This window comes from Allobosea sp. 10L417 (assembly GCF_056395485.1).
Genome location: NZ_JBFTJP010000010.1, coordinates 111,243 through 166,629, shown reverse-complemented (window position 1 = coordinate 166,629; position 55,387 = coordinate 111,243). Strand labels below are relative to the sequence as shown.

The 55,387-nt window shown below is 67.2% G+C and carries 53 protein-coding genes and 1 pseudogene (2 of these 54 only partly in view); 27 read left to right on the top strand and 27 right to left on the bottom strand.

Going from position 1 to position 55,387, the window contains the following annotated elements; translation table 11 throughout:
* The 3 genes from AC1DE3_RS22280 to AC1DE3_RS22270 form a co-directional block, all read left to right on the top strand.
* Window positions 1-468 carry the 3' end of a hypothetical protein gene (locus tag AC1DE3_RS22280; protein WP_476852792.1) on the top strand. The gene continues 1,335 nt to the left of window position 1, outside the view, so only the last 468 of its 1,803 coding nucleotides appear in the window; its start codon lies off the left edge, out of view; it ends in the stop codon at window positions 466-468.
* Between the two features lie 238 nt (window positions 469-706).
* The gene (locus AC1DE3_RS22275) at window positions 707-2,134 is read left to right on the top strand and encodes an EAL domain-containing protein (protein ID WP_441510845.1); all 1,428 of its coding nucleotides are present in this window, start codon (window positions 707-709) and stop codon (window positions 2,132-2,134) included.
* 71 nt (window positions 2,135-2,205) lie between these two features.
* The gene (locus AC1DE3_RS22270) at window positions 2,206-3,105 is read left to right on the top strand and encodes a TIGR01459 family HAD-type hydrolase (RefSeq protein WP_476852791.1); all 900 of its coding nucleotides are present in this window, start codon (window positions 2,206-2,208) and stop codon (window positions 3,103-3,105) included.
* A gap of 70 nt (window positions 3,106-3,175) precedes the next feature.
* Here the strand turns inward: AC1DE3_RS22270 and AC1DE3_RS22265 are convergent, their stop codons facing one another.
* Complete coding sequence (locus AC1DE3_RS22265) at window positions 3,176-3,562, bottom strand: response regulator (RefSeq protein WP_441510847.1); 387 nt, start codon at window positions 3,560-3,562, stop codon at window positions 3,176-3,178.
* Between the two features lie 248 nt (window positions 3,563-3,810).
* Here AC1DE3_RS22265 and AC1DE3_RS22260 point away from each other — a divergent pair, with 248 nt between their 5' ends.
* The 10 genes from AC1DE3_RS22260 (at window position 3,811) to AC1DE3_RS22215 (ending at window position 16,360) form a co-directional block, all read left to right on the top strand.
* Window positions 3,811-4,266 (top strand): MaoC family dehydratase, encoded by a 456-nt coding sequence (locus AC1DE3_RS22260; RefSeq protein WP_441510848.1) that lies wholly within the window; start codon window positions 3,811-3,813, stop codon window positions 4,264-4,266.
* Between the two features lie 95 nt (window positions 4,267-4,361).
* Window positions 4,362-5,360, top strand: coding sequence for a bifunctional riboflavin kinase/FAD synthetase (locus AC1DE3_RS22255; RefSeq protein WP_441510849.1), 999 nt, complete (start codon window positions 4,362-4,364; stop codon window positions 5,358-5,360).
* A 206-nt stretch (window positions 5,361-5,566) separates the two neighbouring features.
* On the top strand, window positions 5,567-8,584 hold the full coding sequence (gene ileS / locus AC1DE3_RS22250; RefSeq protein ID WP_441510850.1) for an isoleucine--tRNA ligase: 3,018 nt from the start codon (window positions 5,567-5,569) through the stop codon (window positions 8,582-8,584).
* A complete protein-coding gene (lspA, locus tag AC1DE3_RS22245; RefSeq protein WP_441510851.1) occupies window positions 8,584-9,069 on the top strand; it encodes a signal peptidase II in 486 nt (161 codons plus the stop codon). The genes ileS and lspA overlap by 1 nt, the downstream gene beginning before the upstream one ends.
* 71 nt (window positions 9,070-9,140) lie before the next feature.
* Window positions 9,141-9,797 (top strand): hypothetical protein, encoded by a 657-nt coding sequence (locus AC1DE3_RS22240; RefSeq protein WP_441510852.1) that lies wholly within the window; start codon window positions 9,141-9,143, stop codon window positions 9,795-9,797.
* 121 nt (window positions 9,798-9,918) lie between these two features.
* A complete protein-coding gene (locus AC1DE3_RS22235; RefSeq protein ID WP_441510853.1) occupies window positions 9,919-11,208 on the top strand; it encodes a M16 family metallopeptidase in 1,290 nt (429 codons plus the stop codon).
* Window positions 11,209-11,262: 54 nt separating this feature from the next.
* Window positions 11,263-12,558, top strand: a complete 1,296-nt coding sequence (locus tag AC1DE3_RS22230) for a M16 family metallopeptidase (protein ID WP_441510854.1) — start codon at window positions 11,263-11,265, stop codon at window positions 12,556-12,558.
* 37 nt (window positions 12,559-12,595) lie between these two features.
* Entirely contained in the window at window positions 12,596-13,921 is a 1,326-nt protein-coding gene (locus tag AC1DE3_RS22225) for a glucose-6-phosphate isomerase (RefSeq protein ID WP_441510855.1), read from the top strand.
* Between the two features lie 167 nt (window positions 13,922-14,088).
* Window positions 14,089-15,894 (top strand): DNA mismatch repair endonuclease MutL, encoded by a 1,806-nt coding sequence (gene mutL / locus AC1DE3_RS22220; RefSeq protein ID WP_441510856.1) that lies wholly within the window; start codon window positions 14,089-14,091, stop codon window positions 15,892-15,894.
* A 40-nt stretch (window positions 15,895-15,934) separates the two neighbouring features.
* Window positions 15,935-16,360, top strand: coding sequence for a GFA family protein (locus AC1DE3_RS22215; protein ID WP_441510857.1), 426 nt, complete (start codon window positions 15,935-15,937; stop codon window positions 16,358-16,360).
* 42 nt (window positions 16,361-16,402) lie between these two features.
* On the opposite strand, the gene AC1DE3_RS22210 is transcribed toward AC1DE3_RS22215, so the two are convergent.
* From AC1DE3_RS22210 to AC1DE3_RS22195, 4 genes are all read right to left on the bottom strand, one after another.
* On the bottom strand, window positions 16,403-16,774 hold the full coding sequence (locus AC1DE3_RS22210) for a DUF2019 domain-containing protein (protein WP_441510858.1): 372 nt from the start codon (window positions 16,772-16,774) through the stop codon (window positions 16,403-16,405).
* Window positions 16,775-16,827: 53 nt separating this feature from the next.
* Window positions 16,828-17,418, bottom strand: a complete 591-nt coding sequence (locus AC1DE3_RS22205) for a hypothetical protein (protein ID WP_476852790.1) — start codon at window positions 17,416-17,418, stop codon at window positions 16,828-16,830.
* Between the two features lie 184 nt (window positions 17,419-17,602).
* On the bottom strand, window positions 17,603-18,163 hold the full coding sequence (gene rsmD / locus AC1DE3_RS22200) for a 16S rRNA (guanine(966)-N(2))-methyltransferase RsmD (protein WP_441510860.1): 561 nt from the start codon (window positions 18,161-18,163) through the stop codon (window positions 17,603-17,605).
* Window positions 18,164-18,166: 3 nt separating this feature from the next.
* The gene (locus tag AC1DE3_RS22195) at window positions 18,167-20,308 is read right to left on the bottom strand and encodes a pseudouridine synthase (protein WP_476852789.1); all 2,142 of its coding nucleotides are present in this window, start codon (window positions 20,306-20,308) and stop codon (window positions 18,167-18,169) included.
* Between the two features lie 123 nt (window positions 20,309-20,431).
* On the opposite strand from AC1DE3_RS22195, the gene AC1DE3_RS22190 reads away from it, so the two are divergent.
* A complete protein-coding gene (locus AC1DE3_RS22190; RefSeq protein WP_441510862.1) occupies window positions 20,432-20,896 on the top strand; it encodes a nucleoside deaminase in 465 nt (154 codons plus the stop codon).
* 114 nt (window positions 20,897-21,010) lie between these two features.
* Here the strand turns inward: AC1DE3_RS22190 and AC1DE3_RS22185 are convergent, their stop codons facing one another.
* Together AC1DE3_RS22185 and AC1DE3_RS22180 are read right to left on the bottom strand one after the other, a co-directional pair.
* Window positions 21,011-21,262 (bottom strand): hypothetical protein, encoded by a 252-nt coding sequence (locus AC1DE3_RS22185; RefSeq protein WP_441510863.1) that lies wholly within the window; start codon window positions 21,260-21,262, stop codon window positions 21,011-21,013.
* Window positions 21,263-21,365: 103 nt separating this feature from the next.
* Window positions 21,366-22,109 (bottom strand): sulfite exporter TauE/SafE family protein, encoded by a 744-nt coding sequence (locus AC1DE3_RS22180; protein ID WP_441510864.1) that lies wholly within the window; start codon window positions 22,107-22,109, stop codon window positions 21,366-21,368.
* A gap of 105 nt (window positions 22,110-22,214) precedes the next feature.
* Here AC1DE3_RS22180 and AC1DE3_RS22175 point away from each other — a divergent pair, with 105 nt between their 5' ends.
* Complete coding sequence (locus tag AC1DE3_RS22175) at window positions 22,215-22,973, top strand: ArsR/SmtB family transcription factor (RefSeq protein WP_441510865.1); 759 nt, start codon at window positions 22,215-22,217, stop codon at window positions 22,971-22,973.
* On the opposite strand, the gene AC1DE3_RS22170 is transcribed toward AC1DE3_RS22175, so the two are convergent.
* The 3 genes from AC1DE3_RS22170 to purD are packed head-to-tail and all read right to left on the bottom strand — an operon-like array spanning window position 22,933 to window position 26,056.
* Window positions 22,933-23,808, bottom strand: coding sequence for a patatin-like phospholipase family protein (locus AC1DE3_RS22170; protein ID WP_441510866.1), 876 nt, complete (start codon window positions 23,806-23,808; stop codon window positions 22,933-22,935). The genes AC1DE3_RS22175 and AC1DE3_RS22170 overlap by 41 nt on opposite strands.
* Before the next feature lie 22 nt (window positions 23,809-23,830).
* Window positions 23,831-24,745 (bottom strand): alpha/beta fold hydrolase, encoded by a 915-nt coding sequence (locus tag AC1DE3_RS22165; RefSeq protein ID WP_441510867.1) that lies wholly within the window; start codon window positions 24,743-24,745, stop codon window positions 23,831-23,833.
* A 33-nt stretch (window positions 24,746-24,778) separates the two neighbouring features.
* Window positions 24,779-26,056: a phosphoribosylamine--glycine ligase gene (gene purD / locus AC1DE3_RS22160; protein ID WP_441510868.1), complete on the bottom strand. Its 1,278-nt coding sequence runs from the start codon at window positions 26,054-26,056 to the stop codon at window positions 24,779-24,781.
* Between the two features lie 224 nt (window positions 26,057-26,280).
* Here purD and xseA point away from each other — a divergent pair, with 224 nt between their 5' ends.
* Complete coding sequence (gene xseA / locus AC1DE3_RS22155) at window positions 26,281-27,876, top strand: exodeoxyribonuclease VII large subunit (protein ID WP_441510869.1); 1,596 nt, start codon at window positions 26,281-26,283, stop codon at window positions 27,874-27,876.
* Window positions 27,877-27,879: 3 nt separating this feature from the next.
* Here the strand turns inward: xseA and AC1DE3_RS22150 are convergent, their stop codons facing one another.
* Window positions 27,880-28,692 carry a dienelactone hydrolase family protein gene (locus AC1DE3_RS22150; protein ID WP_441510870.1) on the bottom strand — a complete coding sequence of 271 codons (813 nt, stop codon included), beginning with the start codon at window positions 28,690-28,692 and terminating at the stop codon, window positions 27,880-27,882.
* 110 nt (window positions 28,693-28,802) lie between these two features.
* Between AC1DE3_RS22150 and AC1DE3_RS22145 the strand changes: the two genes are divergently transcribed.
* Entirely contained in the window at window positions 28,803-29,024 is a 222-nt protein-coding gene (locus AC1DE3_RS22145; protein WP_441510871.1) for a DUF2093 domain-containing protein, read from the top strand.
* Between the two features lie 48 nt (window positions 29,025-29,072).
* Here AC1DE3_RS22145 and lpxK read toward each other — a convergent pair whose 3' ends face one another.
* From lpxK to AC1DE3_RS22120, 5 genes are all read right to left on the bottom strand, one after another.
* On the bottom strand, window positions 29,073-30,113 hold the full coding sequence (lpxK, locus tag AC1DE3_RS22140; protein ID WP_441510872.1) for a tetraacyldisaccharide 4'-kinase: 1,041 nt from the start codon (window positions 30,111-30,113) through the stop codon (window positions 29,073-29,075).
* The gene (locus tag AC1DE3_RS22135) at window positions 30,113-31,417 is read right to left on the bottom strand and encodes a 3-deoxy-D-manno-octulosonic acid transferase (protein WP_441510873.1); all 1,305 of its coding nucleotides are present in this window, start codon (window positions 31,415-31,417) and stop codon (window positions 30,113-30,115) included. Before AC1DE3_RS22135 ends, lpxK begins: the two co-directional genes overlap by 1 nt.
* Window positions 31,414-32,154 (bottom strand): lysophospholipid acyltransferase family protein, encoded by a 741-nt coding sequence (locus AC1DE3_RS22130; protein WP_476852788.1) that lies wholly within the window; start codon window positions 32,152-32,154, stop codon window positions 31,414-31,416. Before AC1DE3_RS22130 ends, AC1DE3_RS22135 begins: the two co-directional genes overlap by 4 nt.
* A gap of 28 nt (window positions 32,155-32,182) precedes the next feature.
* Window positions 32,183-32,425: a DUF4170 domain-containing protein gene (locus tag AC1DE3_RS22125; protein ID WP_441510875.1), complete on the bottom strand. Its 243-nt coding sequence runs from the start codon at window positions 32,423-32,425 to the stop codon at window positions 32,183-32,185.
* Window positions 32,426-32,514: 89 nt separating this feature from the next.
* Entirely contained in the window at window positions 32,515-33,342 is an 828-nt protein-coding gene (locus AC1DE3_RS22120) for a 3'(2'),5'-bisphosphate nucleotidase CysQ (RefSeq protein WP_441510876.1), read from the bottom strand.
* 249 nt (window positions 33,343-33,591) lie between these two features.
* Here AC1DE3_RS22120 and AC1DE3_RS22115 point away from each other — a divergent pair, with 249 nt between their 5' ends.
* Window positions 33,592-34,113 carry a DUF6101 family protein gene (locus AC1DE3_RS22115; RefSeq protein ID WP_441510877.1) on the top strand — a complete coding sequence of 174 codons (522 nt, stop codon included), beginning with the start codon at window positions 33,592-33,594 and terminating at the stop codon, window positions 34,111-34,113.
* Here the strand turns inward: AC1DE3_RS22115 and ubiA are convergent.
* Window positions 34,110-35,081, bottom strand: a complete 972-nt coding sequence (gene ubiA / locus AC1DE3_RS22110) for a 4-hydroxybenzoate octaprenyltransferase (protein WP_441510878.1) — start codon at window positions 35,079-35,081, stop codon at window positions 34,110-34,112. The two genes, AC1DE3_RS22115 and ubiA, sit on opposite strands and share 4 nt — an antisense overlap.
* Window positions 35,082-35,097: 16 nt before the next feature.
* Window positions 35,098-35,580 (bottom strand): hypothetical protein, encoded by a 483-nt coding sequence (locus AC1DE3_RS22105; protein WP_441510879.1) that lies wholly within the window; start codon window positions 35,578-35,580, stop codon window positions 35,098-35,100.
* A gap of 189 nt (window positions 35,581-35,769) precedes the next feature.
* Here AC1DE3_RS22105 and AC1DE3_RS22100 point away from each other — a divergent pair, with 189 nt between their 5' ends.
* The 3 genes from AC1DE3_RS22100 (at window position 35,770) to AC1DE3_RS22090 (ending at window position 38,371) form a co-directional block, all read left to right on the top strand.
* A complete protein-coding gene (locus AC1DE3_RS22100; protein WP_476852787.1) occupies window positions 35,770-36,516 on the top strand; it encodes a 16S rRNA (uracil(1498)-N(3))-methyltransferase in 747 nt (248 codons plus the stop codon).
* A 203-nt stretch (window positions 36,517-36,719) separates the two neighbouring features.
* Window positions 36,720-38,099, top strand: coding sequence for a glutamate--cysteine ligase (locus AC1DE3_RS22095; protein WP_441510881.1), 1,380 nt, complete (start codon window positions 36,720-36,722; stop codon window positions 38,097-38,099).
* Window positions 38,100-38,194: 95 nt separating this feature from the next.
* The gene (locus AC1DE3_RS22090; protein ID WP_441510882.1) at window positions 38,195-38,371 is read left to right on the top strand and encodes a Flp family type IVb pilin; all 177 of its coding nucleotides are present in this window, start codon (window positions 38,195-38,197) and stop codon (window positions 38,369-38,371) included.
* A gap of 23 nt (window positions 38,372-38,394) precedes the next feature.
* Here the strand turns inward: AC1DE3_RS22090 and AC1DE3_RS22085 are convergent, their stop codons facing one another.
* On the bottom strand, window positions 38,395-39,276 hold the full coding sequence (locus tag AC1DE3_RS22085) for a LysR substrate-binding domain-containing protein (protein WP_149130562.1): 882 nt from the start codon (window positions 39,274-39,276) through the stop codon (window positions 38,395-38,397).
* Between the two features lie 183 nt (window positions 39,277-39,459).
* Here AC1DE3_RS22085 and AC1DE3_RS22080 point away from each other — a divergent pair, with 183 nt between their 5' ends.
* Window positions 39,460-39,819: a DUF1127 domain-containing protein gene (locus AC1DE3_RS22080; protein ID WP_441510883.1), complete on the top strand. Its 360-nt coding sequence runs from the start codon at window positions 39,460-39,462 to the stop codon at window positions 39,817-39,819.
* 159 nt (window positions 39,820-39,978) lie between these two features.
* Complete coding sequence (locus AC1DE3_RS22075) at window positions 39,979-41,859, top strand: methyl-accepting chemotaxis protein (protein ID WP_476852786.1); 1,881 nt, start codon at window positions 39,979-39,981, stop codon at window positions 41,857-41,859.
* 63 nt (window positions 41,860-41,922) lie between these two features.
* Here the strand turns inward: AC1DE3_RS22075 and AC1DE3_RS22070 are convergent, their stop codons facing one another.
* From AC1DE3_RS22070 to AC1DE3_RS22060, 3 genes are read right to left on the bottom strand one after another with little or no spacing between them, the layout of a single operon-like run.
* Entirely contained in the window at window positions 41,923-42,819 is an 897-nt protein-coding gene (locus tag AC1DE3_RS22070) for a DUF937 domain-containing protein (RefSeq protein WP_441510885.1), read from the bottom strand.
* A 22-nt stretch (window positions 42,820-42,841) separates the two neighbouring features.
* On the bottom strand, window positions 42,842-44,260 hold the full coding sequence (locus AC1DE3_RS22065) for an MATE family efflux transporter (protein WP_441510886.1): 1,419 nt from the start codon (window positions 44,258-44,260) through the stop codon (window positions 42,842-42,844).
* On the bottom strand, window positions 44,257-46,122 hold the full coding sequence (locus AC1DE3_RS22060; protein WP_441510887.1) for a monovalent cation:proton antiporter-2 (CPA2) family protein: 1,866 nt from the start codon (window positions 46,120-46,122) through the stop codon (window positions 44,257-44,259). Before AC1DE3_RS22060 ends, AC1DE3_RS22065 begins: the two co-directional genes overlap by 4 nt.
* 111 nt (window positions 46,123-46,233) lie before the next feature.
* Between AC1DE3_RS22060 and ispH the strand changes: the two genes are divergently transcribed.
* The 3 genes from ispH (at window position 46,234) to rnhA (ending at window position 48,788) form a co-directional block, all read left to right on the top strand.
* Window positions 46,234-47,295 carry a 4-hydroxy-3-methylbut-2-enyl diphosphate reductase gene (gene ispH / locus AC1DE3_RS22055; protein ID WP_441510888.1) on the top strand — a complete coding sequence of 354 codons (1,062 nt, stop codon included), beginning with the start codon at window positions 46,234-46,236 and terminating at the stop codon, window positions 47,293-47,295.
* Between the two features lie 84 nt (window positions 47,296-47,379).
* Window positions 47,380-48,345 (top strand): homoserine kinase, encoded by a 966-nt coding sequence (locus tag AC1DE3_RS22050; protein ID WP_441510889.1) that lies wholly within the window; start codon window positions 47,380-47,382, stop codon window positions 48,343-48,345.
* The gene (gene rnhA, locus AC1DE3_RS22045) at window positions 48,342-48,788 is read left to right on the top strand and encodes a ribonuclease HI (RefSeq protein WP_441510890.1); all 447 of its coding nucleotides are present in this window, start codon (window positions 48,342-48,344) and stop codon (window positions 48,786-48,788) included. Before AC1DE3_RS22050 ends, rnhA begins: the two co-directional genes overlap by 4 nt.
* A gap of 66 nt (window positions 48,789-48,854) precedes the next feature.
* On the opposite strand, the gene AC1DE3_RS22040 is transcribed toward rnhA, so the two are convergent.
* Both AC1DE3_RS22040 and AC1DE3_RS22035 read right to left on the bottom strand, forming a co-directional pair.
* Window positions 48,855-49,877 carry an LLM class flavin-dependent oxidoreductase gene (locus tag AC1DE3_RS22040; protein WP_441510891.1) on the bottom strand — a complete coding sequence of 341 codons (1,023 nt, stop codon included), beginning with the start codon at window positions 49,875-49,877 and terminating at the stop codon, window positions 48,855-48,857.
* 197 nt (window positions 49,878-50,074) lie between these two features.
* Window positions 50,075-50,524, bottom strand: a complete 450-nt coding sequence (locus AC1DE3_RS22035; RefSeq protein WP_441510892.1) for a GNAT family N-acetyltransferase — start codon at window positions 50,522-50,524, stop codon at window positions 50,075-50,077.
* Between the two features lie 433 nt (window positions 50,525-50,957).
* On the opposite strand from AC1DE3_RS22035, the gene AC1DE3_RS22030 reads away from it, so the two are divergent.
* A complete protein-coding gene (locus AC1DE3_RS22030; protein WP_441510893.1) occupies window positions 50,958-52,472 on the top strand; it encodes an EF-hand domain-containing protein in 1,515 nt (504 codons plus the stop codon).
* Between the two features lie 65 nt (window positions 52,473-52,537).
* Here AC1DE3_RS22030 and AC1DE3_RS22025 read toward each other — a convergent pair.
* From AC1DE3_RS22025 to AC1DE3_RS22015, 3 genes and pseudogenes are all read right to left on the bottom strand, one after another.
* Window positions 52,538-54,164, bottom strand: a pseudogene (locus tag AC1DE3_RS22025) (arylsulfatase).
* Window positions 54,165-54,473: 309 nt separating this feature from the next.
* Window positions 54,474-54,959: a peroxiredoxin gene (locus AC1DE3_RS22020; protein WP_441510894.1), complete on the bottom strand. Its 486-nt coding sequence runs from the start codon at window positions 54,957-54,959 to the stop codon at window positions 54,474-54,476.
* Between the two features lie 51 nt (window positions 54,960-55,010).
* Window positions 55,011-55,387, bottom strand: the end of a protein-coding gene (locus AC1DE3_RS22015; protein WP_441510895.1) for a protein-disulfide reductase DsbD domain-containing protein. The gene runs 487 nt beyond the window's last position; only the last 377 of its 864 coding nucleotides appear in the window; its start codon lies off the right edge, out of view; its stop codon occupies window positions 55,011-55,013.

The following is a 55,387-nucleotide window of genomic DNA, read 5'->3' as shown; positions in this document are numbered from 1 at the left end:
CTGTTCCTGCGCGGATCGACCGAGGAGGCGCTTCAGAAGGGACGGGACGCTCTGACGCGCAATCCCTATGATCCGGACATCATGGCGGATCTCGGCGCGTTCTATGTTCGGCGCGGCCGGTCGATAGAGGGTTTGCCGATACTCGAGCGCGCGGCTGCGCTCAGTGTCGGGCGGCCGCCGCGCTATGACTTCTACGCTTTTCTCGGAGCCTATCTGATCGGCGCCAAGAAGGTTTCGGAGACCTATGCCGCCATGCTGGCAGCCGATACGAGCCCCTTCGGCCTGCTGGCCCAGGCCCTGAGCGCGGCGTCGGAGGACGATGCGGCGGCCCAGGCGAAAGCCATTGCGCAGCTTCGGGACAAGGCTCCGCTCTTCAAGAAGGACCCGCACGCATACCTTGCCCGGAAGGGTTTCGCCGACGAAGTGGCGAGCCAGGTTCTGGCGCCGCTCGGCCTCGACAAGTCCTGACAGGCCCTCGCGCACCGCTGCGCTCCCCGCTTCGCGGCCCGCGCGGACGATGGTGACGCCCGGCGGACGAGGCTGCTCGCATAACGCGGCGCGCGCGGGTAATCTGCCGCTTAGCGTTGTGATTCGTTCCCGATTTCCGATCAACCCTCGTAGCGCGAATGCTGCCGTGGCTCCTTTGCGCCTGAAAGCCTTGCCTCCTCTCGCCGGCGCAGTCACCGGGCTTTCTGCTGGCGCGGTCATGGCGATTATCTTGCCGGGCGGGTTGGGGCCCGCGCTGGGGCTGCTTGCCTCCGGCGCCGGCGTTATGGTCGCGATGCGGACGTTCGAGCGCCGCGGCCTTGCTCGGCACGAGCAGGCTCTGGCCGGGCTCGGCGAGGTCAAGGTCAGGCTGGCCACCAACGCCATCCGCTTGGACGCGCTTTCGCAGCGTGTCGAGCAGATGCCCATGCGGGATGCCGATGCCGCGCCGGCTCGTGCCGCAATCCATGAACTCACCGCCGAGGTTGGACTGCTCGGCGATTTGATCCATCAGGTTGCCACGACGCTCGCCGACCACGAGACGGTTCTGGCGCGGCTGCCCGAGCCGGCGTCTGCGGCGCCGGCGCTCCCCGCTCCCGCTATTCCCGAAGTGGTTCTCGATCCGGAAGCGGTGCGCCGCGCCCGCGCCGAGCAGCAGGCAGCGGAGCGTGCCGCCGCGGCCAAGGCGGCGCAGGAAGCGGCCGAGGCCGAGCGCGCCGCGCTCATCGGCCGGGCGCTCAGCGAAGGGCGCATCGAGGTCCATCTTCAGCCGATCGTGTCGCTGCCGCAGCGCCGCACACAGGGCTACGAAGCGCTGGCGCGGCTGCGGCTCGACGAGAACACCCTGCTCCTCCCCCACGAATTCCTCGACACCATCGAAACCCGTGGCTTCGGGCCGACACTCGACGCGCTTGTGCTGACACGCGCCCTGGCGATTGCCCGCCATCTCGCCTCGAAGGATGGCGGTATCTTCGTCTCCTGCAATTTCAGCGCAGCAACCTGGGGTTCGTCACGCGCCTTGGCCGCACTGACGCGCATTCTCGACAAATATCGCGAGCACACCGGGCACCTCGTCATCGAGATGCCTCAGACGGTCTTCCGGAACCTCGATCCGACGAGCCTCGGCCTGCTCGGCGCGATGTCGGCGAACGGCGTGCGGTTCGCGCTCGATCATGTCGTCGATCTGCGGCTTGACCCTCGCGCCTTGTTCGACCGGGGCATGCGCTTCATCAAGGCGCCGGCGACGCTGCTGCGGGATCATGCCGAAGGCAAGGTCGTCAGCGATATCGCGGCAGGCGATCTGGCGGCGATGTTGGGTAGGGCGTCGATCACTCTCGTCGCCGAGCATGTCGAGGACAACCCGCTGGCAGCCGATATGATCGAGCTTGGCGTCACGATGGGGCAGGGCCAGGCGTTCTCCCCGCCGCGCCCGGTGAAGCCGGAAGTCTTTGCGGAACCGGAGGCGGCTCCTGCGCCGCCCGCTGCTCCCGCCGTCCCGGCTGCGCAGGTGCGCCCGCCCGGAGCTGCCAATGATGCCGCGCGCCCGGTCCTGGCTCACGGCGCGTCTGCCAGCCCCGCCGCCGCTGCGCCGGATGGCCGCCCCGAACGGTTGCCGTTCCGCTCGGTGCTGCGCCGCGCCAGCGCCTGACGCGCGAAGCGACGCAACATCCGGTTCCGCTGCCGGCGAATCCCGTCTAGACCTGCTGCGGCGAGGCATGGATGCCTCCTCTAGCGCCGGAGATCGAGACAGTGTCGCCATTGGGGATCGCATCCACCATCCCGCTTTCGGGCTTCTCCGAGGTCGCGGACCGTTTCGATCTCTGCCTCTGCGATGTCTGGGGCGTGGTCCATAACGGCGTCGCGGCCTATCGCGACGCCCTGGTGGCTCTGATGCGCATGCGCGAACGCGGGATCAGTGTCGTCCTGGTGACCAATGCGCCGCGCCCGGGCGGGGTCATCATCGACCAGCTCGACGGTTTCGGCGTCCCGCGCGAAGCCTGGGACGCGATCGTCACCTCCGGCGATGTGTGCCGGTCGCTGATCCACGCACGCGCCGGCGAGCCGATGTTCCGGCTCGGGCCCGACCGGGATTTGCCGCTGATCGCCGGTCTTGATGTCCGCGAAACCAGCCCTGCCGAAGCCGCCTATGTGCTCTGCACCGGGCTGTTCGACGACGAGAACGACACGGCGGCGACCTATGYCGACCTGCTGGCCGGCTTCGCCGCACGCGGGTTGCCGCTGATCTGCGCCAATCCCGATCTCGTCGTCGAGCGCGGTGGCCGCATCATTCCCTGCGCAGGTGCGGTCGCGCTTGCCTATGAGGAGATCGGCGGGCGGGTGATTTATGCCGGCAAGCCGCATAGGCCGATCTATGAGGCGGCTCTGGCTGCGGCCGAGGAAAAGCGCGGCGAGGCGATTGCCCGAGACAGGATCTGCGCCGTAGGCGACGCCATCCGCACCGATATCGCCGGCGCCTCGGGCTTCGGCGCTGCCGGCATCATGGTGCTGGCCGGCATCCATGCACAGGATTTGATGGAGGCGTCATGGGAGGAGCGTCACGGCTGGTTCGGCCAGCAGGCGCACCGGCCGGCCTATGCCATGCCGCATCTGGTCTGGTGAGGGCGATCTCGCTCTCTACTGTCGCATCTGATTTCTCCGAAAAGTGGATGCCACTTTTCGGCCGGATGCGTCAGGCGGCGAGGCAGACCGCCTCGATCTTGGTCTTCAACGTTTGCGCGTTGAACGGCTTCACGATGTAATTGCTGACGCCGGCCTTCTTGGCCGCGATGACGTTCTCTGTCTTCGACTCAGCTGTGACGATGATGAAGGGCGTCTCGGAGAGCGTCGTCTCCTCCCGCACCTTCTGCAGCAGCTCGAAGCCGCTCATCGGCTCCATGTTCCAGTCGGAGATCACGAGGCCGTATTTCTTGTCGCGCATCTTCGCGATCGCGGCCGAGCCGTCCGAGGCGTCGTCGACATTCTCGAAGCCGAGCTGTTTCAGCAGGTTGCGGATGATGCGGATCATCGTTTGGTAGTCGTCGACCACGAGGATCGGCATGGACGGATCGAGAGCCATTGCGATGCTCCAGGCAGGGCAGTTGCGGCGTCGGAACATACCGACACCGCGCCGCCCGTTAGAGGCGGTCTCCACTCGCATCCGGTGATACCGACGGCGTGTTGCGAAGCGGTTAATCCGATCGCCAAGTGACCGTGGGGCAGGTGGTGCTCCGCACCAAAGTTCAATTGCCGTTATATTGCAGTTGCGAGATGATTAACCCGGTCGAGCACAGGGGCTGGGGTGCGCCTGCAAGCGACGAGAGATCAATGACTGTTCAGCCGATGCCCGGCACGCTTTACACCGTTCATGCCTTCGAGGATCTGGCGATCGGCCAGTCCGAGAGCCTGATGCGGACTGTGATGGAGCGCGATGTCGCGCTCTTTGCCGAGCTTTCGGGCGACGCCAACCCCATCCATCTCTGCGACCAGTTCGCGGCCGGCACCAAGTTTGGTCAGCGCATCGCTCATGGCATGCTGACGGCGAGCCTGGTTTCGGCGCTGCTCGGCACGCGGCTGCCCGGCCCCGGTGCCGTCTATCTCTCGCAGACGCTGACCTTCCTGGCCCCGGTCAAGATCGGCGATGTCGTCATGGCGCGCGTCGAGGTCGTCGAACTCGTCGCCGAGCGCCGCCGGGCGCGCTTCTTCTGCGAGTGCCTCGTCGACGGCAAGGCGGTGATGGAGGGCGAGGCCTGGGTGGCGATGCCGCCGAAGCCCAAATCCTGAGAGGTTTGGGGCAGGGCGGCCTTGACGCCTCACCGGCCTTCGCCGCAAAGACGACCATCGCCCGGCTTTCGCGGGCAGAGGGACGTTCCTCATCGATGTCTTCCCCAGCCGATGCGCCGTCGCGCTCCGAGCCGGCGGCCGTGGTCCTCGACCTCGACAAGCCCATTCCGGATGGCCTGCGCGGCGCCGTGCTCGCGCTTGGCAATTTCGACGGGGTCCACCGGGGGCATGCCGAACTCGCCCGGGTGGCGGGCGCCATGGCGCGCGATCTCGGTACGGTGCCGGCCGCCTTCACCTTCGAGCCGCATCCGCGCAGCGTCTTCCGCCCCGAGGAACCCGTCTTCCGGCTGACACCGCCACAGATCAAGCTCGAATTGCTGGCCGATGCCGGCCTTGCTCAGGTCTTCGTCCTGCCCTTCGACCGCGAGATCGCGGCGATCACGGCCGAGCATTTCATCGACGATCTGCTAGTCGGGCGGCTGGGCGCCACCGGCCTCGTCTGCGGCTATGACTTCCATTTCGGCAAGGGGCGGACCGGCTCGCCCGAGATGCTGCAGGCTCACTGCCTGACGGCCGGCGTCCCGGTTCGCGTGGTGCCGCCCTTCGCCTGGCATGGCGAGGCGGTGTCGTCGACGCTGATCCGCACGGCGCTTGAAGAGGGCGATGTCGCCCGCGCCGCCGAATTCCTTGGGCGGCCCTGGTTCGTGCACGGGCTCATTGCCCATGGCGACAAGCGTGGCCGCGACCTCGGCTATCCCACCGCCAATATGCAGCTCGCCCGCGACTGCAAGCTGCGCCACGGCATCTATGCGGTACGGATGCGCATCGACGGCGTCTGGCGCGACGGCGTCGCGAGCTTCGGCCGCCGCCCGACCTTCGACGACGGCGCGCCGCGGCTGGAGACCTTCGTCTTCGACTTTTCCGGTGACCTGTACGGCAAGCGCGTCGACGTGGCCTTTGTCGACTGGCTGCGCGGCGAGGAAAAATTCGGTTCGCTCGAGGCCCTGATCGTGCAGATGGACGCCGACAGCGCCCGTGCCCGCGACATTCTGGCCAGGACCCCTGCTTTCGACGCGCCGCCCTTCCTTCCGTGAGCCGTGCCTGCTAGAAGCCCTCCATGCCCGCTCAACGCGCCATGCTGATCGATCTTTCCCGGCGAATTACGGGCCCGGCTGCCGCCTCGCGCTAGACTTAGCGCGGGCGCTTGCGCAGTCCGGGTTGAAGACCGCTTTTCCCGTTTCATGAGTGGACGCCCGGGGCCCGCCGAATGGCCCGCCGTCCCGACTGTCCGAGCCGGAAGATGACCGACAAGACCAACAACGCCAAGGCCGCCCAGACCGCAGGTGACGGCGTCGACTATTCGCAGACGCTGTTCCTGCCCCAGACCGAGTTCCCGATGCGCGCGGGCCTGCCGCAGCGCGAGCCGGAGCTGCTCGCCCGCTGGGCCAGGATCGACCTCTACCGCAAGCTGCGCGAAGCGGGGCAGGGGCGGGACAGGTTCGTGCTCCACGACGGGCCGCCCTATGCCAACGGCAACATCCATATCGGCCACGCGCTGAACAAGGTGCTGAAGGACCTCGTCACGCGCTCGCAGCAGATGCTCGGCTACGATTCCAACTATGTGCCGGGCTGGGACTGCCACGGCCTGCCGATCGAATGGAAGATCGAGGAGCAGTACCGCGCCAAGGGCCTGAACAAGGACGATGTCCCGGTCGTCGAGTTCCGCAAGGAATGCCGCGCCTTCGCCGAGCACTGGGTCGACGTCCAGCGCAACGAGTTCAAGCGCCTCGGCGTCGAGGGCGACTGGGCCCATCCCTATCTGACGATGGCCTATCCCGCGGAGGCGCAGATCGCCCGCGAGATCATGAAGTTCGCGGAGACCGGCCAGCTCTATCGCGGCTCCAAGCCCGTGATGTGGTCGGTGGTCGAGAAGACCGCTCTGGCCGAGGCCGAGGTCGAGTACGAGGAGCACACGAGCGACACGATCTACGTGCCGTTCCCGGTGCTGAATGCGCCGGCCAAGCTTGCTGGCGCCGCGATCGTCATCTGGACGACGACGCCCTGGACGATCCCGGGCAACCGCGCGATCTCCTTCCATAACAAGATCGCCTATGGCCTTTACCGCGTCACCGCGGCGCCCGAGAACAACTGGGCCAAGGTCGGCGCGACCTACATCCTCGCCAAGAACCTCGCCGAAAGCGTCTTCAAAGCCGCCAAGGTCGAAGCCTTCGAGCTGGTCGCCGATGTTCCGGCCGATGAGCTTGCGGCGCTCACCGCAGCCCACCCGCTGCGCGGCCACGGCTACGACTTCGATGTGCCCCTCCTCGACGGCGATCACGTCACCGACGATGCCGGTACCGGCTTCGTCCACACCGCGCCGAGCCATGGCCGCGAGGACTTCGACATCTGGATGGCGAATGGCCGCCAGCTCACCGGGCGCGGCATCGAGACCCGCATCCCCTATACCGTCGATGCCGATGGCCGCTTCACCAAGGAAGCGCCGGGTTTCGAGGGCGCGCAGGTCATCACGGACAAGGGCGACAAGGGTAACGCCAACGACGTCGTCATCAAGGCGCTGGTCGAGGCCGGCAACATCATCGCGCGCGGTCGCCTGAAGCACCAGTACCCGCATAGCTGGCGCTCGAAGAAGCCGGTGATCTTCCGCAACACGCCGCAATGGTTCATCGCCATGGACAAGCCGATCGGGGAGGCGCCTTCGCCGACCGGCATCGGCGAGATCGCGCCGACGCTTGGCGGCAATACCGATACGCTGCGCAACCGCGCTTTGCGGGCGATCAAGGAAACCGAGTGGGTGCCCGCCGCCGGCGAGAACCGCATCAACGGCATGATCGCCAACCGGCCTGACTGGGTCGTGTCGCGCCAGCGCGCCTGGGGCGTGCCGATCACTGTCTTCGTCGAGAAGGAGACCAAGGAGGTCCTCGTCGACGCCAAGGTCAACGCCGCCATCGCCCAGGCCTTCGAGGCGGAGGGCGCCGATGCCTGGTTCTCCGACACGGACGGTGCCCGCTTCCTCAAGCCCTTCGGCTACGAGCCGGCGAAGTACGAGCGCGTCACCGACGTGCTCGACGTCTGGTTCGACTCAGGGTCCACCCATGCTTTCACCCTGGAGAAGCGGGCCGATCTGCGTGCACGCCGCAAGGATGAGGGCGGCAATGACCGCGTCATGTATCTCGAAGGTTCCGACCAGCATCGCGGCTGGTTCCATTCGAGCCTGCTGGAAAGCTGCGGCACCCGCGGCCGGGCGCCCTATGACATCGTCCTCACCCATGGCTTCTGCCTGGACGAGAAGGGCGAGAAGATGTCGAAATCGAAGGGCAACGTCACGGCCCCGCAGGACATCATCAAGGATTCCGGCGCCGACATCCTGCGCCTGTGGGTCGCGGCTGCCGATTATTCCGACGATCTGCGCATCGGCAAGGAGATCCTGAAGACCTTCGTCGAGACCTACCGCAAGCTACGCAACACCATGCGCTGGATGCTCGGCACGCTCGCCCATTTCAGCGAGGAAATCCGCGTCTCGGAGCCGCAGACCATGCCGGAGCTGGAGCGGCTGATGCTTCATCGCCTCGCCGAGCTTGGGCCGCAGGTCGAGGAGGCCTATCGCACCTACGACTACAAGAAGGTCGTGTTCCTGCTCTCGCAGTTCATGAACACCGAGCTCTCGGCCTTCTATTTCGACGTGCGCAAGGACGCGCTGTATTGCGATCCGACGTCGAGCCATGTCCGCCGCAGCGCGCTGACGGCGGTCGACCATCTCTTCCGCTGCCTGACGACCTGGCTCGCGCCGATCCTGGTCTTCACGGCCGAAGAGGCCTGGCTCGAACGCTATCCCACGGAGAAGGCGGGMGAAGGCTCGGTGCATCTCGAACGCTTCGCCGAGGCGCCTGCGAGTTGGCTCGATCCCGAGCTGGCGGAGCGCTGGGGCAAGATCCGCCGTGTGCGCCGCGTCGTCACCGGCGCGCTCGAGCTGGAGCGTGCCGCCAAGCGGATCGGCTCCTCGCTCGAGGCTGCACCGCAGGTCTTCGTTTCCGATGCCGATCTCTATGCAGCACTCTCGGGCGTCGATCTCGCCGAGATCAGCATTACCTCCGATATCCGCATCACGAACGGGGAGGGGCCGGCCGAGGCTTTCCGCCTCGCCGAGATTCCCGGCGTCGCGGTGGTGTCGCATCGCGCTGCCGGCATCAAATGCGCGCGGTCCTGGAAGTATTTCGACCCCAAGACGGCCGACGCCGCCTATCCGGAGGTAACGCCGCGCGATGCCAAGGCGCTGAAGGAGCTGGGGGTGTCCGCCTGATGACGCCTGCCCGCCGCCTCGGCCTCGTCACGGTCCTGATCGTCTTCGTCTCGGATCAGCTCCTGAAATGCTGGATGCTCTACGGCGTCGGGCTGGCCGAGAACGGCCCGTTCGATCTCGCGCCCTTCCTGACGATCGTGCTCGCCTGGAACCGGGGCATTTCCTATGGCCTGTTCCAGCAGGGCACCGATCTCGGGCGCTGGTTCCTCGTCGTCATCTCCTTCGTCGCGGCGGTCTGGCTCTGGCGCTGGATGTGGCGCAGCGAGGGCGCGCTGACGGTGCTGAGCCTTGCGCTGATCATCGGCGGCGCGCTCGGCAACGGCGTCGATCGCGCCGTCTACGGCGCGGTGGTGGACTTCGTTCACTTCCATTGGGGTAGCTTCAGCTGGTACATCTTCAACATCGCCGATGTCGCGATCGTTGTCGGTGTGGCCGGGCTCCTGTATGAGTCCTTCCGACCGGCTGGGGAAAAGACAGCTGAGTGACGGTCTCGCCATCCTTTCGCCGCTCGTCCATGCTTGAGGCGAGTGCGAGATTGTCCAAAGGGAGATTTGATATGGCGCAACGCATCCGCGTGTCGCATCTGCTGCTCGCCGGCGGGCTCGTGCTGGCGGCCCAGCCTGCCTTCGCGCAGGAGGGCATGCTGTTCAAGAACCTGCTCGAAGGCACCTTCGGCGGCAAGGGGGCCGGCGACGACATCGATTATCGCGAGCGTGCGCCGCTGGTCGTGCCGCCGAATTCGGCGCTGCCGCGCCCGCAGGATCCGGCGAGCGCTCGCAGTGCCGCCTGGCCGAATGATCCCGATGTGCAGCGCCGCAAGGACGAGGCCAATCGTCCGCCCTATGCGCTCTCCGAGAGAGCGCGCAACAACCCTGTCCTGTCGCAGGAAGAGCTGCGCCGCGGCCGCACGTCCCGTGTGGAACAGGCGCCGACGATCATCGAGGAACACAGTAACTACAACAACCAGATCCAGCCGATCCGCATCGGCCGCGACCTCGCTTCCCGCCGCAACCAGGCGGCCGAAGAGTCTCTGGCCTATGGCACCGAGCCGCAGCGCCGCCTGCTGACCGAGCCGCCGACCGGCTATCGCCGCCCGGCTGACACGGCCGCGATGGGCCCGGGTCGCGGCGGCCCGGTCGAGGACAAGCAGGCTGTCGGCCAGCGCGAATTCGTGACCGGCCAGGGACCGGTGATGCTGGTCAGGCCTGACTAGGCTTGATCTGCAAGATCGGCTGAGGCGAGCCTCTTGCCGAAGCGGGACAAGCTGACCAAGTTCTCTTCCGGGGCGGGCGCATCGTGCCCGCCCTTTGTGTCTCAGCAGGAGATCGCGTCAGGTGAACATCCATGCGCGCCAGCCCGGTCTGGCTGAGCCCGTCGAAGCCTTCCGGCTCGATAATGGCCTCGACGTCGTCGTCGTGAAGGACCATCGGGCGCCGGTCGTCACCCATATGGTCTGGTATCGCAATGGTTCCGCCGACGATCCGGCCGGCAAATCGGGCATCGCGCATTTCCTCGAGCATCTGATGTTCAAGGGCACCGAACGCTGGCCCGCCGGCGAGTTCTCGAAGATCGTCGCAGGCTTCGGCGGACAGGAGAACGCCTTCACCTCCTACGACTACACCGCCTATTTCCAGCGCGTGCCGAAGGAGCATCTGCGCGCGATGATGGATTACGAGGCCGACCGGATGACCGGCCTCTCCTTCGACGAGAGCGTGGTCGGACCCGAGCGCGACGTGGTGCTGGAGGAGCGGCGCATGCGCGTCGATTCCGATCCGGCTGCCCAGCTCGGCGAGGAATTCTCCGCTTCGCTGTTCTTCCACCATCCCTATGGCACGCCGATCATCGGCTGGGAGCATGAGATCGAGCGTCTGAATCGCGACGACGCCTTCGCCTACTATCAGCGCTTCTACACGCCCGAGAACGCGATCCTCGTCGTGGCCGGCGATACCGATGCCGCCGAGGTGCGGCGTCTCGCCAATGAGAGCTACGGCAAGATCGCGGCCCGCGGCGCGGCGCCTGTCCGCAGCCGCCCGAGCGAGCCCGAGCCGCGCGCCTCGCGCCGGGTTGCGCTGAACGACCCGCGCGTGCAGCAGCCTTCGCTGCGCCGGGGGTGGCTGACCCCGACCTACACGACTGGAGAGCGCGAAGAGGTTCTGGCGCTCGAACTCGTCGCCGAGATCCTCGGCGGCGGGACGACCTCGCGGCTCTATCGCAAGCTCTGCGTCGAGGACGAGCTCGCGGCTGGCGCCAGCGCCTATTTCATGGGTTCGATGGTGGACCGCGCCGCCTTCCAGCTTTCCGCCAGCCCGCGCCCCGGTGTCGAGATGGCGGCGATGGAGGCGGGGCTCGATGCCGCGCTTGCCAGCTTCCTGGCCGACGGGCCAAGCGAGCTGGAGCTGGCGCGCGCCCGCACGCGGCTCGTCGCCGAGACGGTGTTCGCCCGCGACAACCAGGCTTCGCTGGCGCGCATCTTCGGCTCGGCGCTGGCGGTCGGCGAGACGGTCGAGGACGTGCTCGCCTGGCCGCAGCGCATCGAGGCCGTCAGCCGCGATGCGGTGGTCGAAGCGGCGCGCCGCTATCTGAAGCCTGGTCGCAGCGTCACCGGCCTGCTGCTGCCCGCCTGATCCTTGCCGTCTCACCGAACGGGCGGACGCCAGGCTCCGCCGACAGGAAGCGACATGAACGCGCCGATTCCGACACCCGACCTCAACACGGCCGGCCCCGCCCTTGCGGTCCAGAGCGTCCGCTCGCCGGGCGGCATCGAGGCCTGGCTCGTCGAGGAGCACAGCCTGCCGCTGATCGCGGTCGATTTCGCCTTCGACGGCGGCGCCAGCCGCGACCCGGAAAACGCGGCCGGCAGCGCCTATCTGATCTCGGGCCTGCTCGATGAAGGTGCCGGCGATCTCGACGCCGAGGCCTTTCAGGGCCGGCTGGCCGATCATGCGATCAGCCTCGGTTTCGAGGCCCGCCGCGACGATTTCCACGGACATGTCCAGACCTTGTCGAGTCATCGCGACACCGCCTTCGACCTGCTGGCGCTGGCGCTGAACCAGCCGCGCTTCGATGCCGATGCGGTCGGCCGTGTCCAGGCCCAGATCATCGCCGGGCTGCAGCGCCAGGCGAAGAACCCCGAAGTCATGTGCCGCAACGCGCTTTTCGCCGCGGCCTTCCCCGGCCATGCCTATGGCCGGCCCGAGAAGGGCGATGTCGACAGCGTCTCGAAACTGGCGGCTCCGGCGCTGAAGGCGTTGACGCCGGCATTGCTCGATCGCGGCGGGCTCAAGGTTGTCGTGGTCGGCGACATCACCGCGGCCGAACTCGCCGGGCGCCTTGATCTGCTGTTCGGGGCGCTGCCACAGGGCGTGTCCCGTCCGCGCCCGCCTCAGCCGCTGCCGATTCGGGGGCTGGGCCAGACCCATGTCATCGATCTCGACGTCCCGCAGACCGTGCTTCGCTTCGTCGGGCCGGGGCTGATGTGGCATGATCCGGACTTCATCCCAGCAAGTGTGCTGAACCACATCCTCGGCGGCTCGGCCTTCACTTCGCGCCTGTTCATGGAAGTGCGCGAGAAGCGCGGCCTTGCCTATGGCGTATCCTCCAGCCTGATGCCGCTGCGGGAGAGCGCCATGCTCGTTGGCGGCACCGCCACCCGCAACGACCGCGCCGCCGAATCGATGAAGGTGATCCGCGAGGAGATGCTGAAGCTCGCCCATGATGGGCCGAGCGAGCACGAGGTCGAGGAAGCGAAGCGCTACATCATCGGCTCCTACCCGCTGCGCTTCGACACCTCGCCGAAGATCGCCGGGGAATTGCTGGCTCTCGCGCTGCGCGGCGACACACCTGATTTCCTCGCCCGCCGCAACGGTCTCTTCGCGGCTGTGACGCTCGATGACGTCAAGCGCGTTGCCCATCGCCTCTTCGGCAACCCCGACCTGCTCGTTCAGGCGGTTGGCAAGCCGGTCGGGCTGGTCTGAAATAGCCTTCGTCTCCTCGTCGATACGGATCCTCTTCATGCTTCAGCAAAGCTTCGATCTCGCGCTCGAATCCAAGGTCGGCAAGGGAGGCATTCCCGACGCGGCCTTCGAGAAGGCGCTGGCCGATCTCAAGCCTGCGCTGGCGAAGCTGCAGGGGCAGGCGAAGGACGGTTCGCTGCCGCTGCTGAAGCTGCCGAGCGACACGGCCGATCTGGCGCCCGTGAAGGTTGCCGCCGAGCGGCTCAAGGCTGGCGGCACCACCGACGTGCTGGTGCTCGGCACCGGCGGCTCCAGCCTCGGCGGCCAGACGCTGGCGCAGCTCACCGGCTACGGCATCGCCGGCCTCTCCCACTTCACGTCCGGCCCGCGCGTCCACTTCATCGACAATCTCGACCCGGCGACCTATGCGGCGCTGCTCGCCAAGCTGCCGCTCAAGACGACCAAATTCGTGGCCATCTCGAAATCGGGCGGCACCGGCGAGACGCTCCTGCAGTCGATCGCCGCGATTGAGGCGCTGCGCGGCGCGCATCTCACCGATCAGCAGATCGGCGACCATTTCCAGGGGCTTTCCGAGCCGGGCAAGCCCGGCAAGCTCCATCCGCTGCGCGCGCTGCTGGAACCCTTCGGCACACCCTTCCTCGAACACCACACCGATGTCGGCGGGCGCTATTCCGTGCTGACCAATTGCGGCCTGCTGCCGGCCGCCGTGCTCGGCCTCGATATCGAGGCGCTGAGGCTCGGCGCCGGCCGCGCGGTGGCGCCGCTCTTTGCCGGCAAGGATGTCCGTGAGACCCCCGCCGCTATCGGCGCCGCGCTGCATCTGGCCGCCATGCGCTCGGGCAAGAACATCGCCGTGCTCATGCCCTATGCCGACAAGCTCGCATTGCTCACCCGCTGGTGGATGCAGCTCTGGGCCGAGAGCCTCGGCAAGGACGGGCAGGGCACACAGCCCGTCGGCGCGCTCGGTCCCGTCGACCAGCATTCGCAGCAGCAGCTCTATCTCGCCGGCCCCAAGGACAAGTTTTTCACCGTCGTGACGACCGGCGTGAAGGGCAAGGGCCCGCAGATCGACGCGGGCCTCGCGGAGAAGATCGGGCAGGCCGATTTCGCCGGCAAGACCATCGGCGACCTCGTCGCGGCGCAGGGCATCGCCATGATCGATACCTTCGCCAAGAACGGCTGCGCTGTGCGCCGCTTCCATGTCGAGCGGATCGACGAGACCAGCCATGGCGAGATGCTGATGCATTTCATGCTGGAGACGATCCTCACCGGCTACGCGATGGGGGTGGATCCCTTCGACCAGCCGGCGGTGGAGGAGGCGAAGCTTCTCGCCAAGCGCTATCTTGCCGAAGGGCGGGCTTGAGTCGCGGTTCTACGGCGCAGACGCGTCATGCCCGGGCTTGACCCGAGCATCTCATGACATGAAGGCTCGGGAGCCTCTTGCTGCGGAAAGAGGTTCTCGGGTCTGCGCTGCGCTCCGCCCGAGAATGACGGGCAAGGTGCTCGCGGCCGAAAGAACACGTTGAACCCATGAACGTCCGCCGCCTCGATCCCGTCCTGGTCGACCGCATCGCCGCTGGCGAGGTGATCGAGCGGCCGGCTGCGGCCGTGAAGGAGCTGGTCGAGAACGCCATCGATGCCGGCGCAAGTTCGGTCGCCGTGACCATTATCGGCGGCGGGCGCGAACTGATCCGCGTCGTCGACGACGGCGCCGGCATGACGCCACAGGACCTGGAACTCGCCGTCGAGCGACACGCCACCTCCAAGCTGCCGGAGGGCGACCTCTTTGCCATTGGCACGCTCGGCTTCCGCGGCGAGGCGCTGCCCTCGATCGGCTCGGTGGCGCGGCTCTCCATTGCGACGCGCCGGCATGATGCGCCGCAGGGCTCGGGCCTCGTCGTCGAGGCCGGCGAGAAGGGCGTCGTCCGTCCCGTTGCCGCGGCAGTCGGGACCCGCATCGAGGTCAGCGACCTCTTCATCTTCACTCCGGCCCGCCTCAAATTCCTGAAGAGCGACCGCGCCGAGGCGCAGGCCGTCTCCGAGATGCTCAGGCGCCTCGCCATCGCCCATCCCGAAATCCGCTTCTCGCTGGAGGGCGAGCACGTCAGCGCCTTCGACTGGCCGGCCGAGCCGATCGGGGAGGAGGGGCTGCTGCGCCGTCTCGGCCGGGCGCTTGGCCGCGACTTTCCAGAGAACGCACTGAAGATCGAGGCCGAGCGCGAAGGCTTCCGCATCTTCGGCTTCGCCGGTTTGCCGACCTTCCATCGCGGCACCTCGGCCGGCGTGCATCTCGCCGTCAACGGCCGCCCGGTTCGCGACAAATTGCTGCTCTCGGCCGTGCGCGGCGCCTATGCCGACGTCGTACCCTCCGATCGCCATCCGGTGCTCTTCCTCGATGTCGGCTGCGATCCGCGGCTCGTCGACGTCAACGTCCACCCCGCCAAGAGCGAAGTTCGCTTCCGCGACCCCGCGCTGGTCCGCGGCCTTGTCGTCTCCGGGCTGAAGGCGGCGCTCGCCGCAGCCGGCCACCGCGCCACCACCACAGGCGGCGCCCGCACGCTCGACGCCTTCCGCGCCGTCCTCTCGATGGGCGGAAACGGCAACGCGATCCCGCGCCCGGGCTTCCCCTCAGTGCCGAGTTGGAGTGCGCCGCCCTCGGTCTCATTATCGACTCCGCAGGCGGGCTTCTCCGATTTCGCCGCGCCCTCCGCGGACGCCCGCGCGCATCTCGCCGAGCCTTCGCCCGACGCGCTCGACCGGCCGCTCGGCGCCCCGCGTGCCCAGCTCCACGAGACCTATATCGTCACCCAGACCCGCGAGGGCGTCGTCATCGTCGACCAGCACGCCGCCCATGAGCGGCTGGTCTATGAGCGGCTGAAGGCCGAGCGCGCTCGCTCCGGCATTGCCCGCCAGCCCCTGCTGCTGCCGGAAGTGGTCGAGCTCGATCCTGTCGACGCCGACCGCCTGATAGCGGCGGGCAGCGAGCTCGAAAGCCTCGGCCTCGTGCTGGAATCCTTCGGCTCTGGCGCAGTGCTGGTGCGCGAGGCCCCCAGCCAGCTTGCTGGCGGCAATCTCCAGCGCCTCGTCCGCGATGTCGCCGATGCGCTGGCCGAGCACGGCACGGCCGGCTCTTTGGAGCGCCGGCTCGACCATGTGCTGGCGACGATGGCCTGCCACAACTCCGTCCGCGCCGGCCGCCGCATGCGCCCCGAGGAGATGGACGCGCTGCTGCGCGAGATGGAGATCACGCCCAATTCCGGCCAATGCAACCACGGCCGGCCGACCTATGTCGAATTGAAGCTGTCGGATATCGAGCGGCTGTTCGGACGACGGTAAGCGCCTATAAGGCGCCGGGATATCGATCGAGGAGACGACGATGGCGGGCGAGATGATTGTTCAGGCGGCCTGTCACTGCAAACGCGTCCGCTTCGAAGCGACCTTGACCGACGGCCTGAACACCGCGCGTCGCTGCAATTGCTCGTTCTGCCGCATGCGGGGCGCCGTGGTCGTGTCGGCGAGCGGCGTCCGGATCGTCTCGGGAGAGGATTCTCTCGGCGAGTACCAGTTCAATACCAAGACGGCGAAGCATTACTTCTGCCTGGGTTGTGGCATCTATACCCATCACCAGCGCCGTTCGAATCCCGGCCAGCTCGGGGTGAACGTGGCTTGCGTCGATGGCGCCAGCCCCTTTGATTTTCGGGAACTGCAGGTCAACGACGGCATCAATCACCCCCGCGACATGGGCGCCGGGGCAAGGGCGAGGATAGCGGGCATCCTTAGATATGAGCCGACCGGGGACTAAGGTCTGCCGGTCCACAGCGGCGCTCGAAGCTTGGCACGAACGTCAACTCGGCCGGTAGAAGCCGCTATCGAGATTGTCCAGCGTCATGCCGGCGTCGCCGGCCTGCGGAAACCACTGCTCCTCGACAATAGCCTCAAGTTCGCGCCGCGCGGCCATGTAGTCGACCGCGAGATTGGCGCGAGCGGCCGTCAGGCGGACCTGCATGTTCGGGTGTCCGAATAGCCGCATAAGTATCCGTCTTTGATCTCCAGGACGGGATCTCAGTTCGTCTTCTATTGCTCTAATCTGGTCGTAGCGTCTGTTGTAGCTGGCGATCTCGTTGCGATCCAAGGCGATGTATTGCTTGATGCATAGCTGCTCAAAGAGGCGATTGAGTTCTTCGAGTGTAAGCAATTTCAGTTTTGATGGGGTCATTTCAACACCTTGAAACGCCTGAGGGCCGGATGACCAACTTGAACGTGCTCCGCCTATCCCCTGTTACGCAAGTAATTTCGCGGTGAGAGGTTGCCGAATTCGGGATTCTTCGTAGCGTACCATCCTGTGATCTCCTGATGCTTGTATCGCGGAATGCTGACGAGATTGTCGACGCCGTCGATCGCGGACCGCGGAAAGCCCTCGCGCGATCCCGCGCCCTGCTCGACGATGTGATGGTCGTCATAACCCGGCCGGTTCTGCCCGGCCTGCTGCTGGAGCTCCGCGAGCGTCTTCGGCTCGTCCTGATAGGACCGGATCGAGGGGTATTCGGTATAGAGCCAGTGACCGACCTCGATTGCCATCAAGGCAGCGCCGATCCGGCCCGCGGATCTCAGCGCTCGCAGCGCGATCGCCCGTGCCAGCGTCTTGGCCGCCTGGGTCTTCGACGGCTTGCTGCTGGGCGGATTGTTGGTTTGGTCGAGCGCCGGGCCGCCATTGTCGCCGATGCCGGGCTGTCTTTGGTTGGCGCCCTGGCCGCCCGCCCATTGCCCTACCTCCGGGCTGCACGCCGGCACGCGCGGCTGATCGCGATTGAACCCGCCCTTCTCGACGAGTGCTTGCAGCCGGGCGAGAGCGCGCATCATGCGCTCGCCGGCCAATTGGCATGCAACGGCATGGAGGCGGGCTATGCGTGCGCGCCCGTTGGGTTCGATGGAATGTCTGATTGGCATCCGGCGCTTGGTCTCCGCGGCGGATGCGGAGATTAAGCGCGGAACAGGAGCTGGGGATAAGTTCGCTGTCGCCGGCCTATTGGCGACGACCTATGACCTATGAGTTCCGCAGCAGGATCACGAGCGTCTCGCCATAGCTCCGGCGCTCCAGTTCCTCGAACCCTTCCGGCAGGCTGATCTCGGCATCCGCAGCCTCTTCCAGCACGATCAGCGCGCCCGGCTCCAGCCAGCCGCCTTCGCGGGCCGAGACCAGCGCCTTCTCGCCCAGCCCCTTGCGATAGGGCGGGTCGCAGAAGACGAGGCCAAAGGGCGCCATCCCGGTGATCGGGCCGAGCCTTGTCGCGTCGCGGCGGAAGATGCGGCTGAAGCCGGCAAGCCCCAGCGCCATCTGGTTTTCGCGGATGATGCCGCGCGCCTCGGTGCCGTCATCGACCAAGAGCGCGAAGCCCGCCCCACGCGAGAGCGCCTCGAAGCCAAGCGCGCCGGTGCCGGCGAAGAGGTCGAGCACGCGGGCGCCCTCGACCGCGTCGCCATAAGCATGAGTCAGTACGTTGAACAGGGATTCGCGCAGGCGGTCCGAGGTCGGCCTGATGCTGCCGATCCCCGGCTTCGGGCCGGCCAGAGGCCGGCCGCCCAGGCGTCCGCCGACGATCCGCATCGCTTAGCCGCGCTTGCCGCCGGGACGCGGACCCCGGCCGGGCGGGCGCGGTCCCTTGTCGCCACTCGGTCGCCCTCCACTCGGCTTGCCGCCAAAGGGGCGTCCGCCACCGGCCGGCCGCTCGGAGGAGCGAGAGCCGAAGCTCTTGCCACCGAAGCTTTTGCCGGCGGGCTTGTCGCCGAAGCTGCGGCCACGCGGCCGGTCCTCGGCAGGTCGCTCGCTGAAGCGACGCGCCGGGCGGTCGGCGCCATCGCGCGGGGCACGGTCCGGGCGCTCGCCGCGTGGAGCGCGGTCCTGCCAGGGCCGCTCTTCGCCGCGGTCGCGCCCGCTGCCTTCGGCGCGCGGGCGCCGTGCCGGCCTCTCGTCGCCGCTGGAGCGCTCGAAGGAGCGCGGTGCGCGAGCCTCCTCGCCGCCACGTTCGTGGCGCGGCTTGCGATCCGGCCTGCGCTTGCTGTCCGGTGCGGGCGCAGCGCGCTCCTCGGGAGCGGGGGCACCGACGCGCTCGACCAGCACGCGCCGGCCCTTCGGGTCGGCGATCGGCGTATCGCGCCGGCGCCGGACCTCACCGGAAGCCTCGCGCTCCTGCCGTTCCAGCTTCGGGTCGGCGCCGCGGCGCGGCGGCGTCTTGCGCTCGCGCTGTGGCTCTGTTTCCGCATCGCGCCAGACGGTGCGGGTCCACGGCTTGTCGCCGCGCAACTCGCGCACAGCCTCGCGGCGCGCTTCATGTTGGTCCTCGGCGGCGTCGCGGCGTCGGCGCGGGCGGTCGTCGCCGGMCGGAGCCGGGCGTGGCGCGGCGGGCAGGGCGTCGCGGCGCGGCGACTCGAAATCGGCGCCGGCCTTGGCGGCAAGCTCCGTGCCGAGCTGGTCCTGCAGCACGCGCGAGCGGATCTCGTCGGCCTCGCCCTCGGCCAGTTCGCCGAGCTGGAAGGGACCGAAGGAGATGCGGATCAGCCGGTTCACGGTCAGCCCGAGATGCTCGAGCACGGTCTTGACCTCGCGGTTCTTGCCCTCGCGCAGATCGACCGTCAGCCAGGTGTTGAAGCCCTGCTGGCGCTCGAAGCGGGCGATCACCGGCCCGTACTGGATGCCGTCGATGGTGACGCCGTCCTTCACCGTGTCGAGCACGTCCTGCGTCACCTCGCCGAAGGCGCGCACGCGGTAGCGCCTGAGCCAGCCCGTCTCCGGCAGCTCCAGCACCCGCGCCAGCCCGCCATCATTGGTCAGCAGCAGAAGGCCTTCGGTGTTGATGTCGAGCCGGCCGATGGTGAGCACGCGCGGCAGGTCTTCCGGCAGCACGTCGAAGACGGTCGGCCGGCCTTCCGGGTCGAAATTGGTCGTCACCACGCCGCGCGGCTTGTGGTAGAGCCACAGCCGGGTGCGCTCGCGGGCCGGCAGCGGCTCTCCATCGATCAGCACGATATCGGTCGGCTTCACGTCGAAGGCCGGGCTTTCCAGCACCCTGCCGTTCACGCTGACGCGGCCTTCCTCGATCATCGCCTCGCTGTCGCGGCGCGAGGCGACGCCGGCGCGCGCCATCACCTTGGCGATCCGCTCCGGCTCTTCCGCGGTGATCAGCTTGCGCTCGGGCGCATCCTCGCGCGGGCGGCGCGGACGGTCCTCATGGCCTTCGAAGCGTGGCGCGCGCGGGCGCGAAAAACGCTTCTCGCCATCGCGGCCCTCGCCACGCGGCGGCCGGTCGCCCTGCGGCCTGTCGCGGCCGGCGAAGGGGCGCTCGCCCGTGCGGGCCGGACGGCGGGGGCGCTCCTCGCCGGAGCGTTCGCGGAAGCCGCGGCCTTCGCCCTCGGCCCTGACGCGGGCCGGCCTGTCGCCGTCGAAGCGGCGCGGGCGCGCAGCCTCGCCCTCGCCGCCAGCAGGGCGCTCGAAGCGGCGGGCCGGGCGCTCATCGCCAGCCGAATGACCGCGGAAGGGCTTGCGCTCGCCGTCGCGCGCGGGGCGGTCGTCACCGGCTGGGCGGCTACGGAACGGCTTACGCTCGCCATCGCGCGCGGGTCCACGGCCTTCACCGCCGGGGCGGCTGCCGAAGGGCTTGCCGCCGAAGCCTTTGCCACCGGAGCCGGGTCCACGGCCGCCGGCGCCACCGCCCTTGCGTGGGCCGCGGCCTCTGTTGTTGTCGTCGTCTTTCATGGCTGCTCCTGAGCCGGCCGAGCACAACCGCTTTGCGGGAGAGGCCTGGCTCGCTTATTCGCTATAACCGGCGCTTGTAGCAGAGGCTTTCCCTCGCTGCGAGCGCCAAAGCTGGGGTTTATGATGTCGAAACCGCAATCATCCTCCGCGTTCGACGCGATGGCGCTCGCCTTCGACGAGGCGAAGGCGGCCGCGTTGCGCGGAGAGGTGCCGGTCGGCGCGGTGGTGGTGCGCGACGGCGCGGTCCTCGCCAGCGCCGGCAACCGCACGCTGGAGCTGAAGGACCCGAGCGCTCATGCCGAGATGCTGGCGCTCAGGCTCGCCTGCGAAGAGATCGGCAGCGAGCGGCTGATCGGCTGCGATCTATACGTCACGCTCGAACCCTGCCCGATGTGCGCCGCGGCAATCTCCTTCGCGCGGATCAGGCGGCTCTATTTCGGCGCGGGCGACCCGAAGGGCGGCGCGGTCGAGAACGGGGTCAGGCTCTATGAGAGCCCGACCTGCCACCATGTGCCGGAGGTCTATGGCGGTTTGCGCGAGACCGAGGCGGCGACGCTGCTGCGGGAGTTCTTCCGCGAGCGGCGGTAGCGACCAGCGTCAATCTCGGGCGGAGCGAAGCGTAGACCCGAGAATCTCAGGACCAGAAGGCAATGGTTTCCGAGATGCTCGGGTCAAGCCCGCGCATGACGCGGGGATGTCAGCTCAGGTGTCCGACGAGTCGATGCCGAACTTCTGCGCAAGTTGCGCGCGGTCCATGCAGGAGACGTCATAGGTCACCCGCCGGCCCTTGAATTCCGGGCGCTTGCTGAATTCCTTGGTCATCGAGCGCGTGATGTCGTCGATCCGGGCTTCGCAGGCTTGGATGGACGTGAACTCCATCTCGCTGATCCGGCTGGTGGCGCAATGTGCTTCGCCGGTGACGCAGGCCATGACGACCATGGTGAAGGCATCCATGCAGGCGCTCCTGTTGCGGCCGGTCGACGCTGCGCTCCTATGGTTAGCGCTTGGTTAAGACCGGCAATGTGCCCCCGCCGGTCCTTAAGCAAGATACGCGCCGTTATGCAAGGCTGCGCCAACACAAATAGGCACCGAGCGCCAGCAGGCCGGCGAAGAAGCAGATCTTGAACGTGGCGGGCGAGATGCGGCTGCGGATGAACTGGCCGACGCCCATGCCGGCCAGCGCCGGAACAAGCGCGAGCAGAGATTGCCAGGCGACGGTGCCGTTGAGCGCGCCGGCGCCGATCAGGCCGAAGGAGAGGGCGAGCGTCGAGACGATGAAGGAAATGCCGAGCGCCTGCACCAGCTCGTCCTTGTCGAAGCCGAGCGCCTGCAGATAGGGCACGGCCGGCAGCACGAAGACGCCGGTGGCGGCGGTGACGACGCCGGTCGTCAGTCCGATGATGGGGCCGAGCCAGCTTTCCCAGCCCGGCGGCACGCGCAGCTTCGCCGCCTTGAGGCCGACCAGCGCGTAGAGCACGAGCGCAAGGCCGAGCCAGAGTGTCGGCGTGCCGTCCTTTTGCTGCTGCAACAATCCGGCGCCGGCCCAGGTGCCCACGCAGATGGCGGCCAGCATGGGAGCGAGCCGCCTCAGTATCGCGCCGAGCTTCGGGCCAGTCGTGATCTGCCAGCCATTGGTGACGAGATTGGGCACCACCAGAAGCGCCGCCGCCTGTGCCGGTGCCATCACCACGCCGAGGATGCCGACGGCGATGGTCGGCAGCCCCAGCCCGATCACGCCCTTGACGAAGCCGGCGAGCACGAAGGTCGCGGTGACGAAGAGGAGGAGAGTCGTGTTGTCCATGTCCTGCTTGTGGCATTGGCTGTGCCGACTGTCGCTGCCCGATGCTACGGCGGGCGCCGTAGTGTTCCCGCTTGCGGCCCGGCGGCGATGGCGCATCATGCGGCGATGAGCACGCCAAGTCGCTATTCCGGCCCCTATCTCGCGGAGATCGCCCATCTGATGGGCGATCCGGCCCGCGCCAACATGCTGCACGCGCTGATGGATGGCCGTGCGCTGACGGCCAAGGAACTCGCCTGGATCGCCGGCGTCGCGCCGCAGACGGCGAGCGGTCACCTCGCCAAGCTGATGCAGGGCGGGTTGATCGACGTCGCCGTGCAAGGACGCCATCGCTACTACAGGCTGGCCGGGCCGGAAGTCGCGGCGGCGCTGGAAGGCCTGATGGTTCTGGCCAATTTGGACGGGACGAGCCGGCGCCTGCCGTCGCGTGTCGGTGCGGAGTTGAGCGAGGCCCGCACCTGCTACGATCATTTCGCCGGGCGGCTCGGCATCGGTATTCATGACGCGCTGATGGCCGGCGGCCACCTCGCCGTCAGCGAGGGCGGCTATGCGCTGACGCCGTCGGGCAACGCGATTTTTTCCGCTCTCGGCGTCGATCCGGGTGCGAGCAGCCGGAGCCGCCGTGCGGCGCTGCGCCCCTGCCTCGACTGGAGCGAGCGCCGCCCGCATCTCGCCGGCCATCTCGCTGCGGCGCTGGCCTGCCGCTGCTTCGAGATGGACTGGGTCCGTCGCCGCAAGGAGAGCCGCGCCGTCGTCCTGACGGAGGAGGGCAGGGCGGTGCTCGAAAACGCGCTCCCCGGCTTCCGCTGCGATGCGCCGGAGCCGCTCAGCCCGGTGGTTCGAGAGCCCACTCCAGCGCTCGCTTGACCTCGTCCTTGATCGGCTCGGCAGCCGCGAGGATCGCTTTCGCCTTGAAGAAGTCGAGTCCACCGATGCGGTCGGCGCCCGCCCGGATCAGAATATCGGGCGGCTGCTGCTCGATCATGCGCTGGACCAGCGTGCGGGTCAGGATCTGCGAGGCGCCGACGATCGCCTCCATTGCCCCGGGGATGCGCGTGTCGCTCGTCGCCGTCGTCGGTGCGCTGACATCGATCGCAACGACGACGCGGCCCGGCGCCAGAAACTCCCGATAGGGCAGGGGATCGATGGCGCCACCGTCGATCAGCACGCGCCCGCAAAGCGCGACCGGCCGCACCAGCCCGGGAATGGCGAGCGAAGCGGCAACCGCCGGCGTCAGCGGCCCCTCATGCAGCATAACCTCTGCATGGCGGTGGTAATCCGCCGCAACCGCGCTGAACGGGATAGCCAGTTCCTCGAAGCGGTCGGGCACGGCTTCCGGCCAGAACAGGTCGAGCAGGCGCTCGCCATCGATCAGGACGGGGTTGCCGAGCCCGCGCACGAGATCGGTAAGGCGGCCGATGCGGGCCTCCAGCAGCCTTGCGACTGCGCGCGCCCGGTCGCGGAAGGTCGCAAGCACATGCTCGCGCAGATCGCGACCGGAGAGGCCGGCGGCATAGGCAGCGCCGATGATGGCGCCGATCGAGCAGCCGGAGATCCGCGCGGGCTTGAGACCGAGCTCGTCGAAGGCCTCCAGCACTGCGATGTGGCTCAGGCCCCGCGCCCCGCCGGCGCCGAGCACCAGCGCGATCTCGGGCGTGCCGCCGGAGGCTCGCGAGAGGTCGGCGTTGCTGGAACGTGGCATGTCTTCCGTTCCGCGCTTGGCCTCAGGCGACGGCCTGGGCCAGGAAAGGCTTCAGCGCCGCAAGCGTCGCCTGCGGATTCTCTTCCGGCAGGAAGTGTCCGCTGTCGATCGCCTGACCTTCCGCCTGCGGCGCGAAGGTCTTTCGCCAGATTTCGAGCGGGCTCGCGCCCTTGGCCGGGATGCCGGCTTCGCCCCAGAGAACCAGCGTCGGGCAGAGGATGCGCTTGCCCGCGGTGAGATCCGTCTTGTCGTGCTCGACGTCGGTGGTGGCGCCGGCGCGATAATCCTCGCAGGCGGCATGCGTGCGCGACGGGTCGCTGAACGATTCCGCGTAGGATTGCATGGCCAGCGGATCGAACAGGTCGAGGTTCTTCGCCCGGCTCCAGCTCGCGATGGTGCGGTCGAGCCAGCTGACGGGATCGGATTTGAGTAGATTCTCTGGGATCGGTTCCGGCTGTGCCAGGAAGGTCCAGTGATAGACCTGCATGGCCCGGGCCGCGTTCATGCCCTCCCACATCGAGACGGTAGGCAGGATGTCGAGCAGCACCAGCCGCTCGACCCGGCCGGGATGGTCGAGCGCCAGCCGATAGGCGACCCGCGCGCCGCGATCATGGCCGATCACGCCGAAGCGCAGATGGCCGAGCGCCTGCATCACGGCGACGATGTCCTCGCCCATGCCGCGCTTGGTGTAGGTCGCCTTGCCGCCGTCGCCATGCGGCGCGGCCGACCAGCCATAGCCGCGCAGATCGGGGCAGATGACGGTGTGGGTCTTCGCCAGCTCCGGCGCCAGCCGGTGCCACTCGGCATGGGTTTGCGGGAAGCCGTGGATCAGCACCAGCGGCGGTCCTTCGCCGCCGACGCGCGCGAAGATCTTGCCGACCGGCCCGTCGATCCAATGCGCCTTGAAACCCGGGAAGAGACTGTCGATGTTCGCCATGGCCGGGAGCATAGCTCCGGCCGAGGCGTCCTGTCAGCCTTGCTCGCGCTTCACCGCCTGCCAGCCGATGTCGCGGCGGCAGAAGCCTTCCGGCCAGTCGATCCTGTCGACCGCCTCATAGGCGCGCGCCTGCGCTTCACGCACGCTCTTGCCGAGCCCGACGACATTGAGCACGCGCCCGCCATTGGCGACGAGATCGCCATTCGCCAGCTTGGTGCCGGCATGGAAGACGAGCACTTCGTCCAGCGCCTCGGCTTCTTCGACCTTGCGGATGACGCTGCCGGTCTCGGGCTTTGCCGGATAGCCCCTGGCCGCGAGCACGACGGTGAGCGCCACTTCGTCCCGCCAGCGCAGGTCGACATTGTCGAGCACGCCGTCGCAGCAAGCGAGCAGCGCCGGCACGATGTCGCTCTTCAGGCGCGGCATCAGCACCTCGCATTCGGGATCGCCGAAGCGGGTATTGTACTCGATCAGCTTCGGTCCCTGCGCCGTGAGCATCAACCCGGCGTAGAGCACGCCCTGGAAGGGAGTGCCGCGCTTGGCCATGCCGGCGAGCGTCGGCCGGATGATCTCGGCCATGACGCGCTCTTCCAGCGCGGGCGTCATCACGGGCGCGGGCGAATAGGCGCCCATGCCGCCGGTATTGGGGCCGGTGTCGCCATCGCCGACGCGCTTGTGGTCCTGCGCCGAGGCAAGCGCCAGCGCATGGCTGCCGTCGCAGAGCGCGAAGAAGCTCGCTTCCTCGCCGATCATCCATTCCTCGATCACGACCTCGGCCCCGGCGCTCCCGAGCCCGCCTGCGAACATCATGTCGATGGCTTCGTTCGCCTCATCCAGCGTCTCGGCCATGATCACGCCCTTGCCGGCGGCAAGCCCGTCGGCCTTGATCACGATCGGCGCGCCCTTGTCCGCGACATAGGCCTTGGCGGAGGCGGCATCGCTGAAGCGGCCGAAGCCGGCGGTCGGGATGTCGAATTCGGCGCAGAGCTCCTTGGTGAAGCCCTTCGAGCCTTCGAGCTGCGCGGCGGCCTTCGACGGACCGAAGACCTTGATGCCGGCCTGGCGGAGATCGTCGGCGATGCCGGCGACCAGCGGACCTTCCGGGCCGACCACGACGAGGTCGATCCCCTGCAATCGGCAGAAGGCGACGACGGCGGCGTGGTCGGCGACGTCGACCGCGACATTCTCTCCGCATTGCGCCGTGCCGGGGTTGCCCGGCGCGATGAAGAGCGTGTCGCAGAGCGGCGAGGCCGAAATCGCCCAGGCGAGCGCATGCTCGCGTCCGCCCGAACCGATCAGAAGAATCTTCATGGCGCCATCTCCGCTGACCGGGTTTCTATTGCAGGAAGCTCAGCCCTCATCCTGAGGAGCGCTCGGCCGGAGCGCGTCTCGAAGGATGTTCCAGCGCGCGCTGAAGCATTCTTCGAGACGCCGCGTTCCGCGGCTCCTCAGGATGAGGGCTCGGCTGGGCATAGCCGCCCGGCGCCGTGCGGGCAACGCTTCTGCTGTGCGGGCCGGGCCGTTATGGTCCGGTCATGAACACCGAATCGCCCCTGCCGACCGGCAATGCTCCCGAATGGTCTGTCTCGGACCTCTCCGGCGCGCTGAAGCGCACCATCGAGGACGCCTTCGGCTTCGTGCGCGTGCGCGGTGAGATTTCCGGCTATCGCGGCCCCGTCGCCTCCGGCCATGTCTATTTCTCGCTCAAGGACACCAACGCCAAGATCGACGCAGTGATCTGGAAGGGCGTGTTCGGCCGGCTGAAGACGCGGCCGCAGGAAGGCCTTGAAGTCATCGCCACCGGCAAGATCACCACCTTCGCCGGCAAGTCGAGCTATCAGATCGTCATCGATTCGCTGGAGCCGGCCGGCATCGGCGCGCTGATGGCGCTGCTCGATGAGCGTCGCAAGCGGCTTGCGGCGGAGGGGCTCTTCGCCGAGGAGCGCAAGCAGCTCATCCCCTATCTGCCCTCCGTCATCGGCGTCGTGACCTCGCCGACAGGGGCTGTCATCCGCGATATCCTGCACAGGCTGGAGGATCGCTTCCCCCGCCAGGTCCTGGTTTGGCCGGTCAGGGTGCAGGGCGAGACCAGCGCCGCCGAGGTCGCCAACGCCATCGCCGGTTTCAACGCGCTGCCGGAAGGCGGGCGCATCCCGCGGCCGGACATCATCATCGTCGCGCGCGGCGGCGGCTCGCTCGAAGACCTGATGAGCTTCAATGAGGAGATCGTGGTCCGCGCGGCGGCGGCCTCTGAGATCCCGCTCGTCTCGGCGGTCGGCCACGAGACCGACACGACGCTGATCGATTTCGCGGCCGACCTGCGCGCGCCGACGCCCACCGGCGCGGCCGAGAAGGTCGTGCCCGTGCGGGCCGAACTGATGAGCTTCGTCGCCGATCTGTCGCGCCGCCATGCCGGCGCGATGCGCCGCCTGTCGGATCGCCGCCGCAGCGATTTGCGAGCGCTCGCCCGTGCGCTTCCGGGCCCCGAAGCGGTGCTCTCCGGCCCGCGCCAGCGGCTCGATCTCGCCGCGACGCGACTGGCGCCTGCGCTCGCCCGCAACGCCCGGGCTCATGAACAGGTGCTGCAGGCCCTGTCGCGCCGGCTGGAGGCGCGTTCGCCCCGCGTCGCGCTCGCCCGGCTGCGGGCGGAGCTCGCCGGTTTCGGTCGCGTCCTTGCCGCGGCCAGGGGCAATGCCATCGCCGGCGAACGCACACGTATCGCCCATGTCCGCGACCGGCTGGCGACGCTGGAAGCGCGGGCGTGCAATGCCTTCGGCCAGAGCCTGGTCCAGCGCCGAGAACGCGGCATTGTGCTGGCGGAACGGGCCGAGCGCGCCTTCGGCCAGGCGCTGCATCGGCGCGCCGACCGGCTCGCCTCGCTCTGGGCGCTGATCCGCTCGCTCGGCCCGGAGGCTGTGCTGTCGCGTGGCTACGCCCTGATCCGCGACGAGGCGGGCGCACTGGTGCGCAGTGTCGGAGCGGCCCAGCCAGGGCAGGCTCTCTCGGTCCAGCTCGCAGATGGCAGCTTCGGCGTCACAGTCTCCGGGACCGAGCCCGGCGGCGCGAAGCCCTCAGCCTCGCGTCCCGTGCGTAAGGGACCAGCCACCGGCACTCAGGGCGATCTGTTCTGACGATCAGGGCATATTGAGGAAGGTGCTGACGCGCTTCAGCGCATCTTCCCGCGCGGCCATGTTGGTGCCGACGGTGACCTTGCCGGTGCCGCTCGCGGAATAGGCGATGTTCTCGCGCTCCCTGACCTCGAGACGCGGATGATCAAAATCATGCAGCACGCCGGGATAGAGCACGATGCCGACGTGCTCGCCGCGCGCCTGCGCAGCTTTGGCGAGGTAGCCGCAGGGCGCAGCCGGGGTCCAGTCGTCGGCATCCCCCATCAGGATCAGCAGGGGGAGACGGGCGGAGAAGGACGGGGATTCCGATTGCAGCCGGCAGGCCGGGTAGAAGGCGACGGCGCGCTTGAAATCGGGCTTGCCGTCAGCGGGGGCACGTTCCATGCGGATCGCAGCCAGCACGGTCGAGCCACCGCCCGACCAGCCGAGGAGCGAGATCATGCCCGGCTTGATGTCGCTGCGCTGCTGCAGCCAGGCCCGCGTCGCGGTGGCATCGGCCACGCGCTCGCGCCCGGCCCGCACCGTCAGATCCTTGACGCCGCATTGCGAACCGAGCCCGCGTGAGCCGTAGCTGTCAGGCATGAGCACCGCAAAGCCGGCGGCGGAGAGCCTCTCGCCCCAATCCGTATGGCGAACCGACAATCTGCCTTGCTCGCGCCACAGGCCGCCGCAACCATGCAGGGCGACGACGGCCGGGAACGGGCCAGGGCCTGCCGGGCGATAGAAAACGCCGTCGAGATGGCCTCCGTCCATCGGAATCGACACGCGCTCGTAGCCTGCGGCCATGGCGGCCGGGGCTGCAAGGAGTGCAAGGCTCATCAGACACGCCGCGAGGCGCTGCAGACTGGACATCGTCGACCAGAGGGTTATCACAAGCGGCGGAGTATCCCGGCTTTCCGTTTCCCGATCAATGATTTGATGCGAATTTGATGAACATCAGCGAGCGTCTCCCTCCGAGCGGCCCCGAGGCGGTCATCGATTACGGCCCCGGCGAGTTCCGCGTCGTGAAGCCCGGCGCCTTCGTGCGCTGCGCAGTGACCTCGGCGCCGATCCGGCTGGAGGATCTGCGCTATTGGTCGATCGAGTGGCAGGAGGCCTATGCTTCACCGGAAGCCGTGATGCTCAGGCTGCGCCGGGCCGGGCGCGCCTAGATCGCCGCGCGTCCTGTCGGGCGCGGTGAATGTTGATCTATGCATTTGTTATCGCATCGGATTCCGAGTGGTTTCCACTTTTCGGTCCGCCGCTGTTGACGCGTCTGCGAGCAGGTTTTCGATCGCCGCTTGTTCGGCGAAGACCAGCCTGACGGGCAGCACGACGAGCCGATCGGCCTCTGCATTGGGCCAGAGGGCGGCAAGCTTGGTCCAGTCCTTCTCGGTCGTGGCGATCAGCGCGCCGCGCGTCTTGGCTTCAGAGATGGCTTCGGCAACATCGCCATCCGTATAGGGGTGGTGATCGCCGAAGGCGCGCTCGGCCACGATCGTGGCACCCGCCTCGCGCAACGTCGCTGCGAATTTCTCGGGCCTGCCGATCCCCGAAAGCGCCAGGACCTGCCGCTCGCTTAGCTGCTGCGCCGCGCTGGCAAGCGGCTCCAGTCGCGCGCTGATGACAGGGTGCCCCTGTGCACGCACGGCAGCCGCCACGCGCTGGCCTGCTTCGCCTTCACCGATGACGATTGCGGCGTCGATCTCGCCGATCTGGTCGACCAGCGGCGCCCGCAACGGGCCGGCAGGCAGGCAGAGCGCATTGCCCACGCCGCTTGCTCCGTCGACCACGGCCAGCCTCAACCGCTTCGCGAGGGCGGGATTCTGTAGCCCGTCATCCATGACGATGACGCTGGCGCCGAGCCCGTGGGCCAGCCGCGCGCCCGCGAGCCGGTCGCGGGCGATGACGGTGCGGACATGGCGCGCCATCAGCATCGGCTCGTCGCCGACATCAGCTGCGGCATGCCCGGTGGGATCCACCTCGACGGGGCCGGCGAGCCGGCCGCCATAGCCACGCATCAGGACGAAGGGCGTCTCGCCGCGCCGCGCCAGCATGTCCGCGACGGCGATCGCGGTCGGCGTTTTGCCGGCACCGCCAGCGACGAAGTTCCCGATGCAGATGACGGGGACGGGCAATTCGGCGCCGGGTTGGCGCATGCGCCGCAGCGTGATCCAGCCGTAGAGCCAGCCGAGCGGCCGCAGCAGTGTGGCCGCAAGCGTCGGGCGCGTCTGCCACCAGAAGCGCGGCGCGCTCGGCATCAGGCCGTGGGCTCACGCTGTTCGAGCGCGGCGCGCATCAGCAGGGGCTCGATGGCATGGAGCGTGCGGTTGAGGGCGCCGCCGAGCTGGCTCGCGGTCTGCGCCGCGGCCCGGGCTGCCTGGCGGGCGCTTGCCGGGTCGCTCAGCCAGCGATGCACTGCGCCGGCCAGCGTCTGCGCGTCGGGGACGGAGCGCGAGCCRCCATCCGCGTCGAAGGCCGCAAAGATCTCGGCATTGTTGTGGACATAGGGGCCGTGCAGCAGCGCGCAGCCGAGCTTGGCGGGTTCGATCGGGTTGTGCCCGCCAATGCCTTCGACGAGCGAGCCACCAAGGAAGGCCACTTGCGAGAGCCGGTAGAACAGCCCGAGCTCGTTGACCGTGTCGGCGACATAGAGATCGATGTCGCGCTCCGGATTCTCGCCGGCGGCCCGGCGCGACACGGCGACGTCATTGGCCTGTGCCAGCGCCTCGATGTCAGGGCCGCGCTGGGGATGGCGCGGCGCGATGATGGTGAGGAGCTTCGGCAAATAGGGCTTGATCGCGAGATGGGCGGCGAGCACCAGCTCGTCCTCGCCCGGATGCGTGCTTGCGGCGATCCAGACCGGCCGGCCGGTTGTCATGCCGTCGAGGATGGCCAGCATGTTGGGTTCGGCGGGCGGGGCCGGTACGTCGAATTTGAGATTGCCGGCGACGCTGACGCGCGGCGCTCCGAGCTGTGCGAGCCGCTCCGCATCGGCTTGCGACTGGGCAAGGCAGGCCTCGAAGCACGAGAGCAGGAAGCGCGAGGTCCTCGGCATCTTGTACCAGCGCGCGAAGGAGCGCTCGGACATCCGCCCGTTGACCATGACCACCGGGATCGAGCGGCGATGCGCCTCGATCAACAGGTTCGGCCAGATTTCGGACTCGCAGATCAGGCAGAGCTCGGGCCGCCAATGCTCCATGAAGCGGCGCATGTAGCGGGGGACGTCGAGCGGCAGGTATTGATGGATGACGCCGGCCGGCAGCCGCGCCGCCAGAAGCTTGGCGGAGGTCACCGTGCCGGAGGTGACGAGCACGGCGAGGCCGCGCTTCTGCAGCTTTGCGATCAGCGGCAGCAGCGTCACCGTCTCGCCGACGCTGGCGCCATGCAGCCAGACCAGCGGCTTGTTCGGCCGCTTCACGCCGGGATAGCCGCGCCGCTCCGAAATCCGCTCCGGGTCTTCCTTGCCGCGGCGCTTGCGCATCAGCAGCAGCCCCGCTGCAGCCGGCTCGAGCAGCGCGGTCGCGTAGCGATAGGCCCTGAAGATCGCGCCCTTGCGGCTCATGCCGGCGCTCCGGCGGTTTGCTGTTGCTCGCGCAGGCCGGCGCCGGGGTCGCGGCTGCCGACGAGCGCGTAGCCACGGGCGTGGACGTCGTCGAGGCTCGCCTGCAACGCGAGGCGCGCTTCTTCCAGCGCGGCCTCGTCGGCGTCGCGCGCGACCAGGATCGGCTCGCCGACGACGATGGCGCAGCGCCCGAAGGGCAGGCCGAGCGACGCACGGTCCCAGCTGTTGAAGTCGATCCGGCGGCTGGTGACGACGGCGACCGCGCGGATCGGCCGGCCGGAGGCGCGTGCCAGGGTAATGATGCCCGGGCCGACGACGCGGGCGCGCTTGGGTATGTCGGCGGTCAGCACCATCGTCTCTCCGGCGGCGAGCCGGCGCAGCATGGCGAGGAAGGCCGGGGCCCCGCCCTTCTCGCGGACCTTGTGCCCCGGCCGTGCGCCGGAGCCCCGGATTGCGCCGATTCCGAGCTCGCGCAGCGCCACCGCGTTGAAGCCGCCATCACCATGGCGAGAGACCAGCGAGCAGGCCGGCATCCACTCCGRCCGCGCGAAGGGGATCATGATGTGCTGGCCATGCCACATCGCGAAGATGAGCGGCAGCTCCGGCCGAACGTGATCGTATGCGTCCGCAGGTTCGAAGACGATCTTGTTGGTACGTTGCACGAGGCGCAGATAGCCGGCCAGCAATCGGCCGAGCGTTTCCTGCGCCATTCGCGTCTTGAGGATGGAAAAACCCATCTGCCTGATGCCGAAATTCTGCGCTGGCTCAGCCCCTGGCCGCTTCCGGGTCGAGAAGTCGGTGGAGGTGGACGATGAAGTAGCGCGTCTGCGCCTGATCGACCGTCTGCTGGGCCTTGGCCTTCCAGGCCATATGCGCGCTGGCGTAGTTCGGGAAGATCCCGACGATGTCGAGCTTCGCCAGATCCTTGAAGGTGATGCCGTCGAGCGAGTCCAGTTCGCCTCCGAAGACGAGATGGAGAAGCTGCTTCTGATCCGGTTCCACGCTCATCGATATCTCCTGCGGGGGCTTGCGCCGCCCCAATAAGCCATCCCGGCCGCGCATGCGAGCCGGCCGTGCGCCAAGCTTCCAAAAAAACGTCAGACGGGCTGCGGCCGTCCGTCGCGCAACCGCTCGACAGCATGCCGCAACGGATTTGCGAGCGCATTGTTGCTGGCGATCAGCATCCCGTGAACGGGGTTGGGTCGGTTATAGGCGACGGATTGCCCCGCCGCATCGCTCAACAGTCCGCCGGCTTCGCTCAGGACCAGATCCGCGGCCGCCAGATCCCAGTCGCGCGCATCCGGCGAGATCAGCCCGGCATCGATCGTGCCGTCCGCGATCCGCGTCAGCCGCAGCGCAAGCGAGGGAATTTTGCCGGCAGGCTCGAAATCCTCGGATTGAGCCAGCGCGTCGAGCATGGGCTTGGGCCCGGCTATCTTCGAACCGGCGAGACGGGTTGCCGGCGAGGTGCGGATGGCTTCGCCACTGCGCCGGGAGCCGGCCCCGCGCACGGCGGTGTAGGTCGCATCGCAGGCGGGGGCGTGAACGATGCCGAGCACCGGCGTGCCCGCATCGAGCAGCGCGACGCAGACCGCCCAGTCCGGTGAGCCGCTCATATAGGCGCGGGTGCCGTCGATCGGATCGACGACCCAGACGAAGCGGTGTGTCAGGCGCTGAGCGTCGTCGACGGTCTCCTCGGAAAGCCAGGCGGCTTCCGGCAGCAGCGTAGAGAGACGGATGCGCAGGAAGGTGTCGACGCCGATATCGGCCTCGGTCACCGGTGAGCCGCCGCTCTTGGCCCAGGTACGTGCCGCCGTCTGTGCGCCGGGCCGGAAGAGATCGAGTGCGAGGGTGCCGGCTTCCAGGCAGCTTTCGCAGGCCGCCTTCATCAGCTCGGCCGCGATCGGTAGCGTCATTGCACTCATGCCCCTCCGTATCGGCCGCAAAAGTCGCTGTTTCAAGCCGAAAATGCGGTCACGCTGCGAAAGATTCCGTCAAGCATCCGACGGGAAACCGGCCCGTCAGGGCGCCGAAGCGGCGAAAACACCATCCTTTAACCCAACCCCTTAAGCGCTCGGACACGGCTGCCGCCCAATCTCGCATGGCAAGCACGAGAGCCCCGGCATCGACAGAGGGCTCCGCTGCAGCAGGGATTGAGAGAGGCGTTATAACCGATGGCCAGCGTCACGCCGGCCGCCGGGGAGGGTGGCTTTGCGCCGCGTCTTCCCGGCGGATCGACAACCACAGCGATCGTTTCGCACAACCCGATGCCGGCTCGCCCGGTGGCGCCGGCGATCGAACGCCTGGGCTCCGTGCGTATTCTGCGCGGCTCGGGCAATTGGCGCGGGGTTGCCTTGCGTCTGGCAAACCCGGCGGGAGACGACGAGCTCTTCGAGCTGGCTCTGACGGCTGGCGATGGCCGCTCCATTGTGGTGGCCTGCGCCGATGAGACCGATGCCGTCGCGCTCTGGCGCGATTTCGGCCGGGCGAGCGGCCTGCCGCTGCTGCTCGAGACCGCCGATGGTGCGGTGAGCGAGCCGTTCCCGCAGATCGGCCGTGTTGCGCTTGGACCCGTGCGGATCCGGCGTCGTCACGGCCTGCTCAACGGACGCCGTCCCCGTTTCCTGACGCGCCGCAAGACCGGCCGATTGACGGAGCTTCCGAACATCGTTTCAGGCGACAGGCTGACCGACTAGCCGGCCAGTGCCGCGCTGCCGATCGTGTCGAGCGCCAGTCCGGCGGCCAGCAGCAGCCCGGCATCGCGGTTCGAGCGGAACAGCATGAGGGCTTCCGGCGCGCTCGCGCCGGCGATGCGCGCGACCTGGCGGCCGAGATGGCCGGCGAAGGCGGCAAGTCCCAGCCAGGCGAAGAGGCCGCCTCCGACGAGCCAGATCGCGACGCCCGTCAGGGACACCGCCAGGCCGAAGCAGAGCGCCACGGCTTCGCGCGTGTGGTCGCCGAAATAGCGTGCGCTCGACTTGATGCCGGCGATGACATCGTCCTCGATGTCCTGCATCGCGTAGATCGTGTCGTAGCCGACGGTCCAGGCGATGGCTGCCGCATAGATCAGGTAGGCGGGCGGATCGAGCCGCCCGAACACAGCGCTCCAACCCATGAGGCCGCCCCAGGAAAAGGCGAGCCCGAGCACGAACTGGGGCATGTTCGTGATCCGCTTCATGAAGGGATAGATCGCCACGATCGCGAGCGAGGCGATGCCGAGCAGGATCGTGAAGTGGTTGAACTGCAAGAGCACCGCGAAGCCGCCGAGCGACTGCACGACCATGAACGCCGCCGCCGCCTTGGCCGTCACCTGGCCGGAAGGCAGCGGCCGGCCGCGCGTGCGCGCCACTTCCGCATCGAGCTTCCGGTCGACGATGTCGTTGAAGGTGCAGCCGGCGCCGCGCATCAGGATCGCGCCGATCAGGAAGAGCAGGCAATGCCAGGGGTCGGGATAGGGCCGGCCGGCGGCGATCGCGGCGAGCCCGGCCGCCCACCAGCAGGGCAGGAGCAGGAGCCACCAGCCGATCGGCCGCTCCATGCGGGCGAGCTTCAGGTATGGGCGGGTCGCGCGCGGCGCACGTGTGTCGACCCAATGTCCCTTGAGCGCATCGGGAAGGGCGGTGTCAGCCCCGGCGCCGGCATGGAGTGGTGTCGGCTCCGGCATGGCCGGCCCTCGCCTGTCAGAGCGCGCCTTGCGGGACGCGCATGCCGCCGCCGGCGCCGCCGGTGATCGAATCGGCGCCGCCGAAGGGATTGGCGCCCTGCGCCTGCTGCTGAGCCTTGCGCTGCATCGCGGCCTGCTGCTTCACTGCGTTGCAGGCTTGCGTGCGGAACGTCACGACCTTCTCGTTGTCGGTCTTCATGCCGTCGATGAAGGTAGGCGGGATCTGGCACCAGTCCTGGTTGGCGGTCGCGAACTTGATCGCGGCCTCGCCATTGTTGACCAGACGGCCGAAGGTGCTGCAGGCATCCTGCGGCGTCATCTTCTTCTTGGCCTTCTGTGTGGCCTGAAGCCTGGCGACGATCGACTGACGCTCGGCGAGCAGCTTCTGGATCTGTTCACAGCCGGAGATCTGGGCTTTGGCCGGTGCGGCAGACATGACAGAAGCTACGGCAAGGCCGATCGTCGCGACCACGCCACATGCCAATCCGCGCCGCATCATATCCCTCTCCAGCTTGCCGGCCGATCCGGCCGGTTCTTAAATATGTCCTTAACAGCTCGCGCTGTTAACGCGACGACCCTTGCGAGTCTACTCTTCCTGTGTCGGGAGCTGCTCGCTGCTAGTTCAGGATTGTGGCGTTTTTCATGCCACTTTCCACAGACAAGATCAGTCGCGGAGGCGCCTGCCCACATGTCCGTTCCCGATTTCGCCCGCCATCGGCTGTTCATCGACCGCTCCTTCGTGTCGGGGACGGCGCTTCCGCTGGAGCGGGAACAGGCGAATTACCTGCTCAACGTCCTGCGCTTCAAAGCCGACGACACCGTCCTCATTTTCAATGGGCGCGACGGCGAATGGCTGGCGCGCCTGGTGCCCGAAGGGCGCAAGCAGGCGACGCTCGCCCTCGTCCGGCAGGTCAAACCGCAGCCGCCGGAGAGCGATCTCCATTATCTCTTCGCACCGCTGAAGCACGCCCGCCTCGACTACATGGCGCAGAAGGCCGTCGAGATGGGTGTCGGGTTCCTCCAGCCCGTCATCACACGGCGCACGCAGGTGTCGCGGCTCAATCTCGACCGCATGCGCGCCAACGTCGTCGAGGCTGCGGAGCAATGCGGCATCCTGAGCCTGCCTGCGGTCGCGGCGGAAAAGTCCCTCGAAGCGGCTCTGGCGGGTCTTGCGCCGGAGCGGCTCCTGATCTTTTGCGACGAGGGAGCGCAGGAGGCGAGCCCGATCGCGGCGCTGGCGGCGCTGCAGCCGTCGCCGCTCGCCGTGCTGATCGGGCCGGAAGGCGGCTTCGACGAGTCCGAACGGCGGCTGATCCGGGCGCGCGCCAATACCTTGCCGATCTCGCTCGGTCCCCGGGTCCTGCGCGCCGACACCGCGGCGGTTGCGGCACTCGCCCTGGTCCAGGCCACGCTCGGGGATTGGCCACGGCGCTGAGCGAAGCCCCGCCTCGGCCGGCTGAAAGCCGGCTCAACGCCCAGCGAGATCTGCTGCAGGCGCCGGGCGGCCTTTCGCGAATGCAAGAGCCGGGTCGTTGTCGAGCGTGCGGCGCTCGCCTATGTCTGTCGTCCCGAACCTGCGGCTTGCCGGCTTTCGCCGGGGACCAGCAGGTTGCCAATGCCTGTTATGCCGGAGCGCCCATGGCTCGCGACGTGTCCGATTCGACCCCGATCGGTTCGAAGGATGAACTGATCTCCTGGATCGCCGCCGGCGAAAAACCGGAATCGGCTTTCCGGATCGGCACCGAACACGAGAAATTCCCGTTCTACCGCAGCGACCTCGCGCCGGTTCCCTATGAGGGCCGCGCCGGTGCGGGCGGCATCCGCGCCTTGCTCGAAGGAATGCAGCAGCGTCTCGGCTGGGAGCCGATCGTCGATGCCGGCAACATCATTGGCCTCGCCGGCCCCGAGGGTGGCGGCGCGATCTCCCTGGAGCCGGGTGGCCAGTTCGAATTGTCCGGCGCGCCGCTGGAGGACATCCATCAGACGCAGGCCGAGCTCGCCGCCCATCTCGCCGATGTAAAGACGGTCGCCGAGCCGCACGGCATCGGCTTCGTCGCACTCGGCGCCTCGCCGCTCTGGACCCGTGCCGAGACGCCGGCGATGCCCAAGGGCCGCTACAAGATCATGGCGAACTACATGCCGAAGGTCGGCACGATGGGCCTCGACATGATGTTCCGGACCTGCACGGTGCAGGTCAATCTCGACTTCTCCACCGAGGCTGACATGGTGCGCAAGCTCCGGGTCTCGCTCGCCCTGCAGCCGCTGGCGACGGCGCTCTTTGCCTCCTCGCCCTTCCTGGAGCACAAGCTCAACGGCTTCCAATCCATGCGCTCCGAGATCTGGCGCGACACCGACAATGCCCGCTCCGGCATGCTCGCCTTCGCTTTCGACGAGGGCATGTCCTATGAGGGCTATGTCGACTGGGCGCTCGACGTACCCATGTATTTCGTCAAGCGTGACGACATCTATCACGACGTCGCTGGTGCTTCCTTCCGCGATCTGCTTGCCGGCCGGCTGCCGCAGCTGCCGGGCGAACGCGCCACAATGTCGGATTGGGCGAACCATCTCTCGACGCTGTTCCCGGAAGTCCGGCTGAAGCGCTTCCTCGAGATGCGCGGCGCCGATGCCGGCCCGCCCGAAATGCTGGCGGCCCTGCCGGCCTTCTGGGTCGGTTTGCTCTATGATCAATCGGCTCTCGATGCCGCCTGGGACCTCGTCAAGGGCTGGAGCGCGCAGGAACGCCAGGCCCTGCGCGACGCTGTTCCGAAGCAGGGGCTTGCAGCGACGGTTGCCGGGCGCAAGTTGAACGACATCGCCGCCGAGGTTCTGGAACTCTCACGCGCGGGTCTTGCACGACGGGCAAGGCAGAACGCATCGGGCCAGGACGAGAGCGTTTTCCTCGCGCCTCTCCAAGAGATCGTGGCGCATCGCCGGAGTTTTGCCCAGCTCCTGGAAGAGCGCTTCCGCTCGGCCTGGAACGGCAGGGTCGAGCCCGTCATGACGGAGCTGGCGGTGTAGCCTCTCGCCGGACTGACGCCGGAAATCGCAATTTCCGGCGCATTTTGTTGTCGAAATTAACCAGTTGGCGGAAACTTCATGCATAACCTAAGGGTATGAAGCAGATCGCCGCCAGCTTTGCCGGACTTCTTCGCGACGAGCGTGGCGCCACCGCGATCGAATACGCCTTCATCGCCAGCCTGGTTTCGATTGGCATCGTCGGTGCTGCCACGCTGATCGGCACACGCCTCAGTGTGCTGTTCGAGGCGATCATTCCGGGCCTGACCAGATAGCCTGCGACCGGGCAGCTCTCGGCCTACTCTGCCGCCACCTTGAAGCTCGCCAGATTATCCAGGCTCTGGATGATGTGCTCGGCCAGCGCGTTCGACAGCACCGAAGGGTCGAAGCGCGTGCGCAGCAGCCCGATCTTGCACGAGGGTAGGGTGGCGTATCCTTCGGACGGGCCGAGGATGCGCATGCCCGGCCGCACCGCGCTTTCCGGCAGCACCGAAACCGCAAGGCCCGCCAGGACGGCCGCCCCGACAGCCGTCGAGTTCCAGCTCGCATAGAGGACGCGGAAGCGGCGACCCTTCGACTCCAGCGCGTCCACTGCCGCCTGGCGCCAGTTGCAGGTCGGCCGGCCGAGCGCCAGGGGCAGCGGGTCTTCCTCATGCACGCCGTGGCGCGCCGAGGTAACCCATAGTAGCGGCTCGATCCGGATGATCTCGCCCTGTCCGCGGCTTTCGACATGGGTGATGATGGCAAGGTCGATGTCGCCGGTCGCGATGCGTTCGGCCAGCATCGGCGTCGGCTCGCACACGACGGTGACCTCGGCGCGTGGATTCGAATGGGCGAAGCGCGCGAGAATCTCCGGGAGATAGCGGTCGGCATAGTCGTCGGGCACGCCGAGGCGGATGCGGCCTTTCAGATCCGCATCGGCGAAGGAAGCCACGCATTCGAGATTCAACCGGACGATGCGGCGCGCATAGTCGAGCAAACGCTCGCCATCCTCGGTCAGCTTGGCATGGCGGCCGTCGCGCCCGAAGAGGGGGCGGCCGACGCGCTCCTCCAGGCGCTTCATCTGCATGGAAACGGCCGACTGCGTCTTGAAGACGATCTCGGCGGCGCGGGTGAAGGAGCCGGTATCGGCGATGGCGACGAAGGTCTTGAGCTGATCGGCATCGAGCACATGCGCCATTGGCGATCCCCATCCACTGCTCATCAATATCAGTGTTGCGAGACATCATAACCATTCGTTTGGCTGATGACCAGTGCCTCGCTATTGTCTGCTCACTCTCTGAGCTTTCCAGTCAATGGCGCGTCCGGGCTGGACGGAGATGCCGAGCCAACTTTCCCTTCCGTTCCGATCCAGGAGGCTGTCATGCTGATCATGACCTTTGTCGCGAAGCCGCTCTCGACCATCTCGTCGGGCGTCACGCGCGTTGCCATTTCCGGTCTCGGCGGGATTGCTCAACTCGTGCGTGCCCTCATTCACCGCCGCGAGGTGATGCGTCTGACCGAGCTCGACGAACGCGGCCTCAAGGACATCGGCCTCGTGCGTTCCGATATTGCCGGTGCGCTGGCGACGTCCTGGTACAAGGATCCGTCGGCCGTGCTTCAGGATCGCTCGGAGGCGCAGGCGGGTGCCGCCGCGGCGCGGCGCGAGCACGCCCAGCTCCATGCTCCGGCACGGCCGAAGCTGGCCGCCAATGCAGATCTAGCGGTTGTACGCTGCGCCTGACCCCTTGGCAGCAGCGCCCCTGCGGGCGGAAGCTTCGTGCTTCCGCCCCTTTTTATGCGATTTGAGCGGCTTTTAGCTGCTATAACGCAAACTTCATCATTTCGACGGAAATCTGTCGCGCCGCTCGGATAGCGGCGGCATCGGATCTGGGCTGTCGGCATGAAACTGTCTTTGCGCCTCAAGGATCTGCGGATTCGCACGAAGATCGCGATCCCGCTCATTGTCATGGGAATGATCGGATTGGGCACGGCGATCTATGCCGGCCAGGAATATGCCCGCATCCAGAAAACGTATTCGGATCTGATCGACCAGCGCGCCACGGCGATCCTCGATTCGGCGCAGTCGACGCTGGCGACGAGCTACATCCTGCGCGATCTCTACAAGGCGATCGCCTATCCCGAATACATGAAGCAGAACGCCACCGCGATCGAGGATGTTCGCAAAGGCTATGATCTCGCGCTGCAGCAGCTGGTCAATGCCAAGATCAGCTTCCCCGATAAACATGCAGAGTTCGATGTGCTGGCGCGGCGGATCACCGAGCTCAAGGCCAAGATCGACGACGTCACCAAGCAGGCGGCGCGCGACGAGGATTTGCCGGCGCTCTCGGTAATGTCCGAGCTCGACCGGGCTTTCGGGGGGATCATCGCCGACGCGGTGAAGCTCAACGGTGAGATCAAGAGCGATACGCAGACGACGGCTCAGGTGCTCGACACCCAGGCCAAGCAGCTCGACTGGCTGATGCTGGTTTTGACCATCGTCGGCACGCTGATCGGGCTTGCCGGCGCGATGATGCTCGCCCGCCTGTCGATCACCAGTCCGCTCGATCAGCTCAAGGAACGGATGGCCGATCTCGCGGCGGGCGACTACGCGGTCGAGATCGAAGGGCAGGCCCGGCGCGACGAGTTAGGGGCCATGGCGCGGACCGTCCAGGTCTTCAAGGAGAATGGTCTCGCGGTGCAGCGGCTCGAGGCGGAAACGGCGGAGAGCCGCGAGGCCTCGGAGGCGCAGCGCCGCTTCGTCGAGCAAGAGCGCGCCGCCCATTCGCAGGAGCAGGTGCGCCTGGCCGCCGAGCAGAGCCAGGTGATGGACGCGCTCGCCGAAGGGTTGGATCGGCTCTCGCGTGGCGACCTGACCTGCCGGATCGATGCAGAACTTGCCGCGGAATACGAGAAGCTGCGCGACGATTTCAACCTGGCTGTCGGCCATCTCGCAGAGACGATCCAGGCGACCTCCGGCGACGTCGGCAATGCGGCTCTGGAGATCAACACCGGCGCCGACGATCTCTCGAAGCGCACCGAGGAGCAGGCTTCCTCGCTCGAGGAAACCGCGGCGACGACCGAGGAGCTCGCGGCCTCGGTCAAGGCTTCCGCGCATTCCTCGCAACAGGCGGTCGCGCTGGCGGACGAGGCGATGGATGTCGCGCGCAAGGGCGGTGCCATCGTCCAGGACGCGGTCGATGCCATGGCCCGCATCGAGACGGCCTCGCGCAAGATCTCGGACATCACCAGCGTGATCGACGAGATCGCCTTCCAGACCAATCTTCTGGCGCTCAATGCGGCAGTCGAGGCGGCGCGCGCCGGCGATGCCGGCAAGGGCTTTGCGGTCGTAGCCTCCGAGGTTCGCACGCTCGCCCAGCGCTCGAGCGCGGCTGCCAAGGACATCACGGCGCTGATCACCGAGTCGGGCGCGGAGGTGGCACAGGGCGTCGGTCTGGTTCGCTCGGCGGGTGCCGCGCTCGAGCGCATCGTCGAGGCCTCGGGCAAGGTGTCTGCCACGGTCTCGGAGATTTCCGCTGCCGCGACCGAGCAGGCGCACGGCATCGACGAGATGAGCCAGGCCGTGGCTCACATGGACGAGATGACGCAGCAGAACGCGGCTCTTGCCGAGGAGAGCGCGGCTTCCGCGACGGCCCTCGCCAGTCAGATCCAGCGCCTCAACGATCTCGTCGCCAGTTTCCGCACGCATGATGGCGTTGCCGAACTGCGCAGCATGGCCGCGGCCATGGCGGCACAGGTCGGCGAAGGACGGCTGCGCGCCTGACGCCTGCCTGATCAGCCGGTCGGGATTGGCCGGCGCTTTCCGGCTTTCGGCGGCCGTCCGGCTTCAGCGGCGTCCCTGGCTGCCGCCGAGCATGGCGTCGAGGATCGACTTCAGGGCGTTCTGATGATCGTCCTGGATCTGGCGGCCGTGCTCGAACATCTGGTTGAGCGCGTCGAGGCCGATAGAGCCGGGGCCGGGAGCCTGCGAGGACGAGGGCGCCTCTTCAGGTTCGGGCTCCGGCTCGGGCGCGCGGCGCGGCGGCGGCGCGCTGCGCGATGCGGGGGTGGGCTCGGTTTGCGGAACGGCCGCGCCACCGAACATGCCGCCGAGAATCTGGCCGAGCGCGCCGCCGAACGGGTCCGTCGGGTTGGCTTGAGGACTGGTCTGCGGCTGGGCTCCCGCCTGCCCGAACATTCCCTTCAGGATCGCGTCGAACGGATTGGCCGGCATCTGCGGCTGTTGCTGCGGCGCGGGCTGCATGCCCGGCATCTGGCCGCGCATCATTTCGGCGAACTGGCCGAGAATGCCGCCGAGCCCTTCATTGCTGCTCGATTTGGACAGGCCGCCCATCAGCATCGCTGCAATGACCGGGAGCATCTGCTTCAGGATCGCTTGGCTGACGCCGCTGGTCGCCGCCGCCTGCGCTGCGATGGCCTGGCTGACCTCGCGCGAGCCGAAGATCTGGCTCAGCACGTCGTTTCCTGCCGATTGCGCACCGGTGGGGATGCCGCTGCCGGCTGCCTCGAAGAAGCGGGCATAGGGCGAGGCCGTCATCATCTGGGCCAGCGCGCCGAAGGCGAATGGGTCCTGCGTCTGCCGTTGCAGCCCCATCGAGAAGGCCGGCAGCAGCGCATCAAGCGCGGCCTGGGTCTGCTGCAGGCTCAGTCCATATTGCTGGGCGAGATTCGGCACCGCTCGACCATTCTGTGCCGATTGCATGATATCGAACAGATTCATCATGGATGCCTCCCCAGGCCGGCGTTCAGTTCCGTGCCTGAGCGGACGATAGCAGGGTGTCCTTGTCTGGCAAATCGAGGGTGGCCCGGCGCTGCAGCGCTTCGCGCTCCAGCCGGGCGATGCCGCGATAGGCGAAGACCAGTGCCAGCACGCCGAAGGCGACCGCACCCAGCGCCGAGCCGGCAAGCGCGCCCTTGGGCCCGGCCATCTGCGCGCCGAGGAATGCGAAGGGCATGGTGCCGAGCGTCGCGCGGCCCCAGCTGAACAGCGTCGACAGGAACGGCATGCCGAGATTGTTAAAGGCGGCATTGGCGACGAAGAGCATGCCGACGAAGAGCCACATCGGTCCGGCGATCAGGCAGAAGAACTCGACCAGCTCTGCCGTAAGCCCCACGGCGTGGAAGGCGGAGACGATGACGCCGCGCAGCGAAAGCAGCAGCAGCCAGGAAACCAGCACGCACCCGCCAGCGAAGATCGCCGAATCTGTCAGGCCGCGCCGCATCCGGTCGAAGCGCCCCGCGCCCCAGTTCTGGCCGAGGATCGGGCCGACCGCGCCCGACAGGGCGAACACGGCACCGAAAGCCACTGGCACGAGCCGGTCCATGATCGCGAGCGCCGCCACCGCCCCATCGCCGAAGCGGGCGACGACGCCTGCGAAGACGGCGTTGGCGATCGGGTTGGAGAGGTTGGTCAGAATGGCCGGCCCGGCAATGGCGAAGGTCCGGGCGCTGTCCTGGCGAATCCAGCTCAAGCGCGGCCGTGCCATCATGCCGTGGACGACCACGGTCGCGTGGAAGCCGATGGCCACGATGATGACACGCGCCAGCACGATCGCGATCGCCGCGCCGTCCGGCCCCAGCCCGAAGCCGAAGATCAGCAGCGGATCGAGACCGGCGGTGGCGATGCCGCCGCCGAGGGTCACGAACATTGCTCGGCGCGCATCGCCGACGGCGCGCAGCACGCCGGAGAAGCCCATGCCGATCGCCATCAGCACGTTTGAGGGCAGGGTGATGTGCAGGAAGGAGAGGGCGACCGCATAGGACTGGTCATGCGCGCCGATGGTGCGCAGCAGCCAGGGCAGCAGCGGCAGGGCGGCGAACGACAGCACCAGCGCAACCAGCGCCATCAGGACCATGGTCGAGGCGGCAATGCGCCGCGCGCCCTCGCGGTCACCGGCGCCGATGCTGCGCGAGGTCAGGGCGGCGACCGCGATCATCAGGCCGACATTCACCGAGATCATCAGATAGAGCACGATGGTGGCGAAGCCGACGCCGGCGGTGGCCTCGGGGCGCCCGAGCCAGGAGACATAGAGCAGCGACAGGAGGTCGACGACGAAGACGGCCATCAGTCCGATCGAGCCCGTCGCCGTCATCACGGCAACGTGGCGCATCAGCGGGCCTTCAACAAAGGCGGCCTGCGCCGGCCGGGTGGAAGAGCTGCTCACCGCTCGGGCTCTCCGACGCCGCCGACAGAGACCTCGGCCCCGCCATCGGCAATGACCTGCTCCGTCTCGGCATTGAGGGCCTTGGGCTTGCCCTTCGGCTTGACGATCGGCTCCGGCGTCACGCGCGGCACACGGTTCAGCGCGGCGGCGATCCCCTCGCTGAACTGGATCTCCATGCGCTGGGCATCGCGGTCGCGGACGTGGTCGATCACGAAATCGGCCTCGTCATGGCTCAGGCCGAGGGCCTCGAGCGTGACACGGCCGAAACCGAGCGCCGATTCGAAGGTTTCGCGCATCTGGTAGTCGACATTGGCCTTCATCAGTTCGATCGCGTGGATGCGGTCGAACGAGCGCACATGCACGCGCACCTGCGGAAACTCGGCCTTGACCATCTCGACGATGCGCAGCGCCGCGTCCTTGTTGTCGATGCAGACGCAGATCACCTTGACCCGGCCGGCGCCCGCGGCACGCAGCACGTCCAGGCGCGTCCCATCGCCGTAATAGACCTTGAAGCCGAAGCGGGCGGCGGCGCGGATCTGCTCGACGTCGGAATCGATCACGGTGATGTTGATGTGCTGGAGCAGCAGCGCCTGCGTCACTACCTGTCCGAAACGGCCGAAGCCGACCACCATCACCTGGCTGTCGCTGATCCCGTCGAAATCCTCCTCCATCGTCTCCGGCGTGACGCGCGAAAGCAGCACCGCATCGATCAGCTTGGCGACGATCGGGCCGAGCAGCATGCTGATCGCCGCGAGCGCCGTCGCCATCGCCGACTGTGACGGGGTCAACAGCCCCTGCGCAAGGCCGAGCGGCAGCAGCACGAAGGCGAACTCGCCGGCCGGCGAGAGCAGGGCACCGGCCCGGATCGCCTCCAGCCAGGAGGAGCAGGAGATTCGCAGGATCGAGGTGACCACGGCGATCTTGAACAGCACCAGCAGCGGCGCAGCCACCGCCAGCAACATCCAATTGGAGGCAACCAGCTCGAGGTCCAGCGACATGCCGACTGCCATGAAGAACAGGCCGAGCAGCACGCCACGGAAAGGCTCGATATCGGCTTCGAGCTCGTGCCGGAAATGGGAATCGGCCAGCATCACGCCGGCGAGAAAGGCGCCCATCGCCATCGACAGGCCGACATGCTCCATCAGCAGGGCCGCGCCGAGCACGATCAACAGCGCGGCAGCCGTCATCACGTCCTTCGCGCCGGTATTGGCGAGGATGCGGAAGAACGGGTTCAGCACGTAGCGCCCGGCCAGGATGATCGCGACCAGCGCACCGAGTGCGATGCCGAGGCTGACGAGCGCGCGCATCGGGCTGCCGGCCTGCGCGCCGCCGGTGGTGGCGAGCAAGGGCAGGAGCGCCAGGACGGGTGCGATTGCCATGTCCTGGAACAGGAGGATCGAGAAAGTACGCCGGCCATAGGCTTCGCTGGCGTCGCCTCGTTCCGCGAGCTGCTGCAGTGCGATCGAGGTGGCGGAAAGCGCCAGCGCCACGCCGACCGCGACCGCGCCTGCGGCGGACAGGCCGAAATACCAGCCGAAGAGACCGATGCCGGCGGCGCTGAGCGCCATTTGCGCCAGGCCGGTGCCGAGAATGTCCTTGCGCATCGAATAGAGGCGCGCCGGCTGCAATTCGAGGCCGACCAGAAAGAGCAGCAGCACCACGCCGATCTCGGCCGTGCTGCGGATGGCGTCGGGGTCCTTGATCACGCCCAGGACCGAGGGGCCGATCACGATGCCGGCGGCGAGATAGCCCAGAACCGCCGATTGCCCGAGCTTGCGGAACAGCGGAACAGCGACCACCGCCGCGGCGCAGAAGGTCAGGATCGGCGGCAGGAAGCTGACATGCGAGGTGGCGTCGGCCATACGGAACTCGTGATCGGAAACGGGCGTGCGATGGCCTGAAGCGGAGCTGCTGCGCGGGCGGCCAGGGTTCTATCTAGGCGCTCGGCGGCAAGACTGCGAGAGGCAATCGACATGGCTGTCCGGCCTGCGCCGCTTCGCTTCCTTGACATCGCCGCCATCCCGCCGAAAGAAGACCGGCATCATCCGGAGTTCATTTCGCGCGTGACCAAGCCGCCGCTCGCCATCCTGCTCTGTGCCCCGCGCGGCTTCTGCGCCGGGGTCGTGCGCGCCATCGACGCGGTCGAGAAGGCACTCGCTCTGCATGGCGCGCCGGTCTATGTCCGCCACGAGATCGTCCATAACAAATACGTCGTCGAATCCCTGAAGCGGAAAGGGGCGGTCTTCGTTGCCGAGCTCGACGAGGTGCCCGACGAGACGCGCCCGGTGATCTTCTCCGCCCATGGTGTCGCCAAGGCGGTTCCGGCGGCGGCGAAGGCGCGCAACCTCTTCGCTATCGATGCCACCTGCCCGCTGGTCACGAAGGTGCATCGCGAGGCCGAGGTGCATCACAAGCGCGGCCGCCACATCCTGCTCGTCGGCCATGCCGGCCATCCGGAGGTCATCGGCACGATGGGCCAGTTGCCGGAGGGGGCGATCACGCTGATCGAGACGCTGGAGGATGTCGCCGCGCTGACCCCGCCAGCCGCCCAGCCGCTGGCCTATGTCACGCAGACCACTCTCTCGGTCGACGACACCCGTGAAATCGTCGAGACGCTGCAAGCGCGCTTCCCGGAGCTGATCGCCCCGCACAAGGAAGACATCTGCTATGCGACGACGAACCGCCAGGAAGCGGTGAAGCGCGTGGCGCCGCAAGTCGACGGGCTGATCGTCGTCGGCTCGCCCAATTCCTCGAACTCGCAGCGCCTGCGCGAGGTGGCCGAGCGCGCCGGCTGCCCGGTTGCCCGGCTCGTCCTGCGCACCGACGAGATCGACTGGGCCGTCTTCGGCAATATCCGCAGCCTCGGCATCACCGCCGGCGCCAGCGCGCCCGAGGTGCTGGTCGAGGAGATTATCGACGCCTTCGCGGCCCGGTACGAGGTCCGCGTCGAGACCGTCTCGACCGCCGACGAAAACGTCTTCTTCCCGCTGCCGCGCGAATTGCGCGGCGAAGCGGCGCCGAACGCGGCCGAGTAAGGCCAGCAGAAGCATTTTCAAGCGAGGCGGATACCGCTTCGCGTGAAGAAAATGCGATGAACCGAAGAGCAAGAGAGCCTGATCTTGGCCGTCTATACCGAAGTTCCCGATGACGAGATGGCTGCCTTCGTGGCGCGCTATGGCATCGGCGACCTGCTTTCCGCCAAGGGCATCGCCGAGGGCGTTGAGAACTCGAACTACCTGATTCACACCACGCAGGGCACTTTCATCCTCACCCTCTATGAGAAGCGGGTGAATCCGGACGATCTGCCGTTCTTCCTTGGCCTGATGCAGCATCTCGCAGGCCGCGGCCTGATCTGCCCGCAGCCGGTGCAGGATAGCCGCGGCGAGATGCTCGGCCGTCTCGCCGGGCGCCCGGCCGCGATCGTCACCTTCCTCGACGGGCTCTCCGTCCGCCGGCCGACCGCTGCCCATTGCCAGGAACTCGGCCGCGGTCTTGCCTTGATGCACGAGGCCGGCGCCGATTTCACCATGGAGCGGGTCAACGCGCTCTCCGTGCCCGGCTGGCGTCCCCTGGCGCATCAGGCGGGGCCGGATGCCGACAAGGTCTCTCCGGGCCTCGCCCGCCGGGTCATGGCGGAGATTGCCGTGCATGAGGCGAGCTGGCCCAAGGACCTACCGCGCGGCGTGATCCATGCCGATCTCTTCCCCAACAACGTCTTCTTCATCGGAAGCCGGCTTTCGGGCCTGATCGACTTCTACTTCGCCTGCACCGACGCCTATGCCTATGATCTGGCGATCTGCCTGAACTCCTGGTGCTTCGAGGCAGACGGCTCGTTCAATCTGACCAAGGGCCAGGCGCTGCTCGCCGGCTACGAGACGGTCCGCCCGCTGAGCTTGGTCGAGATCGAGGCGTTGCCGCAGCTCTGCCGCGGCTCGGCTCTGCGCTTCCTGCTCACGCGCCTCGTCGACTGGCTCAACGTGCCGCCGGGCGCGCTGGTCAAGCCGCATGATCCGCTCGAATACGACCGCAAGCTCGCCTTCCACCAGCGCGTCGTCGACGCCCGCGAATACGGGCTGAAGCGGTGAGCGATACTGTCGAAGTCTGGACGGACGGAGCCTGCTCCGGCAATCCCGGCCCCGGCGGCTGGGGGGCGATCCTCACCTTCAACGGCGTCGAGAAGGAGCTTTCCGGCGGCGAGGCCCAGACCACCAACAACCGTATGGAGCTGATGGCAGCCATCGCCGCGCTCGAGGCCCTGAAGCGGCCCTGCACCGTCGCGTTGCACACGGACAGCCAGTATCTGCGGCAGGGCATCACCGGCTGGATCCACGGCTGGAAGAAGAACGGCTGGAAGACCGCCGACAGGAAGCCGGTCAAGAATGTCGAGCTCTGGCAGAGGCTCGAGACGGCGCTCGGCCGCCACAAGATCGAGTGGAAATGGGTCAAGGGCCATGCCGGCGACGAGATGAACGAGCGCGCCGACGCGCTGGCGCGCGCCGGCATGGCGCCGTTCAAGTCGGGGCGCTAGCGGCTCATCGAAAAGTGATCCTTGCGGCCCCGACGCGGCTTCGCGGCTCGGCTCGGACGATCGCCCTCAGCGCCAGCCGAGCGCCGGTGCGACGTGCTTCAGGATCGCCTCGATCACATGGGCGTTGTAGTCGACGCCGAGCTGGTTCGGCACGGTCAGCAGCAGCGTATCGGCTTCGGCGATCGCCTCGTCCTTCGCCAGCTCCTTGACTAGCTTGTCCGGCTCGGCTGCATAGCTGCGCCCGAAGATGGCGCGGGTGTTCTCATCGATGAAGCCGATCTGGTCGTCACCCTGGTCGCCGCGGCCGAAATAGGCGCGGTCGCGATCGTCGACCAAAGCGAAGATGCTGCGGCTGACCGAGACGCGCGGTTCACGCGCATGGCCCGCCTCCTTCCAGGCCTCGCGATAGGCGCGGATCTGCTTCGCCTGCTGAATATGGAAGGGCTCGCCCGTCTCGTCGTCCTTCAGGGTCGAGCTCTGCAGGTTCATGCCGAGCTTCGCCGCCCACACGGCGGTCGCGTTTGAGCCGGCGCCCCACCAGATGCGCTCGCGCAAGCCTTCGGAATGCGGCTCGAGTCTCAGCAGGCCGGGCGGGTTCGGAAACATTGGCCGTGGATTCGGTTCGGCGAAGCCCTGGCCGCGCAGCACGTCGAGAAAGACCTCGGCATGGCGGCGGCCCATATCGGCGTCGCTTTGGCCCTCGGCCGGTTCGTGGCCGAAATAGCGCCAGCCATCGATCACCTGTTCCGGCGAGCCGCGGCTGATGCCGAGCTGAAGCCGTCCGCCGGCGATGAGGTCGGCCGCGCCGGCATCCTCCGCCATGTAGAGCGGGTTCTCGTAGCGCATGTCGATCACGGCGGTGCCGATCTCGATGCGTTTCGTCCGGGCGCCGATCGCGGCCAGCAGCGGGAAGGGTGAGGCGAGCTGCCGGGCGAAATGATGGACGCGCACATAGGCTCCGTCGGCGCCCAATTCCTCCGCCGCGACGGCGAGATCGATCGACTGCAGTAGCGCATCGCCGGCCGAACGCGTGCCGGATTGCGGTGAGGGCGACCAATGGCCGAAGGAGAGAAACCCGATCTTCTTCATGACGCGCCTGTCGCTGGCTGCGGGCGCAAGATGCGCCCTGCGAGGGGACGGCTCGGCGGCCACTGCAAAGCGGTCCGCTCAAGCCTCCTGCCAATATAGGCGCTTGCATGGCCGTTGCGATTGCACAGGCGCAGGCGTGCCTCTGCGTCTATGCAGCCCGGCTTGTGTCAGATCATGCGAAGACGGCTGTCTGCTCGTCACGCCAGCGGCTGGCGATAGACGATGAAGCCCGACTTGTCGGCAACCTTGTCGTAGAGCTCCTGCGCCTGCAGGTTCGATTCATGCGTCTGCCAGTAGACGCGGAAGCAGTTCTTCTCCCGCGCCATGGCGTTCACGGCCTCGATCAGCTTGCGGCCGACGCCGGTTCCGCGCGCCTCCGGCACCGTGAACAGATCCTGCAGATAGCAGATGTTCCGTTCGCTCCAGGTCGTGCGGTGGATCACCCAGTTGGTGATGCCGAGCGCCTTGTCGCCCTGCAGCGCGATGAAGCCGCCCATCGGCTCCTGACCGCCGGTCAGCCGGTTGAAGGTAATCTCGTCGAGCTCGGGCGGCAGCGTCGCCTTGTAGAAGGTCAGATAGCCCCGCCAGAGCGGCGTCCAGGCGACGCGGTCGGCAGCGGCGAGCGGGCGGATGATGATATCGGACATGCAGGCTTTCCTCCGGCGTAGACGCTAGCCGGGGGGCCGGGCCTTGTCTCATGACAAGCCGCGATCGGATCGATCAACACCCGGAAGAAGCCATGAAAGGAGGACGGCGAGTTGGCGGGGCCGTCAGCGCTCGACCCCAAGCGGAAGTTAGTTGTCCACCCTGCGCGCTAGCACGGCCGCTTCTCCTGTATTCGGTAAACGGAGCATGCCCGAAACCTCGAAGGTCTCCCACTATCCCTTTAAGCCCGCCTCAAGCTTGGCCTGTTAAGCGGAGGAACAGGCTATTCAGGAGGCAATATTGAATAGAGCTCGTGCTTCATCCCTGGTCGTGTTGCTGTCAGGCTTCCTGGTACTGGGTTCGGCTTCGGCACTCTCGCAACCTGCCCGCGCTGACCTGTCGCCACGATTGGCGAGCTTGCTCGTGCTGCCAGGAATGACGATCGAGAAGTCTGCTGCCCAAATACAGAAAGCGTTCATGACGCTCGATGCCAACGGCGATGGCCTGATCGATGAGGCCGATGCCGGGTTGCACGAAGCCTTTCTTGGCGCCAACGCCAAATTTGCCGCCGCCGGACGGTATATGAATGCGGATGCTGACGGCGATGGCTTCGTCACGCGGGAGGAGTTCCAGGCGAGGTACAAGTACGATACGCGTTTCGACGCGGGGCACCTCCTCGCCAGCCGTCGAGAGCGACTGGAGCGCGATCTTAAGTCTTTCCAAGATGCCGATACGGATCGTGATGGCAAGGTCTCATGGGTGGAGGCGGGTGCCGCTCCAACGGGAACTAAGCCGGCCGACCTGTATGGCCTTCCCGTGCTGACCCGCGATGCCATTGCAGCATTTGGAGGCGACGCCCGTAGTGTCGATCTGCAGCGCTTCACCGAGAAAGCCACGGAGCTGATCAAATCGCTCGACGTCGACGGGAACGGTACGGTTTCGCCGGAGGAATACGGTGTTGTCGTGGCCGGCCTCCAAGCTGAGCGCAAAGCTGCAGAGGACCGCCAGGCGATCGCCACGCGTGGAGCTTGCCTGATGCCCAAGGCGTCCGAACGGGCAAAGGTTGTGCTCCTGTCGGCATACGAAACGGATTCGGTGTCGACAGCGACCATCGGCTCGCAGGATGTGACGATCGGTGCGGGCTCCATTCAGGTCGAGCCGGGCGAGCAGCCTCTCTATGTCGTCATAAGCACTTACGGCGGCGTCATCTGGGATTTCACCGGAGCGACCCAGCGCCTCGAACGCGTCGTTCTCAGCTCCAGCTCAGCCGGGCCCGGTTCCGCATCCGGGAAAAACCCTCTGGTCGGGGCAAAAGGGGTAGGAGCCGATAAGATGGTTTTCATGCCTCATACGGGATGCCTGCCGTATTTCAGTCAGACTATGCCGAACGGCTCCAAGACGGCTTTCAGTCAGTCCAAAGGCCCCGAGGCAGCAGTCGCGATCGTGCGCCGAGAGACGGGCAAGGAACCTGTCGTGGCAGCCCAATACGAAGTGTCCGGCTTCTCAGTCCCATCCGGCGCCGTCAAGATGCCGCCGGAGGCTACAAAGTCGCGGGCGGCCGCGGCAAAGCTTGGCAGCCCAGTCGCGGGGATTGACTTCAGCAAGGTTGAGCCTTCGCTCCTCGATGGCGCCTTTTCCTTCTTCCCAGGCGGTGTTGTCGCGATTGATCCTTCAACCGTCGTGGCCGTGCAGCCCGTCACAGCCTACGAGGTGCTGCCCAGCCAGCTCGGTTTGATCCAGCTCGTGCAAAAGGGAGTGCTGACCCGCAACCGGAGCGGCGCCTTCCTCATCCATAGCAAAATGCGATTTCCCGCCGGACTCTATGGTGCCCATTCGGCTCGCTTTGTGCTCCTCGATGGAGTTCCAGCCCCCGAGGGCACTCAGGGGCATTCGTGCCTCGCTCAACAGGCGACTGACACCCCAGTTGAAATCCAGAGACCAAAATGCTGAGCGTCCGCTCCCGACCGACCCGAAGCGGACGCTAGCCACGCCGCTTCGGGAGAACGTATGCGCGGTCAGCCGCCGCCCGCCGCGCTTCGGAGCTGGGACTCGATCTTCGTCAGATTGAACGAACCCGGCGTCTGGCTCGGCGGGTAATCCTTCATGGTTTGCAGGAACTTGGCCGCGAGACCCTGAATCGGAACGATGACGAAGACGCGCTCCAGGAACCAGTCATTGTAGACGTTGGCATTGTGTTGCGCCTTCTCGAACGGGTCGCGGCGCAGGTGGAAGAGCAGGGGGACGCGCAGCTCAGTGAAGGGCTCGCGCCAGACGCCGAACGCCTCGCCTCGGTTCTCGAGGAACACGACCTTCCAGTCCTGATAGCGGGCCGCAACGACCTGTCCGTCATCATTGACGTACCAGAATTCATTGCGCGGCGACTCCTTCACCTTGCCCGACAAGTAGTCGAACTGGTTATAGCCATCGATGTAATTCTTGTAGTTGCGCCCGTTGAGCTGCACGCCTTTCAGGAGTTTGTCCTTGATCTCGGGCTCCCCGGCGATTGCCGCGAAGGTCGGCAACCAGTCTTCATGCGCGAAGATGCCGTTCAGCGTCGTGCCCGCAGGGAACCTGCCCGGCCAGCGAACGAAGGCAGGAACGCGGTAAGCACCCTCCCAGTTAGAGTTCTTCTCGCTACGGAATGGTGTCGTGGCGGCATCGGGCCAGGTGTTGTAGTGCGGGCCGTTATCGGTGGAGTAAAAGACGATGGTATCGTTGGCGATGCCGAGATCGTCGACGAGCTTCAGCAGTTCGCCGACCATTCCGTCGTGCTCGACCATGCCGTCGGAATAGTCGTCCTGCCCGGATTTGCCGCGGCTCGCCGGCTTGATATGCGTGCGGAAATGCATCCGCGTCGCATTCCACCAGGTGAAGAACGGCTTGTTGGCACGGACCTGGCGCTGGATGAAGTCCTTCGCTGCCGCCAGCGTCTCCTCGTCGATCGTCTCCATCCGCTTCTTCGTGAGCGGCCCGGTGTCCTCGATCTTGCCGTCGGCGGAGGCCTTGATCACGCCGCGCGGCCCGAACTTCTTCCGGAACTCGGGGTCTTTCGGGTAGTCGGGGTTCTCCGGTTCCTCCTCGGCATTGAGGTGGTAGAGATTGCCGAGGAATTCGTCGAAGCCGTGCTGGGTCGGCAGATGCTCGTCGCGGTCACCCTGATGGTTCTTGCCGAACTGACCGGTCGCATAGCCCTGCGATTTCAGCACCGTCGCCATGGTGACATCGGTCTTCTGCCAGCCCTCGGCGGCGCCGGGCAGGCCGACCTTGGTCATGCCGGTACGGACCGGCACGTTTCCGCCGATGAAGGCCGCGCGGCCCGCGGTGCAACTTTGCTGCCCGTAATAATCCGTGAACGACACGCCTTCACGCGCGATCCGGTCGATGTTGGGGGTCATGTAGCCCATCATGCCGCGGCTGTTTGTTCCATGTTCCGATGTCATCGCCCCAGATCACCAGGATGTTGGGGCGGCGCCCGGACGGTGCGGCGGCTTGAGGCGCCGGAGCGGGCTGCTGCGCCTGAGCGCTGGCGCCAAGGCCGGTCGCCGCGGCAACAAGAGCCGAGCCCGAGAGCAAGATGTTCCGCCGGTTGATATCGGGGCCTTCTTTAGGGGTCGCAAATTGTTCGACCGATTTAACAGTCATATTGCCTTCTCCTCCATAATCTTGAACTTAAAAAGTCAAGCAGATGGCCATCAGAGGCTTGAACAATGCTATTCTCGGATTCTGGATCTTAGGTTGCCTCGGCGTCTGCCGCGGTTTAGGCACCGCGCGCCATCCTGCCGCCAGGCGGCATCGCGAGGAAGTCCGTAACAGTAACAATACGCGTGCCCATAAGGCGGCGTCCCGCCCATGTCGGGCATTCGCCGCGTTGGCCGCCTCGGCACACACAGCCCAACAGAAAAGCCCGCGCGATGACCTCGCGCGGGCTCTGCAATTGGCGGCCGGCAAGCCTTAGAGCTGGCCGAGCATCGTCTCGGCGCCGGAGGCGTCGGCCTTGCCGGCGGCTTCCTCGACGTTGAGGGATTTCACGACGCCGTCTTCGACCAGCATCGAATAGCGCCGCGAGCGCGTGCCCATGCCGAAGCCCGAGCCGTCCATCGACAGGCCGATTTCCGTGGCAAAATCGGCGTTACCGTCGGAAAGGAACTCGATGACGCCGGCGCCGCCGGTCGCCTTCGACCAGGCGTCGAGCACGAAGACGTCGTTGGTCGAGGTCACCAGAATGGCGTCGACGCCCTTGGCCTTGATCTCATCGGCCTTGGCCAGATAGCCGGGCAGATGGTTCTTGTGGCAGGTCGGCGTGAACGCGCCGGGCACGGCGAAGAGCACGACCTTGCGGCCCTTGAACAGGTCCTCGGTCGTCTTGGCAGCCGGGCCATCGACGGTCATGATGCGGAACGTCGCCTGCGGAAGCTTGTCACCCACCTGGATCGTCATTGCGTCTTTCTCCGTGAAGCCCGCGGCGGGAAGGCCGCTTCGCCTCAGGGATTAGGGCTTGCCGGCGGGGATGTCGAGTTCGAGCCGTATCTCGACGGGCTTGGGCGTCCCGCGAACGGTGAAGATCAGGGGGACGGGACCGGCAGCGCTCTTCGGCCGCTCGTTGATGCGGATCTGAGCGGCAACCGTGCCGTCGCCCTGCGGCGTCAGCCGGGATTTACCGAAGGACCATTGGCCGGGCCCCTCGACGAAGATGTCCTCGATCTTGCCCTCCGGGGGCGGCTGCAGGACGAGCCTGAGACCGGGATCGACGACGGTGTCGTCAAGCTTGGCCTCGAGGATCGAGGTCTTCTCCTTGTGCGGGCCGGGCTTCGCCGATACCGGCACGCGCGCCTCGAAACTCTCCAGCCGCGGCGATGTCACGGTCG

Bases quoted from the DNA above. Each gene is read 5' to 3' on its own strand.
- AC1DE3_RS22275 (WP_441510845.1), top strand. From the start codon at position 707: ATGGCGATTATCTTGCCGGGCGGGTTGGGGCCCGCGCTGGGGCTGCTT.
- AC1DE3_RS22265 (WP_441510847.1), bottom strand. From the start codon at position 3,562: ATGGCTCTCGATCCGTCCATGCCGATCCTCGTGGTCGACGACTACCAA.
- AC1DE3_RS22260 (WP_441510848.1), top strand. From the start codon at position 3,811: ATGACTGTTCAGCCGATGCCCGGCACGCTTTACACCGTTCATGCCTTC.
- AC1DE3_RS22255 (WP_441510849.1), top strand. From the start codon at position 4,362: ATGTCTTCCCCAGCCGATGCGCCGTCGCGCTCCGAGCCGGCGGCCGTG.
- lspA (WP_441510851.1), top strand. From the start codon at position 8,584: ATGACGCCTGCCCGCCGCCTCGGCCTCGTCACGGTCCTGATCGTCTTC.
- AC1DE3_RS22240 (WP_441510852.1), top strand. From the start codon at position 9,141: ATGGCGCAACGCATCCGCGTGTCGCATCTGCTGCTCGCCGGCGGGCTC.
- AC1DE3_RS22230 (WP_441510854.1), top strand. From the start codon at position 11,263: ATGAACGCGCCGATTCCGACACCCGACCTCAACACGGCCGGCCCCGCC.
- AC1DE3_RS22225 (WP_441510855.1), top strand. From the start codon at position 12,596: ATGCTTCAGCAAAGCTTCGATCTCGCGCTCGAATCCAAGGTCGGCAAG.
- mutL (WP_441510856.1), top strand. From the start codon at position 14,089: ATGAACGTCCGCCGCCTCGATCCCGTCCTGGTCGACCGCATCGCCGCT.
- AC1DE3_RS22215 (WP_441510857.1), top strand. From the start codon at position 15,935: ATGGCGGGCGAGATGATTGTTCAGGCGGCCTGTCACTGCAAACGCGTC.
- AC1DE3_RS22210 (WP_441510858.1), bottom strand. From the start codon at position 16,774: ATGACCCCATCAAAACTGAAATTGCTTACACTCGAAGAACTCAATCGC.
- AC1DE3_RS22205 (WP_476852790.1), bottom strand. From the start codon at position 17,418: ATGATGCGCGCTCTCGCCCGGCTGCAAGCACTCGTCGAGAAGGGCGGG.
- rsmD (WP_441510860.1), bottom strand. From the start codon at position 18,163: ATGCGGATCGTCGGCGGACGCCTGGGCGGCCGGCCTCTGGCCGGCCCG.
- AC1DE3_RS22190 (WP_441510862.1), top strand. From the start codon at position 20,432: ATGTCGAAACCGCAATCATCCTCCGCGTTCGACGCGATGGCGCTCGCC.
- AC1DE3_RS22185 (WP_441510863.1), bottom strand. From the start codon at position 21,262: ATGGATGCCTTCACCATGGTCGTCATGGCCTGCGTCACCGGCGAAGCA.
- AC1DE3_RS22180 (WP_441510864.1), bottom strand. From the start codon at position 22,109: ATGGACAACACGACTCTCCTCCTCTTCGTCACCGCGACCTTCGTGCTC.
- AC1DE3_RS22175 (WP_441510865.1), top strand. From the start codon at position 22,215: ATGAGCACGCCAAGTCGCTATTCCGGCCCCTATCTCGCGGAGATCGCC.
- AC1DE3_RS22170 (WP_441510866.1), bottom strand. From the start codon at position 23,808: ATGCCACGTTCCAGCAACGCCGACCTCTCGCGAGCCTCCGGCGGCACG.
- AC1DE3_RS22165 (WP_441510867.1), bottom strand. From the start codon at position 24,745: ATGGCGAACATCGACAGTCTCTTCCCGGGTTTCAAGGCGCATTGGATC.
- purD (WP_441510868.1), bottom strand. From the start codon at position 26,056: ATGAAGATTCTTCTGATCGGTTCGGGCGGACGCGAGCATGCGCTCGCC.
- xseA (WP_441510869.1), top strand. From the start codon at position 26,281: ATGAACACCGAATCGCCCCTGCCGACCGGCAATGCTCCCGAATGGTCT.
- AC1DE3_RS22150 (WP_441510870.1), bottom strand. From the start codon at position 28,692: ATGAGCCTTGCACTCCTTGCAGCCCCGGCCGCCATGGCCGCAGGCTAC.
- AC1DE3_RS22145 (WP_441510871.1), top strand. From the start codon at position 28,803: ATGAACATCAGCGAGCGTCTCCCTCCGAGCGGCCCCGAGGCGGTCATC.
- lpxK (WP_441510872.1), bottom strand. From the start codon at position 30,113: ATGCCGAGCGCGCCGCGCTTCTGGTGGCAGACGCGCCCGACGCTTGCG.
- AC1DE3_RS22125 (WP_441510875.1), bottom strand. From the start codon at position 32,425: ATGAGCGTGGAACCGGATCAGAAGCAGCTTCTCCATCTCGTCTTCGGA.
- AC1DE3_RS22120 (WP_441510876.1), bottom strand. From the start codon at position 33,342: ATGAGTGCAATGACGCTACCGATCGCGGCCGAGCTGATGAAGGCGGCC.
- AC1DE3_RS22115 (WP_441510877.1), top strand. From the start codon at position 33,592: ATGGCCAGCGTCACGCCGGCCGCCGGGGAGGGTGGCTTTGCGCCGCGT.
- ubiA (WP_441510878.1), bottom strand. From the start codon at position 35,081: ATGCCGGAGCCGACACCACTCCATGCCGGCGCCGGGGCTGACACCGCC.
- AC1DE3_RS22105 (WP_441510879.1), bottom strand. From the start codon at position 35,580: ATGATGCGGCGCGGATTGGCATGTGGCGTGGTCGCGACGATCGGCCTT.
- AC1DE3_RS22100 (WP_476852787.1), top strand. From the start codon at position 35,770: ATGTCCGTTCCCGATTTCGCCCGCCATCGGCTGTTCATCGACCGCTCC.
- AC1DE3_RS22095 (WP_441510881.1), top strand. From the start codon at position 36,720: ATGGCTCGCGACGTGTCCGATTCGACCCCGATCGGTTCGAAGGATGAA.
- AC1DE3_RS22090 (WP_441510882.1), top strand. From the start codon at position 38,195: ATGAAGCAGATCGCCGCCAGCTTTGCCGGACTTCTTCGCGACGAGCGT.
- AC1DE3_RS22085 (WP_149130562.1), bottom strand. From the start codon at position 39,276: ATGGCGCATGTGCTCGATGCCGATCAGCTCAAGACCTTCGTCGCCATC.
- AC1DE3_RS22080 (WP_441510883.1), top strand. From the start codon at position 39,460: ATGCTGATCATGACCTTTGTCGCGAAGCCGCTCTCGACCATCTCGTCG.
- AC1DE3_RS22075 (WP_476852786.1), top strand. From the start codon at position 39,979: ATGAAACTGTCTTTGCGCCTCAAGGATCTGCGGATTCGCACGAAGATC.
- AC1DE3_RS22070 (WP_441510885.1), bottom strand. From the start codon at position 42,819: ATGATGAATCTGTTCGATATCATGCAATCGGCACAGAATGGTCGAGCG.
- AC1DE3_RS22060 (WP_441510887.1), bottom strand. From the start codon at position 46,122: ATGGCCGACGCCACCTCGCATGTCAGCTTCCTGCCGCCGATCCTGACC.
- ispH (WP_441510888.1), top strand. From the start codon at position 46,234: ATGGCTGTCCGGCCTGCGCCGCTTCGCTTCCTTGACATCGCCGCCATC.
- AC1DE3_RS22040 (WP_441510891.1), bottom strand. From the start codon at position 49,877: ATGAAGAAGATCGGGTTTCTCTCCTTCGGCCATTGGTCGCCCTCACCG.
- AC1DE3_RS22035 (WP_441510892.1), bottom strand. From the start codon at position 50,524: ATGTCCGATATCATCATCCGCCCGCTCGCCGCTGCCGACCGCGTCGCC.
- AC1DE3_RS22030 (WP_441510893.1), top strand. From the start codon at position 50,958: ATGACGATCGAGAAGTCTGCTGCCCAAATACAGAAAGCGTTCATGACG.
- AC1DE3_RS22020 (WP_441510894.1), bottom strand. From the start codon at position 54,959: ATGACGATCCAGGTGGGTGACAAGCTTCCGCAGGCGACGTTCCGCATC.